This is a genomic window from Pseudomonas sp. AC172 (assembly GCF_979258595.1).
Window position 1 is genome coordinate 4678439 of record NZ_OZ409868.1, and the last position, 57671, is coordinate 4736109.

Below are 57671 nucleotides of genomic sequence, written 5' to 3' on the forward strand. Positions count from 1 at the left end.
AGCCACAAACTGACGGCTGATCTGGCGCTGCGCGGCGGGTATTCGTTGCGCAAGGATGATGATTTTACCCAGCAAGGCGTTAACGTCGGGGTTGTGTTGGACTTCTAAACCGCAGGCAAAAAAAAGCGGCGCCCTCACAGGCGCCGCTTTTTTATGGCCACACACAAATCGAATGTGGGAGCGAGCTTGCTCGCGAAGAGGGTGTATCAGTCGCCATTAATGTTGACTGACACACCGCTTTCGCGAGCAAGCTCGCTCCCACAGGGAAGATCCATGGTTAGTCCGGGGTTTGCTCGGCCAGCGCCACTGCGCGGAACATCGCGCGGCGTTTGTTCAGGGTCTCTTCCCATTCCAGCGCCGGCACCGAGTCGGCGACGATACCGCCACCGGCCTGCACGTGCAGTTCGCCGTTCTTGATCACTGCGGTGCGAATGGCAATCGCGGTGTCCATGTTGCCGTTCCAGGCAAAGTAACCGACCGCACCGCCGTAGACGCCACGCTTGACCGGCTCCAGTTCGTCGATGATTTCCATCGCGCGAATCTTCGGTGCGCCCGACAAAGTGCCAGCCGGCAGAATCGCCCGCAGTGCGTCCATCGCCGTCAGCCCTTCTTTCAACTGGCCGGTGACGTTGGAGACGATGTGCATCACGTTGGAATAACGCTCGATGACCATTTTCTCGGTGAGCTTCACCGAACCGATTTCCGAAACGCGACCGGTGTCGTTACGACCGAGGTCGATCAGCATCAAGTGCTCGGCGATCTCTTTGTCATCCGACAGCAGATCTTCTTCCAGCGCCAGATCCGCTTCTTCGGTCGCGCCACGAGGACGAGTGCCGGCAATCGGACGCACGGTGATCAGGTTGTCTTCAACGCGCACCAGCACTTCCGGCGAACTGCCAACAACGTGGAAGTCGCCGAAGTTGAAGAAGTACATGTACGGCGTTGGGTTGAAGCAACGCAGCGCGCGGTACAGATCAATTGGCGCCGCCTTGAAGTCGATCGACATGCGCTGCGACGGCACAACCTGCATGCAGTCACCGGCCAGGATGTATTCCTTGATGGTGCCGACGGCTTTTTCGTAATCGTCCTGAGTGAAACTCGAACGGAACACCGGATCAGCCGATTGCTGCTTGCTGAAGTCCAGGCCGCGGCGCGGCGTGATCGGCTGGCGCAGTTTTTCCAGCAGCGCCTGCAGTTGCGCCTGACCTTGTTCGAAGGCATCCGCCTGCGCAGGGTCGGCCAGCACGATTGCGTGCATCTTGCCGGCGAGGTTATCGAACACCACGACGGCGTCGGAAACCATCAACAGAATGTCCGGCACGCCCAGCGGATCCGGATTCGGGCACTTGCCCAAGCGCTTCTCGACATAACGCACGCAGTCGTAACCGAAGTAACCGACCAGACCACCGTTGAAACGCGGCAGACCGGCGATAGTCGGCACGTTGTAGCGCGCCTTGAAGGTTTCGACGAAGGCCAACGGGTCTTCGACGTCGTGGCTTTCGGTCTCGACGCCATCAACGGTGATACTCACGTGATGGTCGTGAACCCGCAGCACGGTGCGGCACGGCAGGCCGATGATCGAGTAACGGCCCCATTTCTCGCCACCCTGCACCGATTCGAGCAGGTAGGAGTTGGGCTGGTCGGCCAGTTTCAGGTAGATCGACAGCGGCGTGTCGAAGTCGGCCAGGGTTTCGCGGGCCAACGGAATGCGGTTGTAGCCGTCAGCGGCCAAGCGCAGGAATTCTTCGCGGATCATAAGGTGCCTCGTGGTGTGAGGGGCAAATCAGTCAGGTATGCAAACGCGCCGGCAAGCCGGCCAGGAACAAGTCAGGCGCGCCAACGCCAGCGGGCCAGGGCCTTGATGACTTTCATCCAGAGTTTGCGAGTGACCACCACGATGGCGTTTCCAGAAGGGGATTGAGAAGCGTCGGGCAACGTTATCTCAGCGGCCGTACCGAGGCAACCGGGAATTAACTTGCGCAGATCGTCGATCACCAGCGCCGGGGATTCCTCGGCAATCGGCCGGCCGTGGTTGTAGCCATAACTCAGCGCCACGCACTTGACCCCCGCCGCTTTCGCCGCCAGCACGTCACTGCGCGAGTCGCCGACGAACAATGATTGCGAGGCCGGGATATTGGCCATTTTCATCACGAAGAACAGCGCGGCTGGATCCGGTTTCTTCTGCGGCAAGGTATCGCCGCCGATGATCCACTTGAAGTAGCGGCCGATCTTCATCTGATCGAGCAGCGGCGCGACGAATCGCTCCGGCTTGTTGGTGATCAGCGCCATGGCCACGCCCTGCTTTTGCAGCCACTTGAGAGTATCGCGCACGCCGGGGTAAACCACGGTCAGCGCATGGCTGGCACCGTAGGCTTCCATGAACACTTCCAGCGCATGCTCGGCCTCGACGTCATCTACCGCCGAATGATCAATGCCACCGGCCAACGCGCGGCGCACCAATACCGGCGCGCCGTTGCCCACCCACTCGCGCACCGCTTCGACGCCCGCCGGTTGGCGGCCAAGTGAGAGCAGCATGTTGTCCACCGCGACTGCCAGGTCCGGAACCGAGTCGATCAGCGTGCCATCCAGATCGAACATCACCAGCCGTGGCAGTTTTCCCGGGAACAGCTGCTCAAACCCGCTCATGGGCGAGCCAGCGCCAGTTCGGAGCGCATCTTGTCGATGACTTCCTGATAGTTCGGCGCATTGAAGATTGCCGAGCCGGCGACAAACGTGTCAGCGCCAGCGGCCGCGATTTCGCGGATGTTGTTGACGTTGACGCCGCCGTCGATTTCCAGACGGATGTCGCGGCCCGAGGCATCAATGATCGCCCGCGCTTCGCGCAGTTTGTCGAGGGTGCCGGGAATGAATTTCTGCCCGCCGAAGCCCGGGTTGACGCTCATCAGCAAGACCATGTCGACCTTGTCGATCACGTACTTGAGCACGTCCAGCGGGGTCGCCGGGTTGAACACCAGACCGGATTTGCAGCCGCCTTCACGGATCAGTTGCAGCGAACGATCAACGTGCAGCGTGGCTTCCGGGTGGAAGGTGATGTAGGTGGCGCCGGCCTCAATGAAGTCGCCAACGATGCGATCCACCGGGCTGACCATCAAGTGCGCGTCGATCGGCGCGGTCACGCCATACTTGCGCAACGCCGCGCAAACCATCGGACCGATGGTCAGGTTGGGTACGTAGTGGTTGTCCATGACGTCGAAGTGGACGAAGTCGGCGCCAGCGGCGAGAACATTGTCCACTTCCTCGCCGAGGCGGGCGAAGTCGGCGGAGAGAATCGACGGAGCAATTACGAAGGGCTGCATGACGCACCTTTTCTGAGCTAAATCACGATGGCGCGCATTGTATACCTCAAGTTTCCAAGCGCGCACCGTGACCGCGATGATTGGGTTGTGCCATGACGGATGACCGGCGCTGACTCAATACGCCGCGCGGTAGATCTTCTCGATGTCCACAGCGCTGAGTTTGCGCGGGTTGTTGCGCATCAGCCGCTCGATCCCCGCCGCTTCCACGGCCATCGCCGGGATTGCGTCTTCCGGTACTCCGAAACTGCGCAGCCCGGCAGGAATTTCCACGACCGCGCACAGATCGGTCATCGCCTGCACGGCTTTGTCCGCTGCTTCGGCGGCACTCAGATGAGCGGTCTTCACTCCCATGGCTTCGGCAATATCCTGCATGCGTTCGACGCAGGCCATCTTGTTCCAGGTCATGACATACGGCAGCAGCAACGCATTGCTGACGCCATGAGCAATGTTGAAACGCCCACCCAGCGGATACGCTAGCGCATGCACCGCGCCGACCCCGGCATTGCCGAACGCCATGCCGGCCATCAGGCTGGCGGTGGCCATGTCTTCGCGGGCTTGCAGGTTGGCGCCGTTGGCGTAGGCCTTGGGCAACGCCTTGGCGATCAGTTTGATGGCGCCGATGGCCAGCGAGTCGGTGATCGGCGAGGCGTTGACCGACAGGTAGGATTCGATGGCGTGCACCAATGCGTCGACGCCGCTAGCGGCGGTTACGCTGCGTGGACAGGTCAGGGTCATTTGCGGGCTGACCAGCGCAACGTCCGGTAATAGAAAGTCGCTGACGATGCCTTTCTTTAACTGCGCGGCCTTGTCCGAAAGGATTGCGACATTGGTGACTTCAGAGCCGGTGCCGGCGGTGGTCGGGATGGCGATCAGCGGCGGGCCTTTGCGTGGCACCTGATCGACACCGAACAGATCTTCCAGCGCGCCGTGGTAACCGGCGTACGCAGCGACACTCTTGGCGATGTCGATGGCACTGCCGCCACCGAGGCCGATCAAGCCGTCATGCCCGCCTTCGCGGTAAACACGCATGCAGTCTTCGACGATGGCGATTTCCGGGTCGGGCAGTACGCGGTCGAAAATCTCGTAGTCGCGCCCGCCGAGTTGTACCAGCGCCAGCTCTACCGTGCCGGATTTGACCAGGGCGGCATCGGTGACGATCAATGGGTTGTCGATATCCAGGCGTGTGAGTTCGGCGGCCAGTTGCTCGATGGCGGCGGCGCCGGTGATCAGTTTGTGAGCGATTTTGAACTGGGACAGACTCATCGTGCGCAGCCTCTTATAGATGTGGGAGCTGGGCACAAGATTAGCTGGGGATTTGGGGTTGTCTGCTATTCAGGTGGTGAATGACCATCGAGGGGAAGAGCAAGAGCCCCTCACCCTAGCCCTCTCCCAGAGGGAGAGGGGACTGACCGCGGTGGATGGAAGAGGTACACCGACGTGCGATACCGAGTCGAACTCAGGTTTTGAAAAGCACAACGATCTGCTCCCTTCCCCCCGAAGGTAAAAAGACTGACCGAGGTGGATGGGAGAGGTGCACCGACTTGCGATATCGAGTGGAACTCAGGTTTTGAAAACCATAAAGATCTGCTCCCTTTCCCCCTCGCCCCCTTGGGGGAGAGGGCTGGGGTGAGGGGGTAAGCTCTTGATCTGGACCTTAGACCTGGGCGGTGCGCAGTTTTTCGCTACGCCCACGTAGCCATTCCAGCGTCAGCAGCAGGATGACGGAGAACGCGATCAACAACGTAGCCGCCGCCGCAATCGTCGGACTCAAGTTCTCACGAATCCCGCTAAACATCTGCCGAGGCAATGTCGCCTGTTCAGGCCCGGCAAGAAACAACGTCACCACCACCTCATCAAACGAAGTCGCAAACGCGAACAGCGCCCCGGAAATCACCCCCGGCGCAATCAGCGGCAAGGTCACCCGACGAAATGCGGTCAACGGCGATGCACCGAGACTCGCCGCCGCCCGCACCAGATTATGATTAAACCCCTGCAACGTCGCCGACACCGTGATGATCACAAACGGCACACCTAACACCGCGTGAACCACGATCAGCGAGAAGAAGCTGTTACCCAAACCCAGCGGCGCAAAAAACAGATAACTCGCCACACCAATGATCACCACCGGCACCACCATCGGCGAAATCACCAGCGCCATCACCAGCGCTTTGCCGGGAAAGTCCCCACGAGTCAGGCCAATCGCCGCCAGCGTGCCAAAGATCATCGCCAGCACCGTGGCCGCCGGGGCGACGATGATGCTGTTCTTCAGGGCGCGCATCCATTCCGCCGAGGCGAAGAAATCCTGATACCAGTGCAGCGAGAAGCCCTGCAGCGGATACACCAGAAAACTGCCCGAGTTGAACGACAGCGGAATGATCACCAGCACCGGCAGAATCAGGAACAACAGAATCAGGCCGCAGAGAATCCGCAGGCTGTAGAACCACACCCGTTCAATGGGCGACATGTAAGGACTCAGCATTTCGAATTCCCCTTAGCTCAGGCGCAGGCGACTGGCGCCCACCAGCCAGCTGTAAATCAGATAAAGCACCACGGTCGCCAGCAGCAACAGCCCGCCCAGCGCGGTGGCCATGCCCCAGTTGATGCTGGTGTTGGTGTAGAAGGCGACGAAGTAGCTGACCATTTGATCGTTCGGGCTGCCGAGCAGCGCCGGGGTGATGTAGTAGCCGATGGCGAGGATGAACACCAACAGGCAACCGGCGCCGACGCCAGCGTAGGTCTGCGGGAAGTACACCCGCCAGAAACTGGCGAACGGATGGCAGCCGAGGGAAATGGCGGCGCGCATGTAGGTCGGCGAGATGCCTTTCATCACGCTGTAGATCGGCAGGATCATGAACGGCAGCAGGATGTGAACCATCGAGATGTACACGCCGGTGCGGTTGAACACCAGTTCCAGCGGTTTATCGATAATGCCCATGGCCATCAGGCCGCTGTTGATCAGACCGCCCGATTGCAGCAGCACGATCCACGCCGCGACGCGCACCAGAATCGAGGTCCAGAACGGCAGCAGCACCAGAATCATCAGCAGATTGCTTTGCCGTGATGGCAGGTTCGCCAGCAGGTACGCCAGTGGATAAGCGAGTACCAGGCAGATCACGGTGATGATCAGGCCCATCCAGAAGGTGCGGGCGAAGATGTCGAGGTAGATCGCCTGATCCGGGGTGGCCGGGGCGATTTCGCCGAGGTCGTCGATACGGTGATCGACCGCCGCCAGCAAGTAATACGGGGTGATGCTGCTGGTGTTGCGTTTGACCGCTTGCCAGTAGGCCGGGTCGCCCCAACGTTCGTCGAGTGCTTCGAGTGCTTCTTTATAGGAGGCCGGTTCGCTGGCGAAGGGCAGCGCCCGGGCGGTTTTGGTCAACAGGCTGCGATAGCCCGCCAACTCCATGTTCAAGCGCTTGGACAGATCGCCCAGCGTCTGGTTTTTGCGTGCTTCGGCGAGGTCTTCACTGGCGGCTTTATAGACCGGTTCAGCGGGCAGGCCACGGCCGTCCCAACTGGCGATGGCTGCCACAGTGCGCGGCATGCCGCCGACCACTTCGGGGTTGCCAACACTTTTGTAGAGCAGCGCCACGATTGGCACCAGAAACACCAGCAACAGAAACAGCACCAGCGGCGCGATCAGCGCTTGCGCCTTCCAGCGGTTTACCCGCTCGGCGCGCTTGAGCTTCTGCTTCAAGGTGGGGCTGTTGCCCTCGTTCAGGGGAACGGCGATGGCCATGACGTACTCCGCAAATCTTTGATCGTTACAGAGGTGGCAAACCACCTCGATCGATTGATGCACACAGATCCAAATGTGGGAGCGAGCTTGCTCGCGAAGGCGGCGCATCAGTCGACATCGATATTGAATGTACTGGCGCTTTCGCGAGCAAGCTCGCTCTCACAGGAGAGCGAGCCCTCGGTTATTTCGCCGCCCAGGAGTTGAAGCGCTGCTCCAGTTGCTCGCCGTTGTCAGCCCAGAAGCTGACGTCGATCTGTACCTGGTTGGCGATGTTTTCCGGGGTGGTCGGCATGTCTTTCAGGACATCCTTGGCCAGCAGCGGCACAGCCTGGGTGTTGGCCGGGCCGTAGGCGATGTTTTCCGAGTAGGTCTTCTGCTGCTGCGGCTGCACCGAGTAGGCGATGAACTTCTTCGCCGCTTCCGCACGCTTGGCGTCCAGGCCTTTCGGAATGGCCCAGGCGTCGAAGTCGTAGATACCGCCGTTCCACACCACTTTCAGGTTGGATTCTTTCTGCACCGCCGCGATGCGACCGTTGTAAGCCGAGCTCATCACCACGTCACCGGAAGCGAGGTATTGCGGTGGTTGCGCGCCGGCTTCCCACCATTGGATGCTCGGCTTCAGCTCATCAAGTTTCTTGAACGCGCGATCCTGGCCACCCTTGCTCGCCAGCTCTTTGTAGACGTCTTTCGGCGCCACACCATCGGCCATCAAAGCGAATTCGAGGGTGTACTTGGCGCCTTTGCGCAGGCCTCGCTTGCCCGGGAATTTCTTGGTGTCCCAGAAATCCGCCCAACTGGTCGGTGCGGTTTTCAGCTTGTCGGCGTTGTAAGCCAAGACGGTCGACCAAACGAAGAAGCCCACGCCGCACGGCTGAATCGCGCCTTTGACGTAGTCTTCAGTCTTGCCGAACAGTGCCGGATCGAGTTGTTCGAACATGTCTTCGTCGCAACCACGGGACAGCTCTGGCGATTCAACTTCGACCAGATCCCACGACACGCTCTTGGTGTCGACCATGGCTTTGACCTTGGCCATTTCGCCGTTGTATTCGCCAGCGACGATCTTGCCGTTGCCCGCCGCTTCCCACGGTGCGTAGAAGGCTTTGACTTGCGCCGCCTTGTTCGCCCCGCCAAACGACACCACGGTCAAATCCGGGCCGGCCATTGCGCTGGCGGCACCCATCAGGCCCAGGGTCAGGGCGGTGAACTTCAGGGATCTCAACATTTATTGTTCTCTCCACGTGCAGGGTTGGTGTTGGTATTGCCGGGGGCGATCAGTTCGCCTCTAAAAGCGGGTCAAGCGCGCGAACGTGCTCGACCTGCCAGCCAAGCGGAACCACGTCACCGACGGCGAGCGCGGGATCGAGCTCGGCAATCGGCTGTTTCACGAAGAAGTCGGTCTTGCCACAGACTTCCAGGCGCACCCGGACGTGGTCGCCCAGATAGATGAATTCCGCCACCCTCCCTGAGAAGCGGTTAACGCATTGATCGCTCGAACCGTTGAGGCTGACACGCTCCGGACGGATCGACAGGGTCACCGGTTCGCCGGTCTGGCCTACATTGACCGCCAGCGCCTCGACCTTTTCGCCACGGCCCAACTCGACCACGCAGCGCTCGCCGTTCTGGCTGAGCAGGCGACCGTTGAGGCGGTTGTTCTCGCCGATGAAGTTGGCGACGAAGGTGTTTTTCGGTTCTTCGTAGAGGCTGCGCGGCGGAGCGATCTGCTGGATTTCGCCCTGATGAAACACCGCGACGCGGTCGGACATGGTCAGCGCTTCACCCTGATCGTGGGTCACGTAGACCACGGTCACGCCGAGGCGTTGGTGCAGGTGTTTGATTTCCATCTGCATGTGTTCACGCAGTTGTTTGTCGAGGGCGCCGAGGGGCTCGTCCATCAGCACCAGCTGGGGTTCGAACACCAGCGCGCGGGCCAATGCCACACGTTGCTGCTGACCGCCTGACAACTGCGCCGGGTAACGCGAGGCGAATGCGTCGAGCTGAACCATGCTGAGGACTTTCTTCACGCGGTCGCTGACGTCGCTTTTGTTCAGGCCACGCACGGTCAGCGGGAACGCGAGGTTTTCCGCCACGGTCATGTGCGGGAACAGTGCGTAGTTCTGGAACACCATGCCGATGTCACGCTTGTGCGGCGGCACGTTATTGATAGAGCGCCCGGCCAGCAGAATCTCGCCAGCGGTCGGCGTTTCGAAACCGGCGAGCATCATCAGGCTGGTGGTCTTGCCGGAACCGGACGGCCCGAGCAGGGTGAGGAATTCACCTTTGCGAATGTCCAGGTTGAGGTCTTTGACGATCAGGTTCTCGCCGTCGTAGCTCTTCTGCACTCCACGAAAGCTGACCAGCACATCACTGGCCCCTGCGTTTGTATCGACCTGGCTCATACCCACACCTTTGTTGTTGATGACTGCTTGTGGATTAAGCCTAGTGGTTGCTGACAGGCGCGCAAATCGGGGCGCAGGAGAGAATCGCCTCAGCCGGATGGAAGGTTGGGGGTAGGGATTGCCCTACAAGGATGGCGCTAATGGATAAGGCAGTGGCGAGGGGTGAGCTGCAAGCTGCAAGAACAAGCGAAAGCGCCTGTCGCTAACAGATATGCCCATAATCGAGGGTTAAACACAAAACCTGTGGGAGCTGGCTTGCCAGCGATAGCGGTGGGTCAGCCGACATTGATGTGACTGACATGCCCTCATCGCTGGCAAGCCAGCTCCCACAGGTTTTTGAGGTGGGTTCAGAGGAGTTTGTGTTCCATCGCGTATTTGACCAGTTCGGCCAGCGAGGTGATGTTGAGCTTCTGCATCAGCCGCGCCTTGTGGGTGCTGATGGTTTTGCTGCTCAGGGCCAGTTGCTGGGCGATGTCATTGACGTTGGCACCTTGTGCCAGGCGTTCGAACACCGAGAACTCACGTTCGGACAACAACGAATGCAGCGGCCGCGCATCGGTCAGACCGACTTCAAACACCATGCGATCCGCCAGATCCGGATCGATGTAACGCCCACCCGCCGCGACTTTGCGAATAGCGGTCAGCAACAGCGCCGGATCGCTGTCCTTGGTCGCATACCCGGCCGCGCCGACCTTCAGCGCACGCGCAGCCATCTGCGCCTCATCGTGCATCGACAGCACCAGAATCGCCGGCGGATTGTTCAGCGCACGGATGCGCGGGATCGCCTCCAGGCCATTGACGCCAGGCATGGAAATGTCGAGCAGTACCACTTCACACGGCAGGCTTCGCAGGATTTCGAGCAGTTGTTCGCCATTGCTCGCCTCGCCCACCACTTGCAGATCCTTGGCCAGGCCGATCAATTGCTTGATGCCCTCACGGACAATGGTGTGGTCTTCGGCTACCAGTACACGGATCACGTTTTTCTCCAGAATTCAGGCATACACAGATCCCTGTGGGAGCGAGCTTGCTCGCGAAGGCGTCAGTCCAGACACCACAACATGTCAAACCTCACTCACCGGCACCCAAACATTCAGACTGGTGCCCTCCCCCGGCTCACTCTCCAGCTCCAGCCGCCCGCCCATGATCAGCACCCGCTCGCGCATGCCCACCAGTCCAAACGAGGTCGGCCGACCGGCAGCGGCGACAAATCCTACGCCATCATCACTGACCGTCAGACACAATTTGTCGCCATCCAGCGCCAGTGTCAGCTCGACAGTATGCGCCTGAGCATGGCGCATCACGTTGGTCAGCGCCTCCTGCAAAATCCGGAACAAGCCAATCGCCTTGGCATCGCTCAGCGCCGGCAGGTTGTCCGGCACCTGCACCAGACACGGAATCTGCGTACGCGCCTCGAACCGTCGCGCCTGCCACTCGATTGCCGAAGCGATCCCGGCATCAAGAATCGGCGGACGCAGCGCGGTCGCCACATCGCGCACCAACTGGAACAACTGGGCGATCAGGCGCTTCATGCTGTTCAGCCGCTCGTTCAGACCGGGATCGAGTTGCGCGTAGGCCAGTTCGCACATCGATGTTTCCAGCTTCAGCACCGTCAACATCTGCCCCAGCTCATCGTGCACTTCCCGAGCAATGCGCGCCTTCTCTTCTTCTCGCACGCTTTCAAGGTGCGCCGACAGTTCGCGCAATTGCTCGCGCGATGCCGCCAGTTCCAGCTCGATACGTTTGCTCTCGGTAATGTCCCAGACGATGCCGTCCCATACGTAGGCGCCATCCTCCAGTTGCCGGGTGATCGCCTTGATCTCGGCCCAGCGCTGCTCGCCCTGACGGGTAAGAATTCGTCCCTGCCACGACCAGTCACTGTCGGTGTCCAGCGCCTGATCCTGGGTGCTGTGGTAACTGGCCTTGTCATCGGGATGCACCAGACTGCGCAGGCCCATGTCGCGATGAGCGATAGCGGCCGGGGCGTAACCGACCAGGCTTTCGCTGCCTTCACTGATGTAGGCGAAGTCGATCTGCCCGGTCACCGGCGCCCGCTCCAAACGGAACACCAAACCCGGCACGTTGGCGGCGATGCCCTGCAGACGCGCCTCGCTTTCCTGCAACGCCGCCAAGGCGCGACGGCGCTCGGTAACGTCGTTGAGGTAAACCACCAGGTATTCGCTTTCGCGAAAGCGCAGGAAACTCAGCGACACGTCTGCAGGCAAAATACTGCCATCAGCGCGCACGCAACTGGTTTCAAAACTCAGCGGCCCTTCTTCGCTGGCCCGCGCGCGCTTCCACAGATTGAGCCAGCGATCCATGTGCAGACCCGGCTCGAAGTCAATCAATGGCCGTTCGATCAGTCCGCCGGAGGGATAACCGAGCATGTTTTCCGCCGCGCGATTGGCATAGCGCACATGGCTGTCCCAGTTGACCCAGAGAATGCCGACCGTGCTTTGATCGATTGAGAACTGCGTCAACCGCAGCGCTTCTTCACTGGCCGCGCGCAAGGCGATGTCCTCCCGCGCGGCCAGCAGTCGCTGTTCGAGGCTGTGCTGTTGGCGGCGCTGCCAGAACACGATGGCGACACAACTCGACAGCATTACCGCGAACAATAGACTGAGGTTCTGCCAGAACCCCGGCGACTCCGAGAGTCGCGGATATTTCGGTTGCAGCCATTGGTTGTGCAATTGCTCCAGATCCTTGGCCGGGATCGCACGAAAGGCACTTTGTACGATGCCGGCCAACTCTGGCCAATCGCGGCGTGAGCCGACTCGCAGCAGTTGCGGCAGACCGATATCACCGACCACCACCAGTTCGGCGAACTCCGGCTCTACCGACAAGCGTCCGAGTTGTGCCTCGTCGACCACGGCGTAGGCAGCCTGCTGACTCAACAGCAACTGCAAGGCCTGACGTTCCAGCGGCACGCCTTGCAAGTTCAGATGTGGATAGTTGCCGCGCAGATAGTCGGCGGTGCTACTGGGCATGCGCACGGCGACGCGGACCTGGCTATCGAGCTTTTCCAGATCGACCACGCCACTGGCTTTCTGATCACTGACCACCAGTTGCGGTACGCGCATGTAGGGATCGGAAAATTGCCACAGACGCAGGGCGCCAGGGGTTTGGCTCAGGCCCGGGGCGATATCGATCTCGCCCTCGCGCACGGCGGTTTCCAGTTGCGCGAGATCTTGAAAATTGCGCCAGCTCAATTCGACATTGAGCGCCTTGGCCAGCAACTTCATCAGCTCGACGTTGGCCCCGGACAACCGTTGCAAGCGCCGGTCGTATTGCGCATAGGGCGCTTGCAGCACCAGACCGACGCGCAATTCATTGTGCTGCGCCAGCCATTGCTGCTGGCCCGCCGACAATTGCGCGACATGCGACGGTGGCGCAGGTGCCGCCCAGCCCATCAAGGGAAACCACAAACAGCCGATAACCCACAGGCAGCAAAATCGCTTCATTGAAGTCTCATACACTGACAAATTCTGACCAACCCATTAGGCTGCCGGGATACTTTCTGGCCTGGAATAACCGATGCCCTTTGTTTACCGCCTGGCAATGCCAGCATTGTGCCTGTCGCTGCTCCTGCCTTGTGCGTTTTCCGCTAACGCCGCCGACCCCACCCCGGCTGCGGAAAAACCGGCCGAAGAAAAGCCGGCCGAACGCCAGCCATTGCTTGAGCGTAGTCAGGAAGAGGCCGCCGCACTGGAACGTAAAATCCCGGCGCAAGAACAGCAACAGTTGCAGGCCGGCAGCGACACCTTCCTCGCCCTGTGGAAACCGGCCAACACCGCCGAGCCCAAAGGCGCGGTGATTATCATCCCCGGCGCTGGCGAAACCGCTGACTGGCCGCAAGCAATCGGCCCGCTGCGGCGCAAACTGCCGGACGCAAAGTGGAGCAGCCTGAGTATCACCCTGCCCGACCTGCAAAGCGACGCCATTGCACCGCGCGTGGTCGAGGCACCTGCTGTGCCGAAAGCCCCGGAGTCCGGCAGCAAGGACTCCACCACCGCGCAACCGATCGAGCAAGCCGCTGGCGGTGAAGCCGAAGTGGCGGAGCAAGTGGTCGCCGAAACCACTGAAGAACAATCCAAGGCCGACGGCGAACGCATCTTCGCGCGCATCGACGCCGCGATTGCCTACGCTGAGCAGCAGAGCGCACGCAGCATTGTCGTGCTTGGGCACGGCACCGGTGCTTATTGGGCTGCGCGCTACTTGAGCGAGAAGCAAACGGCGCAGGTGGAGAAATTCGTCATGGTCGATGCGCAAATGCCGACCAAGGCCAAGCCGCCACTGGCCGAACTGACGCCAGCGCTGAAGCTGCCGACGGCGGATATTTTCTATATGGACAAGCCGCTGGATCGCAATGCCGCGCTGGAGCGCATGCAGGCGAGCAAGCGCTTGAAGACCTCGGCGTTCAGCCAGGTCGCGCTCAAGGCTTTGCCGGATAACAAGGCTGAGCAAGAGCAATTGTTCCGCCGGGTGCGGGGCTGGTTGAATCCGCAGAATCCGGACTGATCGGTAAACCGCGTCGCCCCCTTCGCGAGCAGGCTCGCTCCCACATTGGATCTGCGTACACAGTCCATTGTGGGAGCGAGCCTGCTCGCGAAGGGGCCATCACTGGCAACACAGCGCTAACGACTAACGAAAATCCCGCCGCTCACGAATCAACGTGTAGGCATTGTGCAGCTCGCGGGTTTTATCGGTCGCTTCACGCACCTGTGCAGGCGTCGCCCCCGTCCCGGCAATCTTGTCCGGATGATGACGACTGAGCAGACGCCGATAGGCTCGCTTGATCTGCGCCGGCTCGCTGGACGACGACACCCCGAGCAACCGCATCGCGTCCTGATAGCTCACCGCTGCACTGACAATCGGTCGTTTGCCCGGCTCGTATTCACTGGCCAGCGCCTGCACCTGATGTGTCGTCCAGCCCAGCCATTTGCCCCACTGCGCCAGCAATTCACGCTCGCTGACACCCGCGCGGCCGTCGGCCCAGACCATCCGCCAGCACGCCCGCAACACACCTTCCGCCGCGTGGGGTTGCGCGCTCAGGCGCCGCAGATAGCCGCGCAGATTGTCATTTTCCGACTTGCCGCGATTGAACGCGGCAATCGCCCGACGCGTCGCCGGCTCGCTCATTTCCAGCGCACGCATTTCGTTACGCGCCTGCTGGATATGCCCGTCAGTGACCCGACCGTCACTTTTGGCCAGACGACCGAGTAGCACAAACAACAATTCGTCGTTGCGCAACATCGGCCGACCGCCGAGTTTTTCCCGCAAATGCCCCCAGCTTTGCAGGTGCAGGCGCCGATCCAGCGCCTGCCCCAACAATGCCCCAAGCATGGCCCCCGGAATGCTGGCGATCGCAAAACCCGCTCCGGCTCCAATCAGAGTCCCTGGCCACAACATGTCAGCGACTCGCTTCTATCAAGGTTTCAGCTTCGGCCAGACGCTCGTGCGTACCGACATCCACCCAGTGACCTTTCAGTCGCTCGCCCGTGACCTCGTCAGCCGCCATGGCGTTGCGCAACAACGGCGCCAGTTTGAAAGCGCCATCTACACAGCCGTCGAACAACTGTGGATGCAGCACGGCGATGCCGCTGTAGGTCAGGGTCGTAGCGTCCGACTGACCGTCGTGCACCTTGCCGTCGACCAGTGTGAAATCACCGTTCGGGTGATGCGCCGGATTGTCGGCCAGTACCAGATGCGCGAGCCCGTTGATCGGCTGATGCAACACGCTGAAGTCGTAATCGGTCCAGATATCACCGTTGACCACCAGGAAAGCGTCATCGCCGAGCAACGGCAGCGCACGGAAAATCCCGCCGCCGGTTTCCAGCGGCTCACCTTCCGGCGAGTACTGAATGCTCACGCCAAACTGCGAACCGTCGCCCAGATAATCCTCGATCTGTTGACCGAGCCAGGCGTGATTGATCACGATCTCGTTGAAACCCGCTGCCGCGAGGGCGCGCAGGTGGTACTCGATCAGGGGAACACCGCCGGCACGCACCAGGGGTTTCGGTGTGGTCAGGGTCAGCGGGCGCATGCGCTCGCCTTTGCCTGCCGCCAGAATCATTGCCTTCATGCTGTTGCTCCACCCCGCAGGCTGGTGAACAGCGCTTGCAGCTCGGCCAGTTCAGGACGGCGCGCAATCACCGCCTCTATATAAGAGAAGAATCGCGGTACGTCGGCCAGATAACGCGGCTTGCCATCACGATGACAAATGCGCGCGAAGATACCGATGACTTTCAGGTGTCGCTGCACGCCCATCAGGTCACTGGCACGCAGGAAGTCCTCGAAGTCCGGCTGCACCGGAATGTTCAGCGCCGAGGCTTGTTGCCAGTAGCTTTGCAGCCAGCCGCGCACACGCTCTTCAGGCCAACTGAGGAAGGCATCCTTGAACAGGCAGGTCACGTCGTAGGTCACCGGGCCGTAGACCGCATCCTGGAAATCCAGCACGCCCGGGTTCGGCTCGCTGAGCATCAGGTTGCGCGGCATGTAGTCGCGGTGCACCAGTACTTTGGGCTGGGCGAGCGCGCTGTCGATCAGCAGCTCACTGACCTGCTGCCACTGCTGTTGCTGGGTCGAATCGAATTCGACACCGAGTTCACGCTTCACATACCACTCGGGGAACAGTTCCAGCTCACGACGCAGCAACGCGACGTCGTAACTCGGCAGCGGTGCAACCATCGGCAACTGCTGAAAAGCCAGCAGCGCTTGCAGGGCATCGTTGAACAATTGATCGGCATTTTCGCCATCGATCACGTCGAGATAGGTCTTGTTGCCCAGGTCATTGAGCAAAAGAAATCCACTTTCGAGGTCTTCGGCATAAATTTTCGGCACATTTATTCCGGATTTCGCCAGCAAAAAAGCGATATCCACGAACGGTTTGCAGTTTTCCTGAGGTGGCGGCGCGTCCATCACGACGAAGCTTTTGCCCGCGCCTTCCCAACGGAAGTAACGGCGGAAACTCGCGTCGCTGCTGGCCGCGGTCAACGTGGCCGGGGGGACAGGGCCCCAGCCCTGATCTGCAAACAGGATTGCCAACTGCTCATCGAGCCAAACTTTCAGGTGTTGCAAGCGTACATCTTGGTCAGGCATTGCAAGGGTCTCCGACGGCGCTAGCCGTCAAGCGGGTCATGCTTTATTATCCAGCATCTTTTTCAGACCATCGAGAGGCGTGCGGCCCACACCGCGGGCAGATGGCACGCAGGAAGCCCGGACTAATAAGATGGCATTGAAATCCCCCGCGTTTCGTAAAAAATTTCCGTTGTTGGTAACCGGCAGTCTGCTGGCTATGCAACCTCTGGCCAGTCAATTCGTTGTTGCCGCCGAGCAGTATGACTGCTCCGTCTCGGCTTCGGGTGGTTGGGCCTGTGCGCCCAAATCAACCGCTGCTGCGTTGCCGCCGCGTCCGGTGCATGACGGCAGTGCCGTCAGCGCTACCGGCGAAGCTGCGAGCGAGAACGGTTCGGTTGCCGACGCAGCGCCTAAAACGGCGCTGGTCACCGAAGCCAAGGGCCGCGGTCTGAAATCCCGTAGCGAAGACTTCAGTCACCTCGACTGGGTTCCGCGCGAGAAGCTCACCGCCGCTCAATTGGCCGAGACCGGGCCTTACTGCTCTGGTGCCTATATCGAACCGATTCGTCCTGGCATGAATGACAAGACGAATAAAAGCGATGCTCCGACCTTTATCGGCGCAAAAGCTTCGCGCTATAACACCGATGATCAAGTCGGTACGCTGGCCGGCGATGTCGTCCTGCGTCAGGGCAGCATGCAGGTCGAGTCCGACGAGGCCAGCCTGTATCAGGCCGAGAGCCGCGCCGAACTCAATGGCGATGTACGTATCCGCGACAACGGCGCGCTGATCGTCGGCGATCACGCCGATGTGCAGCTCGACACCGGTGAAGCCAAGGTCGACAACGCCGAATACGTGATGCACAAATCGCGAATCCGCGGTAACGCGCTGTACGCCAAGCGTGCCGAGAACGCGATCATCCGCTTGAAGGACGGCACGTACACCACGTGCGAACCGAACAGCAATGCCTGGCAGCTCAAGGGCAACAACATCACCTTGAACCCGGCCACCGGTTTCGGTACCGCGACCAACGTGACGCTGCGCGTCAAAGACATTCCGATTCTGTACACGCCGTACATCTACTTCCCGATCGACGACCGTCGTCAGTCGGGCTTCCTGCCGCCGACCATCGGCAGCGGCAGCGATACCGGCTTCATGCTGGTCACGCCTTACTACTTCAACCTGGCGCCGAACTATGACGCCACGTTGTACCCGCGTTACATGAGCAAGCGTGGCATGTTGGTGGAAGGCGAATTCCGTTACCTGACCAAATCGAGTGAAGGTCAGTTCGGTGCGGCGTATCTGAACGATGACGATACCGACCGCAGCAAGCAGACCGATTACGAAAAAACCCGCTACATGTACAACTGGCAGCACAAGGGCGGTCTCGACTCTCGCGTCTTCACCCAGGTTGATTACACCAAGATCAGCGATCCGTACTACTTCCAGGATCTGCAGACCGATCAGATTGGTGTGAAGTCCAGCGACTACGTAAATCAGCAGGGCTTGGTTGCCTACCGCGGCGATTCGTATACCGCCATCCTGAATGCTCAGCAGTATCAACTGGCAACCGTTTCGAACATCACACCGTACGGGCGTCTGCCGCAGATCACCTTCAATGGTCAGCTGCCGTATCACCCGGAAGGTCTGAACTTCGATTACGAGACCGAGCTGGTGCGCTTTGATCGTGATTTGAAAACCGGAACATTTACCCAGGAAGACGGTGTCACTACAGAGCGTCGCCTAGACACCAACGTGACAGGACTGGCCCGAGCCAACGGCGACCGCCTGAACCTGAAGCCCGGTGTAAGCCTGCCGATGAACTGGACCTATGGTTTCCTGAAACCATCGCTCAAGTACCAGTACACCCAGTATCAACTGGATCTGGATGGCCAAGGCAAAAGCGACATCGTAGCCCAGAAGGCTTTCGCTGCAGCGAATGGCACCCGATACGTCAATGGTAATTTCGGCAGCAACCAGAACCGTGGTGTTCCCATTGCCAGCATCGACAGCGGCTTGTACTTCGACCGCAACACGTCGTTCTTTGGCAAGAACTACCGCCAGACGCTGGAGCCGCGACTGTTCTACCTCTATGTACCTGAAGAGAATCAGGAAGATATTCCTGTATTCGACACCAGCGAATACACCTTCAACTACGCGTCGCTGTTCCGCGACAACCGTTTCTCTGGCTCCGACCGTGTCGGCGACGAGAACAAGCTGTCGCTGGGCGTGACCAGCCGCTGGATCGAAGACGACGGCTTCGAACGTCAACGCATCAGTGTCGGCCAGGCTCTGTACTTCAAGGATCGTGAAGTTCAACTGCCAGGTATCGATGCCAAAACCCGTGACGACGCGAAATCCAACGTTTCGCCATATGCTTTGGAATACGAATACCGCTGGAACCGCGATTGGCGCACCACGGCCGACTACAACTGGGACCCGGACAGCCGCAGCCCGCGTTCCGGCAGTGCGATGTTCCACTATCAGCCTGAAGACAATCCGAACAAGGTTATCAACGCCGGCTATCGCTATCGCAATGACCAGGTTCGTTACGACCAGAACACCGGTAAATGGTCGGTCGGTGGTGGTGACTACGGCACTCCTGGCCAGCCTGGCTACGTGAAGGACTACTACAAGATCCAGCAGCATGACTTCTCGGTCATCTGGCCGATCGTTCCACAGTGGAACGCGATCAGCCGCTGGCAGTATGACTACAACCGCAACCGTACGCTGGAAGCCTTTGGTGGCTTCGAGTACGACAACTGCTGCTGGAAACTGCGCCTGATCAACCGTTACTGGGTTTCCTATGACGAGTTCAGCCAGGAAGCTCCGCAAAACGAAAAAGGCGACCATGGCGTCTTCCTCCAAATTGTTCTGAAGGGACTCGGCGGCCTGACCGGCGCCAAGGTAGAGAGCTTCCTCGACAAAGGCATTCAAGGTTATCGTGAACGTGAAGACCAAGCTTTCTGATTGTCTGCGCCCGCTGATGCTGGGCGCGTTGTTCCTGGGTACTGCGGCTAACGCCGCAGTCCAATCCATCGACAAAGTGGTAGCGATCGTCGACAACGACGTGGTCATGCAGAGCCAACTGGACCAGCGCGTCCATGAAGTGCAGCAGACCATCGCCAAACGTGGTGGCGGCTTGCCGCCTCCTGGCGTCCTGGATCAACAGGTGCTTGAGCGCCTGATCGTCGAAAACCTGCAACTGCAGATCGGCGAACGCTCCGGCATCCGCATCACCGACGAAGAGCTGAACCAGGCAGTCGGCACCATTGCCCAGCGCAATAACATGTCGGTTGAGCAATTCCGTGCAGCTCTGGCTCGCGACGGCCTGAACTATGACGACGCCCGTGATCAGATCAAGCGCGAAATGGTCATCAGCCGTGTACGTCAGCGTCGTGTGGCAGAGCGCATTCAGGTCTCCGAACAGGAAGTGAAAAATTTCCTCGCCTCCGATCTGGGCAAAATGCAACTGTCCGAAGAACTGCACCTGGCCAACATCCTGATCCCGACGCCGGAAAGCGCCAACTCTGAAGCGATTCAAAGCGCTGCCCGTCAGGCCATGGAGGTTTACCAGCAACTCAAGCAAGGTGCTGACTTCGGCCAGATGGCCGTTGCCAAGTCCGGCAGCGACAACGCGCTGGAAGGCGGCGACATGGGCTGGCGTAAAGCCGCGCAACTGCCACCGCCGTTCGACCGCGAGTTGAGCAGCATGGCCGTAGGCGACATCACGCAGCCTGCACGCACACCGGGTGGCTTCATCATCCTGAAGCTGCTGGCCAAACGCGGCGGAGAAGCCCAGATGCGCGACGAAGTGCATGTGCGCCACATCCTGGTCAAGCCAAGCCCGATTCGCGACGAAGCCAAGACCAAGGCCCTGGTGCAATCGCTTTATGAGCGCATCGTCGCCGGTGAAGATTTCGCCACCCTGGCGAAAAGCTACTCCGAAGACCCGGGCTCGGCGCTCAACGGCGGCGACCTGAACTGGATCGACCCGAACGCACTGGTACCGGAGTTCCGCGAAGTGATGGCCAAGACCCCGCAAGGTCAGCTGTCCAAGCCGTTCCAGACCCAATACGGCTGGCACGTTCTGGAAGTCCTTGGCCGTCGCGCCACCGACAGCACCGAACAGGCTCGCGAGCAGCAAGCCATGACCGTACTGCGTAACCGCAAATACGACGAAGAGCTGCAAACCTGGCTGCGTCAGATCCGTGACGAAGCGTACGTAGAGATCAAACTCCCTGGTGCAGACCAGGCAGCGCAGTGAAACCCAAGCGTTTCGCGCTGACACCCGGCGAACCAGCCGGCATCGGTCCCGACCTGTGCCTGCTGCTCGCCTCGCAAGCCCAGCCACATCCCCTGATTGCCATTACCAGCCGCGACCTGCTCCTTGAGCGGGCCGCGCAGCTGGGGCTGGCTGTCACTTTGCTGGATACTGCGCCTGATCACTGGCCGGACGCTCCCGCGCCCGCAGGCAGCCTGTATGTCTGGGATACGCCGCTGAGCGCCCCCGTGGTTGCCGGGCAACTGGACAAGGCCAACGCTGCGTTCGTCCTCGAAACCCTGACCCGCGCCGGCAACGGTTGCCTCAACGGCGACTTCGCCGGAATGATCACCGCCCCGGTACATAAAGGCGTGATCAACGAATCGGGCATCGCGTTCTCCGGGCACACTGAATTCCTCGCTGACCTGACCCACACCGCCCAAGTGGTGATGATGCTCGCCACCCGCGGTTTGCGCGTGGCGCTGGTCACCACTCACCTGCCTCTGCGCGAGATTGCCGACGCGATCACACCGGAGCGGCTGGAGCGCGTGACGCGGATTCTGCACAGCGACCTGCAAAACAAATTCGGCATTGCCCAGCCACGTATCCTGGTCTGCGGACTCAACCCGCACGCCGGTGAAGGCGGCCATTTGGGCCATGAAGAAATCGACATCATTGAACCGACATTAGAGCGCCTGCGCGGCGAGGGCATGGACCTTCGTGGCCCGCTGCCTGCCGACACTCTGTTTACCCCCAAATATCTGGAGCACTGCGACGCAGTGCTGGCGATGTACCACGACCAGGGCTTGCCTGTGCTCAAGTACAAAGGCTTCGGCGCTGCCGTCAACGTGACCCTGGGTTTGCCGATCATCCGCACATCGGTCGATCACGGCACTGCCCTGGATCTGGCCGGCAGCGGCAAGATCGACACCGGCAGCCTGCAAGTCGCCCTGGAAACCGCCTACCAGATGGCCGAGACCCGTTTATGACCGAGCAATACCAACACAAGGCGCGCAAACGCTTTGGCCAGAACTTCCTGCACGATGCCGGGGTAATCGACCGCATCCTGCGCTCCATCAGCGCCAAGTCTGAAGACCGCCTGCTGGAAATCGGCCCGGGCCAGGGCGCACTGACCGCCGGCCTGCTGTCATCCGGCGCACAACTGGACGTGGTGGAGCTGGACAAGGATCTGATCCCGATCCTCAACCAGCAGTTTGCCGGCAAGAGCAATTTCAACCTGCATCAGGGCGATGCACTGAAGTTCGACTTCAACAGTCTGAATGCCGCGCCGAATAGTCTGCGGGTGGTCGGTAACCTGCCGTACAACATCTCCACGCCGCTGATTTTTCATCTGCTGAACAACGCCAGCATCATTCGCGACATGCACTTCATGCTGCAGAAAGAAGTGGTCGAGCGTCTGGCGGCCGGTCCGGGTGGCGGTGACTGGGGTCGTCTGTCGATCATGGTTCAGTACCACTGCCGCGTAGAGCACCTGTTCAACGTTGGCCCGGGCGCGTTCAACCCGCCGCCAAAAGTAGATTCGGCGATCGTTCGTCTGGTGCCGCACGCCGTGCTGCCGCACCCGGCCAAGGATCACAAATTGCTGGAGCGAGTGGTGCGCGAAGCGTTCAACCAGCGTCGTAAAACATTGCGCAATACCCTCAAGCAATTGCTCAGCAACGCTGAAATCGAAGCCGCCGGCGTCGATGGCAGCCTGCGTCCGGAGCAACTGGATCTGGCCGCGTTCGTGCGTCTGGCCGATCAGCTCGCAGTACAGGTGCCGGCCTCCCCCGCCACCGACTGATAAACGATGAACGCTATCGGGCAGGACGCCACTCTGGTTTACTGCCCGATACTTGCCTAGACTGATTCCCCATCAGCTACGCCCCGCGTTCCGCTTCGTTTAAGGCCTCTTGCATGTCCGATTCCCGTTACCAGGTCGATGTCAGCGTCGTCACCCGCTATCTGGCAGACCAATCGCAACCCGAGCACCACCGCTTCGCCTTCGCCTACACCATCACCGTGCAGAACAATGGCGCGATCCCGGCCAAGCTGCTGTCGCGGCACTGGGTGATCACCGATGGCGATGGCCATGTCGAAGAAGTGCGTGGCGCCGGTGTGGTGGGTCAGCAACCGTTGATCGATGCCGGCCAGAGCCACACCTACAGCAGCGGCACGGTAATGACCACCAAGGTCGGCACGATGCAGGGCACCTATGAAATGGTCGCCGACGATGGCAAACATTTCGACGCCATCATCAAGCCGTTCCGTCTCGCCGTGCCCGGATCTTTGCACTGATGGCGACATATGCCGTCGGCGACCTGCAAGGCTGCCTCGAACCGCTCAAGTGCCTGCTCAAGCAAGTGGCGTTCGACCCAAAGCTTGATCGACTGTGGCTGGTCGGTGACCTGGTCAACCGTGGCCCGCAATCACTGGAAACCCTGCGCTTTTTGTATGGCATGCGTGAATCGCTGGTCTGCGTGCTGGGCAACCACGATCTGCACCTGCTGGCTGCGGCTAAAAACATTGAGCGTTTAAAGAAGTCCGACACCCTGCGCGAGATTCTCGAAGCGCCGGACTGCGCCGAACTGCTTGAATGGGTGCGCCAGCAAAAGCTCATGCACTATGACGAGCAGCGCGATGTCGCCATGGTACACGCCGGCATTCCCCCGCAATGGTCACTGCGTCGTGCCTTGAAATGCGCTGACGAAGTCGAGACTGCCCTGCGTGACGACAATATGCTGCCCGCTTACCTCGACGGCATGTACGGCAACGATCCGGCGAAATGGGACAACGATCTCAAAGGTGTGACCCGCCTGCGCGTCATCACCAACTACTTCACGCGCATGCGCTTCTGCACCGCAGAAGGCAAGCTCGACCTCAAGAGCAAGGAAGGCCTCGACACCGCCCCCCCCGGCTATAAACCGTGGTTCCAGCATAAGGATCGCAAGACCAAAGGCCTGCGGATCATTTTCGGCCATTGGGCGGCACTCGAAGGCAATATCCAGGAGCCGGGCATCTCGGCGCTGGACACCGGTTGTGTCTGGGGCGGCAGCCTGACCCTGATGAATGTCGACAGCGGTGAACGCCTGTCGTGCAAATGCGATGAACACGGCGGCCCGGCCCCGACCGTCGCACCACTTATCCCCGAAACTTCGCCAGTCAGCGCACCGCGCTAGACTGCGCTTTCAGCCGAGCTACAGGAACCCGCCATGAGCGAATTCAAACGAATCCCCCCGGAACAGGCCCAGGCCCTGCGCGAGCAAGGTGCCGTCGTCGTCGACGTGCGCGACCCGGCGACTTTTGCCGCCCTGCATATCAGCGGCTCGAAGCATCTGGACAATCATTCGCTGCACGCCTTCATTCAAGGCGCTGACCTCGATGCACCGACCGTGGTCGTCTGCTACCACGGCAATTCCAGCCAGGGCGCTGCGGCCTACCTGATCAGCCAAGGCTTTTCCGACGTCTACAGCATGGACGGCGGCTTCGAGCTGTGGCGTACGACTTATCCTGCGGAAACCGCGCAAGGCACCGCCGAATAATTTTTTTGTCACGCGCAGGCCCCGGCTGCCGTGGGCCTGCGCGGGCAGACGAACGGTCTTGCCACAACTAATTACGTATCTCGCCTTTACCTCCCGAATTCCCAACTATCCTTAAGCCCAGGCCATCCAAATCAGGGGAGAGCCGGTACACCGGCGCACGGGTCATCGGGAGTGACTTTCACGATTGTCGATCGTGGAAGTGTTCTGGGGGGTAAACAATCAGCTGCTACTGCGGCTGCTTGCCAGCATCGACTGAGTGATCCGGCGTCGGCTCCACGTATCGAGCGAGGTGACGTCATGAGTATCTTTAGCCACTTCCAACAACGCTTCGAGTCCACACGCCAGGAAGAACTCTCGCTGCAAGAGTACCTGGAGCTGTGCAAGAAGGACCGCAGCGCTTACGTTTCCGCCGCCGAGCGTCTATTACTGGCCATCGGTGAGCCGGAGCTGCTCGACACCTCGACCAATTCGAGGCTGTCACGCATCTTTTCCAACAAGGTGATCCGTCGCTATCCGGCCTTTGAAGACTTCCACGGGATGGAAGAATGCATCGACCAGATCGTCTCGTATTTCCGCCATGCCGCCCAAGGCCTGGAAGAGAAGAAACAAATCCTCTATCTGCTCGGCCCCGTCGGTGGCGGTAAATCGTCGCTGGCCGAGAAGCTGAAACAACTGATAGAAAAAGTGCCCTTCTACGCGATCAAGGGCTCGCCTGTATTCGAATCGCCTCTGGGTCTGTTCAACGCCACCGAAGATGGCGCGATCCTCGAAGAAGACTTCGGTATTCCACGGCGCTATCTGAACACCATCATGTCGCCATGGGCGACCAAACGTCTGGCCGAATTCGGCGGCGACATCAGCCAGTTCCGCGTGGTCAAGCTGTACCCGTCGATTCTCAATCAGATCGCCGTGGCCAAGACCGAACCGGGCGACGAGAACAACCAGGACATCTCCGCGCTGGTCGGTAAAGTCGACATCCGCAAACTCGAGGAATACCCACAGAACGACGCCGACGCTTACAGCTACTCCGGTGCGCTGTGCCGGGCCAACCAGGGCCTGATGGAATTCGTCGAAATGTTCAAGGCACCGATCAAGGTGCTGCACCCATTGCTGACCGCGACTCAGGAAGGCAACTACAACAGTACCGAAGGTCTCGGTGCGATTCCGTTCACAGGGATCCTGCTCGCCCACTCCAATGAATCGGAATGGCACACCTTCCGCAACAACAAGAACAACGAAGCGTTCATCGACCGGATCTATATCGTCAAGGTGCCGTATTGCCTGCGCGTCAGCGATGAAGTGAAGATCTACGACAAACTGCTGTTCAACAGCTCCCTGGCCAAAGCGCATTGCGCGCCCGACACCTTGAAGATGCTGGCTCAGTTCACTGTCCTCTCACGCCTCAAGGAGCCGGAAAACTCCAACATCTACTCGAAGATGCGCGTCTACGACGGCGAAAACCTCAAGGACACCGATCCGAAGGCCAAGTCGATTCAGGAATACCGCGACTCGGCCGGGGTGGACGAAGGCATGAACGGTCTATCGACCCGCTTTGCATTCAAGATCCTGTCCAAGGTCTTCAACTTCGACCCGCACGAAATTGCCGCCAACCCGGTGCACCTGCTGTATGTGCTGGAACAGCAGATCGAACAGGAACAGTTCCAGGCCGAGACCCGCGAGCGCTATCTGCGCTACCTGAAAGAGTATCTGGCACCGCGTTATATCGAATTCATCGGCAAGGAGATCCAGACCGCGTACCTCGAGTCTTACAGCGAGTACGGCCAGAACATCTTCGACCGCTACGTGCTCTACGCGGATTTCTGGATTCAGGATCAGGAATACCGCGATCCGGAAACCGGCGAAATCCTCAATCGCGTCGCCCTGAACGAAGAACTGGAGAAAATCGAGAAGCCGGCCGGCATCAGCAATCCGAAGGATTTCCGCAACGAAATCGTCAACTTCGTCCTGCGCGCGCGGGCCAACAACAACGGCAAGAATCCGACCTGGCTCAGCTACGAAAAACTGCGCGTGGTCATCGAGAAGAAAATGTTCTCGAATACCGAAGATCTGCTGCCAGTCATCAGCTTCAACGCCAAGGCCAGCAAAGAGGATCAGCAAAAGCACAACGACTTCGTCACTCGAATGGTCGAACGCGGCTACACCGACAAACAGGTACGGCTTCTTTCCGAATGGTACCTACGGGTACGGAAGTCGCAGTGAAGCAGCTGCAAGCTGCAAGCTTCTAGCTACAAGCTGCAAGAACAAAGCGCGTAACCCAGTGATGCCCGGGAAACTGCTTTTTCTTGCAGCTTGAAGCTCACAACTTGAAGCTGCCCGGAGGGCTTCCTATGAGTTATGTGATCGACCGACGTCTGAATGGCAAGAACAAGAGCACGGTGAACCGCCAGCGTTTTCTGCGGCGTTACCGTGACCACATCAAAAAGGCTGTCGAAGAGGCGGTCAGTCGGCGTTCCATTACCGATATGGAACACGGCGAACAGATCAGCATCCCCGGTCGCGACATCGACGAACCGGTGCTTCACCACGGCCGTGGCGGCAAGCAGACCGTGGTTCATCCCGGCAACAAGGAGTTTACCGCCGGCGAACACATCGCTCGCCCACCGGGAGGTGGCGGCGGACGCGGTCCGGGCAAGGCCGGCAATTCCGGCGAGGGCATGGACGAGTTTGTCTTCCAGATCACCCAGGAGGAATTCCTCGAATTCATGTTCGAAGACCTCGAACTGCCCAATCTGGTCAAACGCAACCTCAGCGGCACCGACACGTTCAAAACCGTACGCGCCGGGATCAGCAACGAAGGCAACCCATCGCGCATCAACATCATCCGCACCCTGCGTTCGGCCCATGCACGGCGCATTGCCCTGTCCGGCAGCAGCCGGGCGAAACTGCGCGAAGCCAAAGAAGAACTTGAGCGCCTGAGACGCGAAGAGCCGGACAACTTCGGCGATATTCAGGAACTCGAGGCGGAAATCGAAAAACTCAGCGCGCGCATCCATCGCGTGCCGTTCCTCGATACGTTCGATTTGAAGTACAACCTGCTGATCAAACAGCCAAACCCCAGTTCGAAAGCGGTGATGTTCTGCCTGATGGACGTTTCCGGCTCCATGACCCAGGCGACCAAGGACATCGCCAAGCGCTTTTTCATCCTCTTGTACCTGTTTCTGAAACGCAACTACGACAAGATCGACGTGGTGTTCATCCGCCATCACACCAGCGCTCGCGAAGTCGACGAAGAGGAGTTTTTCTATTCACGGGAAACCGGCGGCACCATCGTTTCCAGCGCCCTGAAACTGATGCAGGAGATCATGGCCGAGCGCTATCCCAGCAACGAGTGGAACATTTACGCGGCGCAGGCTTCCGACGGTGACAACTGGAACGACGACTCGCCAATCTGCCGCGACATCCTGATCAACCAGATCATGCCGTTTGTGCAGTACTACACTTATGTCGAGATCACCCCGCGCGAACATCAGGCCTTGTGGTACGAGTACGAACGCATCGCCGAAGCCTTTTCTGACACTTTTGCCCAGCAGCAACTGGTCTCGGCCGGAGATATCTATCCGGTCTTCCGTGAACTCTTCCAGCGCAGGTTAGTGACATGACCGCCAAAGAGCAGAAGCGCCAACCCATTTCCACCGGCTCTGAATGGACGTTCGAGCTGATTCAGACCTACGACCGCGAAATCGCCCGGATTGCGGCCCGTTATGCGCTGGATACCTACCCTAACCAGATTGAAGTGATTACCGCCGAGCAGATGATGGACGCCTATGCCTCGGTCGGCATGCCGCTGGGTTACCACCATTGGTCCTACGGCAAACACTTCCTCAGCACCGAAAAGTCCTACAGTCGCGGGCAGATGGGCCTGGCCTACGAAATCGTGATCAACTCCGATCCGTGCATTGCCTATCTGATGGAAGAAAACACCATCTGCATGCAGGCGCTGGTGGTGGCTCACGCATGCTATGGCCACAACAGTTTCTTCAAGGGCAACTACCTGTTCCGCACCTGGACCGATGCCAGTTCGATTATCGATTACCTGGTGTTTGCCAAGCAGTACATCATGCAGTGCGAGGAGCGCCACGGCATCGATGCCGTGGAAGACTTGCTCGACTCCTGCCATGCCCTGATGAACTACGGCGTCGACCGTTACAAACGGCCGTACCCGATTTCCGCCGAAGAGGAACGCCGGCGGCAGAAAGATCGCGAAGAGCACCTGCAAAAGCAGATCAATGATCTGTGGCGCACCATCCCCAAAGGGGCGGACAAGTACAGCGACAAGGATAACGCTCGCTTCCCGGCCGAGCCGCAGGAAAACATCCTGTACTTCATCGAGAAACACGCGCCGTTGCTCGAGCCATGGCAGCGCGAGATCGTGCGGATCGTGCGCAAGATCGCCCAGTACTTTTATCCACAACGCCAGACCCAGGTGATGAACGAAGGCTGGGCGACGTTCTGGCACTACACGCTGATGAACGACCTGTACGACGAAGGCTTGGTCACCGAAGGCTTCATGATGGAGTTCCTCACCTCGCACACCAGCGTGGTGTTTCAACCAGGCTTCGACAGCCCCTACTACAACGGCATCAACCCTTACGCGCTGGGCTTTGCAATGTATCGCGACATTCGGCGCATGTGTGAGGAGCCTACCGAAGAGGATCGTCGCTGGTTCCCGGAAATTGCCGGGACTGACTGGCTGTCGACCATCAAGTTCGCCATGAGCAGCTTCAAGGATGAGAGTTTCATCCTGCAGTATCTATCGCCGAAGGTGATCCGTGACCTGAAACTGTTCAGCATCATGGATGACGATCAGAAGGACGACTTGCTGGTGCCTGCGATTCATGACGAGCCCGGCTACCGGATCATTCGCGAAACCCTGGCCGCGCAATACAACCTCGGCAATCGTGAACCGAATGTGCAGATCTACAGCATCGATCGGCGCGGCGACCGCTCACTGACCCTGCGTCACCAGCAGCACGACCGCAAACCGCTGGGAGACTCCACTGACGAAGTGCTTAAACATCTGCATCGCCTGTGGGGCTTCGATATTCACCTGGAAACCCTGCAAGGCGACCAGATCATGAAAACCCACCACGTTCCGCCACGCAGCGAACACAGCGAAGGGGACTACGGTCGACTGGATCTGGCCGTCATTCATCTTTGAAACGGTTCTGGCCTCCGAAAGTCCGGCGCAAGGGTTATCCTGTCGGGCTAACGGAGGTTTTTTATGCAGATTTTCAAGGTTGGCGGTGCCGTACGTGATCGCTTGCTGGGCAAACCGGTCACGGACATCGATTGGGTCGTGGTCGGCGCCACCACAGAGGAAATGCTCGCCCAGGGTTATCGCCCGGTCGGTGCGGATTTCCCGGTGTTTCTTCACCCTAAAAGCGGCGAGGAATATGCCCTCGCCCGCACCGAGCGCAAAAGCGGGCGCGGTTACGGTGGCTTCACCTTTCACGCCAGCCCCGAAGTCACGCTTGAAGAAGACCTGATCCGCCGCGACCTGACCATCAACGCCATGGCCGAGGACGATCAGCAGAATCTGACTGATCCCTACCAGGGTCAGCGCGATCTGGAAGCCCGGATCCTGCGCCACGTTTCTCCGGCGTTCGCCGAAGATCCTCTCCGTGTATTGCGCGTTGCCCGCTTTGCCGCGCGCTATGCCGAACTTGGTTTCACGGTCGCAGGAGAAACCCTTCAACTGATGCGTCAGCTCAGCGAGTCCGGTGAACTGGAGGCATTGACCGCCGAACGCAGCTGGAAAGAAATTTCCCGTGCACTGATGGAAAATCAACCGCAGGTGTTCATTCAGGTGCTTCGTGACTGCGGCGCGCTGAAGGTACTGATGCCGGAAGTCGACGCGCTATTTGGAGTGCCACAACCGGAAGCGCATCACCCGGAAATCGACACCGGCCTGCACACGCTCAGCGTGCTCGAGCAATCGGCACTGCACAAACAACCGCTGACCGTGCGCTGGGCTGGCCTGCTGCATGATCTCGGCAAAGGTCTGACCCCGGAAGAAGACTGGCCGCGGCACATCGCCCATGAGCACACCGGGCTGAAGCTGATCAAAGCGGTCAACGAACGCTTCAAGGCACCAAAGGACTGTCAGGAATTGGCTTTGCTGGTAGGCCAGTACCACACCCACGGTCATCGGGCGCTGGAGCTTAAAGCTTCGACGCTGCTGGAGTTATTGCAGAGTTTTGATGTGTATCGCCGACCGCAGCGCTTTGAAGAGTTTATTGCTGCGTGCGAAATGGACGCCCGGGGCCGCAAGGGGCTGGAGCAGAGAAGTTATCCACAGGCAGATTATTTGCGTGGCGCGGCGAAGGCTGCGCGGGAAGTCGCTGTGCAGCCGTTATTGGAGAAGGGATTCAAGGGTCCGGAACTGGGCGAAGCGCTCAAGCGTGAGCGTCTAAAGGTTTTGAAGGCCTACAAAGACGCGTCAGCCTGAAAACCTTCGCAAGCAACCTCGCTCCCACATTGAAATAGGGCCTACTGTGGGAGCGAGCCTGCTCGCGAAGACGCCAGTCAGGTCAACTCAGATCTGAAGAGGTTAACTGCTGACCACGCCACTCGAAAGCAACCGGCGCCAACACCTGATCAATCTGCGCCTCAGCCCACAACGCCGCGAAGCTTTTTCCCACACCCGGATGCACGCGATCCGGCGCAATCAGCGACAACGGCCACAACACAAAAGCATTTTTCAGAATTTCCGCACGCGGCAACACCAGACCGTCAAAATTGCCCGCCAGATCGCCGTACAACAACACGTCGATATCCAGCGGCAAACCCTTACGATCCGGGGCATATCGACCGTTATCCGCCTCAATGAATTTCAATCGTCGATCCAGTTCCATCAACGGCAGATCGGTAAATGCCGACACCACAAAGTTGAAGAACGGCCCGCTCTTGATCCCCACAGGCGCGCTCTCGAAAACCGCCGAACAGCGGATATCCACCAGAAACGTCGCCAATGCATCGAGTCCGGCGCGCAAATGGATTTCGCGCTCGATATTGCTACCGAGCCCTAAGTAGACCTGAGTCAGCGACATCCGCGCTCGATCTCCACACCCACGCCGCCCTTGGCAGCCGGTACGGCACCAGGCTTGGTCAGCTTCAGACGCATCCACGTGATGTTGAATTCGCTCATCAGCACTTCGACCAGACGCTCGGCAAAGGTCTCGACCAGTTGAAACTGCGCCTGCTCGGCAAAAGCCTGAATCCGCGTGGACACGCTGGCGTAGTCGAGCGCCAGGGTCAGGTCGTCACCGGCGGCGGCCGGGCGATTGTCCCAGGCGAAGCTCAGATCAAGTCGCAAGCACTGTCGGATGCCGCGCTCCCAGTCGTAGGCACCAATCACGGTGTCGACTTCCAGGCCCTCGATAAACACTCTGTCCAAGCACTTCTCTCCACTGCACGACAAGGGCGCAATGCGCCGTTAGAATCGGGGCTTCCTCGCCCGGAATAGTTAGCATGTTTTGGTTACTGGCGACTTTCGCCTACCTGCTCGGCTCGCTGTCCTTCGCCATTTTGCTCAGCCGCCTGACCGGAAATCCGGACCCGCGAATGAGTGGTTCGGGCAATGCCGGTGCCACCAACATGCTGCGCCTGGCCGGTCGCAAACTGGCGATCCTGACCTTGCTGGGTGATCTGTGCAAAGGCCTGGTGCCGGTGCTGATTGCCTCGGCTGTCGGTCTTTCGCGACAAGATCAGGCGTGGATCGGCGTGTGCGCCGTGATCGGTCACCTGTTCCCGCTGTACTTCCGCTTCCGTGGCGGCAAAGGTGTCGCCACCGCCGCTGGAATGCTGCTGGGCCTGTACCCGCCCGCCGCGCTGCTCGCAATCGGCGCGTGGCTACTGACGTTCTACCTGACCCGGACCAGCTCGCTGGCGGCGCTGATTGCCACACCGCTGACCTTGCCACTGTTAGCCTGGCAGGAACCGGAAGCGCTGTTGCCGATGAGCGCACTGACCATACTGATCGTCTGGCGCCACCGCGGCAATCTACGCGACCTGTTTGCCGGGCGCGAACGGCATTTTTAAATAGCGCATATGAGCGCTGCTCATCACAACGCCGACAACTGCTCCATTGGCCAGCGTGCCTGCACACTGATCGCCAGACTTTCCTGCTGACCGGCCTGCAAGCGCTGGCAACCGGCAAAGGCGATCATTGCGCCATTGTCGGTGCAGAATTCCGGACGTGCATAAAACACATCGCCCTTCATGTCGCCGAGCATCTTTTCCAGCGAAACGCGCAGCGCCTTGTTGGCGCTGACGCCGCCAGCGATCACCAGACGCTTCATGCCCGCCTGTTTCAGGGCACGCTTGCACTTGATGGTCAAAGTCTCCACCACGGCCTGCTGGAACGCCAGCGCGATGTCGCAACGGGCTTGCTCGTTGTCGTCCCCGGCGCTGACACACTGCTGCCAGGCGTTGAGAGCAGAGGTTTTCAGCCCACTGAAGCTGAATTGCAGACCCGGGCGATCACACATCGGACGCGGGAAGGTAAAACGTCCTGCGACGCCCTTCTCTGCCAGTTTGGCGATTTCCGGGCCGCCTGGATAATTGAGGCCCATCATTTTCGCGGTTTTGTCGAATGCCTCGCCGGCAGCGTCGTCGAGCGTCTCGCCGAGCAGGCTGTATTGACCGATGCCATCGACCTGAACCAGCTGCGTATGGCCGCCGGAAACCAACAAAGCGACGAACGGGAATTCCGGCGGTTTTGGCTCCAGCATTGGCGCGAGCAAATGCCCTTCCATGTGGTGCACGCCAAGCGCCGGAATGCCCCAGGCAAAGGCCAGCGCCTGAGCACAGGAAGCACCGACCAGCAGCGCGCCAACCAGGCCAGGACCCGCGGTATAGGCGATCGCATCGATCTCGGTCGGCACGCAGTCCGCCTCGGCCAACACCTGACGAATCAAGGGCAGCATGCGTTTGACGTGGTCACGCGAAGCCAGCTCCGGCACCACCCCGCCATAAGCGCGGTGCAGGTCGATCTGGCTGAACAGCGCGTCGGCCAGCAGGCCGCGTTCGCTGTCATATAATGCGACGCCGGTTTCGTCGCAGGAGGTTTCTAATCCCAGTACTAGCATGGGTTTGCGCCTTGTTTAGGCTGAATTCGAAGGCGCGCATAATAGTCGCCACGTGATGCCCCGACCAGCGGTTTTCGATCAGAGGCTTTGCATTCCGAGCGATGAGGGGTTAACATCCGCAACCCTTAAAAACCGACGTCTTCAAGTGCTCTTTTGCCGCGAGGATGTTGACCCCGGTAATGAATGAAGGTAGCTCTGGATGCCAGCCGTCAAAGTTAAAGAGAACGAACCCTTCGACGTAGCTCTGCGTCGTTTCAAGCGCTCCTGCGAAAAAGCCGGTGTACTGGCTGAAGTTCGTAGCCGCGAATTTTACGAGAAGCCAACTTCTGAGCGTAAGCGCAAAGCAGCAGCCGCTGTTAAGCGTCACGCCAAGAAAGTTCAGCGCGAACAGCGCCGCGCCGTTCGTCTGTACTAATACACAGACGTTCGTTGCAAGCTTCTTTGCCTAAGCCCGGCTCTCAGCCGGGCTAATGGCATTTGCGTAAAACGCTTGATGCTTCAACGTCGAAGCCGCACACGCGACCAAGACGAATCTGCTTCACACGTCAGACCTGGCTCTTTTGCCAGCGGTGCACGTCTTTTCTGACGAGCCTTTCAAGGCTACTGACGAGCACACCCACTGATTCCTCTTACGACGATCAGCCCAAGGCACCTGCATGCGTGCCCGCTTTATTGAGCTATCCGAGGCCCCTAACCGGCCGTCAGCGGATTCAGCGCAACACTTTCAAATAGTCGAAGGCTGATGAGTACTAACGTCAGTGGATTTTCGGCAGATACACTTCCCGACAGCGATTACGCAGACGACACCGGTCGAGCCGCATATTTTGCGCGCTTCAAACAATGACCCGCGTCCGGCAGCCTTACGCATCGGACTTATTGCAGCGCAGACGACGAGAACGCCATGGCCGGGCTGATTCCCCAGAGCTTCATTGACGACCTGCTGAACCGCACCGACATCGTCGATGTGGTCAGTTCGCGCGTGCAATTGAAGAAGGCCGGCAAGAACTACACCGCCTGTTGCCCGTTTCACAAAGAGAAAACCCCGTCCTTCAGCGTCAGCCCCGACAAGCAGTTTTACTATTGCTTCGGCTGCGGCGCCGGCGGTAACGCCCTCGGTTTCCTCATGGATCACGACAACCTGGATTTCCCCCAGGCCGTCGAAGATCTGGCGAAAGCCGCCGGCATGGAAATCCCTCGCGAAGAAAGCGGCCGTCCGCACAAACCGCGCCAGCCGACCGATTCGCCGCTGTATCCGCTACTCACTGCTGCCGCCGATTTTTACCGGCAAGCCCTCAAGAGCCATCCATCGCGCAAAGCTGCGGTGGATTACCTCAAGGGCCGCGGCCTGACGGGCGAGATCGCCCGGGATTTCGGTCTCGGCTTCGCACCGCCGGGCTGGGACAATCTGTTCAAACATTTGAGCAGCGACACGCTTCAGCAGAAAGCCATGATCGACGCCGGCCTGCTGATCGAGAACGCCGAAACCGGCAAACGCTATGACCGCTTCCGCGATCGCGTGATGTTCCCGATCCGCGACACCCGTGGACGTATCATCGCTTTCGGTGGTCGCGTGCTCGGTGATGACAAGCCCAAGTACCTGAACTCACCGGAAACCCCGGTATTCCATAAAGGCCAGGAACTCTACGGCCTTTATGAAGCGCGCAAGAACAACCGCAACCTCGACGAAATCATCGTCGTCGAAGGTTATATGGACGTCATTGCCCTCGCCCAGCAAGGCCTGAAGAATGCCGTCGCGACGCTGGGCACCGCGACCAGCGAAGAACACTTGAAACGCCTGTTCCGCGTGGTACCAAACGTTTTGTTCTGCTTCGACGGCGACCAGGCTGGTCGCAATGCTGCGTGGCGTGCCCTTGAAGCAACGCTTTCAAGCCTGCAGGACGGCCGCCGGGCGCGCTTTTTGTTTCTGCCCGAAGGCGAAGACCCGGATACGCTGGTTCGCGCTGAAGGCACCGATGCCTTCAAGGCGCGCATCAATCAGCACGCTCAGCCGCTGGCGGATTATTTCTTCCAGCAACTGACCGAAGAGTCTGACCCGCGCTCGCTCGAAGGCAAGGCGCACATGGCCACCCTCGCCGCACCGCTAATCGACAAAGTGCCGGGCGCCAACCTGCGCATCCTGATGCGTCAGCGCCTGACCGAAATCACCGGTCTGAGCAGCGAAACCGTCAGTCAGCTTGCGCAAAATGCGCCGCAGGAAGCGCCGCCCGCTTACGATCCGGGCATCGATTACGACGCAATGCCGGACTACAGCGACTACCATCAGCCGCAGGCACAGGACATGTATGTGCCGCAGCAGGAGTGGACGCCAAAGAAACCCGGCGCCGGCGGCAAGAAGTGGGATAAAAAACCTTGGGACAAGAACGGCAAACGTGGCGGTGATCGCGAACAACAGCGCCCGCGCACGCCGATCGGCGTCGAATCGCCAACCCTGACCGCCCTGCGCACCCTGCTCCATCACCCGCAACTGGCCAAGCGCGTCGAAGATGCCGGGCACATTGCGGACGAGAATCAGACCAACGCCCAGTTACTTGTGGCGCTGCTCGAAGCCGTACAGAAGAATCCCAAGCTAAACTCATTTCAGTTGATCGCGCGATGGCACGGCACTGAACAGGGTCGCCTGCTCAAGGCACTGGCAGAAAAGGAATGGCTGATTGACGGAGATAACCTTGAACAACAGTTTTTCGACACCATTACTAGCTTGTCAGCCCGCCAACGCGAGCGAAATCTGGAACAGTTGCTCAGGAAAGCGCGTCAAAGCGAACTGAGCGTTGAAGAGAAAAATCAACTGCGCGACCTATTAAGTCGCAATGTTTCCGCATCAAACCCGACCTCAACTGGCGCGTGAGGTCATAGCTCAGGTATAATCCTCGGCTTGTTTTTTGCCCGCCAAGACCTTCAGTGGATAGGGTGTTATGTCCGGAAAAGCGCAACAGCAGTCTCGTATTATTGAGTTGATCAAACTGGGTCGTGAGCAGAAGTATCTGACTTACGCCGAGGTCAACGACCACCTGCCCGAGGATATTTCAGATCCTGAGCAGGTGGAAGACATCATCCGCATGATTAACGACATGGGGATCCCCGTACACGAGAGTGCTCCGGATGCGGACGCCCTTATGTTGGCCGACGCCGATACCGACGAGGCCGCTGCGGAAGAAGCAGCCGCTGCGTTGGCAGCGGTGGAGACCGATATCGGTCGCACCACTGACCCAGTGCGCATGTACATGCGTGAAATGGGTACGGTCGAGCTTCTGACTCGTGAAGGCGAAATCGAAATCGCCAAGCGTATCGAAGAGGGCATCCGTGAAGTGATGAGCGCAATCGCGCACTTCCCTGGCACGGTTGACCACATTCTCTCCGAGTACACCCGCGTCACCACCGAAGGTGGTCGCCTGTCCGACGTTCTGAGCGGTTATATCGACCCGGACGACGGCATTGCGCCGCCTGCCGAGGTGCCGCCGCCTGTCGAAGCGAAAGCGGCGAAAGCCGACGACGACACCGATGACGATGAAGCCGAATCTTCCGATGACGAAGAAGAAGCCGAAAGCGGTCCGGATCCGGTCATCGCTGCCCAGCGCTTTGGCGCCGTGGCTGACCAGATGGAAATCACCCGCAAGGCCCTGAAAAAGCACGGTCGCAACAACAAGGCAGCGATTGCCGAGTTGCTGGCACTGGCCGAGCTGTTCATGCCGATCAAACTGGTACCGAAGCAATTCGAAGGCCTGGTCGAGCGTGTTCGCGGTGCCCTGGATCGTCTGCGTCAGCAAGAGCGCGCGATCATGCAATTGTGTGTACGTGATGCACGTATGCCACGCGCCGATTTCCTGCGTCAGTTCCCGAGCAACGAAGTCGACGAAAGCTGGTCCGACGCCTTGGCCAAAGGCAAGAGCAAGTACGCCGAAGCCATCGGTCGCGTTCAGCCGGACATCATTCGTTGCCAGCAGAAACTGATCGCGCTGGAAACCGAAACCGGTCTGACCATCGCAGAAATCAAGGACATCAACCGTCGCATGTCGATCGGTGAGGCCAAAGCCCGCCGCGCGAAGAAAGAGATGGTTGAAGCCAACCTGCGTCTGGTGATCTCGATCGCCAAGAAGTACACCAACCGCGGCCTGCAATTCCTCGATCTGATCCAGGAAGGCAACATCGGCCTGATGAAAGCGGTGGACAAGTTCGAATACCGTCGTGGTTACAAGTTCTCGACTTATGCCACCTGGTGGATCCGTCAGGCGATCACTCGCTCGATCGCCGACCAGGCCCGCACCATCCGTATTCCGGTGCACATGATCGAGACGATCAACAAGCTCAACCGCATTTCCCGGCAGATGTTGCAGGAAATGGGTCGCGAACCGACCCCGGAAGAGCTCGGCGAACGCATGGAAATGCCTGAGGACAAGATCCGCAAGGTATTGAAGATCGCTAAAGAGCCGATCTCCATGGAAACCCCGATCGGTGATGACGAAGACTCCCATCTGGGTGACTTCATCGAAGACTCGACCATGCAGTCGCCAATCGATGTCGCCACTGTTGAGAGCCTTAAAGAAGCGACTCGCGAAGTGCTGTCCGGCCTTACCGCCCGTGAAGCCAAAGTACTGCGCATGCGCTTCGGTATCGACATGAACACCGACCACACACTCGAAGAAGTGGGCAAACAGTTTGACGTAACGCGTGAGCGTATCCGTCAGATCGAAGCCAAGGCGCTGCGCAAGCTGCGCCACCCGACGCGAAGCGAGCATCTGCGCTCCTTCCTCGACGAGTGATACCAGAACCCCCGGCCCAGGCCGGGGGTTTTGTTTATATGGCAGATTAAATCCTTCGCAACGCCCCTCCCCCGCGTACCCCGTCTACACTCGAAACAATCATCCCCGAGCCATAACGAGAGCGTTATGCCCAGATTGGCGTCCGTGCTTTTTTTGCTGTCACTGATGATCTGGACCGCAACGGCTGACGCGCTGACTCTGACCGATGAAGAACGTAGCTGGCTGGCGGCTCACCCGGACTTGCGCCTGGGTGTCGATGCATCGTGGCCGCCCTTTGAATTTCGCGATGACCAGAACCGTTATCAGGGCCTGGCGGCGGACTATATCGACGTGATTCGCCAACGCCTGGCAATCAAGTTGACGCCGATTGAACCAGTGAGCTGGACGGTGGTACTGGAACAGGTCAAATCGGGCAAGATCGACCTTCTGCCCGGGATCATGTCCACCCCGGAGCGCCAGACTTACCTGTCGTTTACCCGCCCTTATCTTGATTTCCCGATTGTCATCCTTGCCCACATCGGCGGCGCGCAACCGCGCAAACTTGACGACCTGTACGGTTTGAAAATCGCCGTGGTGGAAAACTATGCTCCCCACGAACTGCTGCGCACCCACCACCCCGATCTGAATCTGGTCGCCATGCCCAATGTCAGTTCAGCATTGCAGGCGCTGGCGACCGACGAAGTGGACGCTGTGGTCGGCGACCTCGCGTCCAGCGTCTGGAGCCTGCGCCAGCTCAAGCTCGACGGTCTGTACGTCAGTGGCGAAACCCCGTATCGCTACCAACTGGCAATGGCCGTGCCCCGCGACAACAAAGTGCTGGTGGGGATTCTCGACAAAGTGCTCGCGGACATGAGCCCTGATGAAATCAGCAGCATTCAGGAGCATTGGGTCGGTAACGTTCTTGATCATCGGACATTCTGGTCAGACCTGCTGATCTACGGCTTGCCCGGGTTGTTGTTGTTGGTGACGATTCTCGCCGTGGTGATCCGCATCAACCGTCGTCTGAGTTCGGAAATCGCCCGTCGTATCGACCTCGAACAGGAACTGCGCAGTAGCGAATATCACTATCGCGGCCTGGTCGAGAGCCTGTCGGCCATCGCCTGGGAAGCGCGGATGAGCGACTTCACCTACAGCTATGTCTCACCCCACGCCGAAGACTTGCTCGGCTATCCACAATCGCACTGGCTGATCCCCGGCTTCTGGCACAACATCATTCACCCGGCGGATCTGACCCGTACGCAGAGCTACTGCAAGGAAGCCCTGCGCGAGGGTCGCGATCACATCGTCGACTATCGGGTGATCACCGCCGATGGTCGCTGCTTGTGGGTGCGCGACATCGTCAGCCTGATCGAACATGGTCATGAGCCGGTAATGCGCGGCCTGATGATCGACATCAGCGAAATCAAGCGCACTGAAGAGGCGTTGCGGCTCTCGGAGCAAAAATTCGCCTCGGTCTTCCAGCAGTGCCCGGACATTCTGGTGATTGCACGACTGTCCGACGGTTGCCTGCTGGAGGTCAACGAAGCGTTTGAAGAACAGATCGGGCTGAAAGCCGAAGAAGTGCTTGGCCAAACAGCGACCGAGCTGAATATCTGGGGGATTCCCGGCGTCGGTCCGGGACTGTTGCAACGCCTCCAGGCGGGCAGCATTCGCAATCTGGAGATGCCCTTTCGCCGCAACAATGGCCAGCTGTTCACTGGCCTGATCTCCGCTGAGCCGTTCGACCTCGATACCACCCCCGCGCTTGTCGTCGTTGTACGTGACATCACCCAGCTCAAGGAAACTCAACAGCAACTGCAGACCTCAGAAGAGAAGTTCGCCAAAGCCTTCCATGCCTCACCGGACGGTTTGTTGTTATCGCGCCAGAGCGATGGCCTGCTGCTGGAAGTCAACGAAGGTTTCAGTCGTATTACCGGTTTCAATAGCGCCATGTCGGTGGATCGTTCGGCGCTGGATCTGGGGATCTGGGTCAATCTCAATGAACGCAAACAGATGCTCGACCTGTTGCATCGCGACGGCTTTGTGCGTGACTTCACCTGCCACATCCGCCGCAGCGACGGGCAGATTCGCCTCTGCGAAGTCTCCAGCCGTCCGCTGCCGATCGGTGAAGAAGACTGCATGCTGACCATCGCCCGCGACATCACCGAGCGCCATCTGATGCAGGAAAAACTGCAACAGGCCGCCACCGTGTTCGAAAGCACTGCCGAAGGCGTGCTCATCACCGACACCCAACAGCACATCAGCGCGGTCAACCGTGCTTTTACCGAGATCACTGGCTACAGTGAAAGCGAAGCCCTCGGACATACGCCGCGTCTGCTCGCCTCCGGCCTGCATGACAGCGCGTTCTACGCGGCAATGTGGCACCAGTTGACCGACGAAGGTCACTGGCAGGGCGAGATCTCCAACCGGCGCAAGAACGGCGAGTTGTACCCGAGCTGGCTGACCATCAGTGCCGTACGCAATCGCGACAAGTTCATTACTCACTTTGTCGCGGTGTTTGCCGACATCTCCAGTCTCAAGCATGCGCAAGCCAAACTCGACTATCAGGCGCACCACGACCCGCTCACCGGCCTGCCAAACCGCACACTGTTCGAAAACCGCTTGCTGATGGCACTGAACAGTCAGCAGGAAAACGGCGGCCAGGGCGCCGTGCTGTTTCTCGATCTCGACCGCTTCAAGCACATCAATGACAGCCTCGGTCACCCGGTCGGCGACCTGCTGCTCAAGGGCATCGCCGTGCGTCTGAAAGAGCAACTACGCGACATCGACACCGTGGCGCGTCTGGGTGGTGACGAATTCATCATCCTGCTGCCCGGCCTGCAACAGGCCAGCGACGCCGACAACATCGCCACCAAACTGCTCAATTGTTTCGGTGCGCCGTTCCAGGCCGGCGAGCATGAGTTCTTCATCAGCGCCAGTATTGGCACCAGCCTCTATCCGAGGGACGGTTGCGATGTCGCCACGCTGGTGAAAAACGCCGACGCGGCGATGTATCGCTCCAAGGCCAAGGGCCGCAACCGTGTCGAGAGCTACACCCGCGATCTCACCGCCCAGGCCAGCGAGCGCATAGCACTGGAGCACGAACTGCGCCGGGCCATTGAACGCGATGAACTGCGCCTCTACTACCAACCGAAAATCAGCCTCGACGACCATCGCCTGGTCGGTGCTGAAGCCCTGATCCGCTGGCGTCACCCGACCTTCGGCGACGTGCCGCCAGAGCACTTCATTCCGCTGGCCGAAGAGAACGGCATGATCCTGCAGATCGGTGATTGGGTACTTGAGACCGCGTGCCGGCAAATGTTCGAATGGAATCAGGTCTACGACAGCCTCGGCCCACTGTCGGTGAACCTCGCGGGCGCGCAACTGCGTCAACCGAATCTGCTCGGGCGCATCGAACAGCTGCTCAACGACAACCGCCTGCAGCCGGATTTACTGCAACTGGAAATTACCGAGAATTTCATCATGAGTCAGGCCGAAGAGGCGCTGGCCGTATTGCACCAGCTCAAACACCTCGGCGTACAACTGGCGATCGACGACTTCGGTACCGGATACTCTTCGCTCAGTTACCTCAAACGACTGCCGCTGGACATCCTCAAGATCGACCAGTCATTCGTTCGCGGACTGCCCGACGATCCCCATGATGCGGCCATTGTCCGGGCCATCATCGCGCTGGGCCGGAGCATGCAATTCACGGTCATCGCCGAAGGTGTGGAAACCCAGGCGCAACAACAATTCCTCGCCGCCGAAGGCTGCGAACAGATCCAGGGCTACATCGTCAGCCTGCCGTTACCACCAGAAGAATTCGCTGCGACGTTTCTTCGTGTAACCGTATCGGATTATTCGGATAGCACAGCCGAGAAACCGTCGCTATAATCCGCGACCTACTGAGGGCCTATAGCTCAGTTGGTTAGAGCAGAGGACTCATAATCCTTTGGTCCACGGTTCAAGTCCGTGTGGGCCCACCAAATTGAAAGCCGCGCTGAATGCGCGGCTTTTTTGTGTCTGCCATTTCTACTCATCAGTTCACCCCTCTGTAAATCAACCATTAACCAGTTCGTTACTTCAGTATCCAGGCCCCACAGCCGTGGCGCATCTGATGATCCGAAAAAGGGAGTTTTCATGGTTGATGTCACTCGACGCTCATTCGTTGGATTTGCTGCGACGCTGCCGTTGCTGGCCCACAACCCCTGGGCACAGGCTCACATTGAAACCGCCTCGACAGCGGCAACTTCTGATGACGTGCTGATCAACTTCAACGAAAGTCCTTGGGGACCCTCAGCGGCGGCCCGGCACGCGATGCAGGAAGGTATCGCCCTGTCGGGGCGCTATCCCTACAAGATCCAGTATCGACTCAATGCACTGTTTGCCCGCCAGCAAGGCATTCCCGAGGATTTCGTCCAGACGTATAGCGGCTCCAAACAGGCCTTGCAGTATGCCGTGCATGCCTTCACGCAGCAGGGAAGTCTGGTCGTCGCCACACCGTCCTACGAAGATCCCGCCCAGGCGGCTCGCAGCAGGAAAGTCACGGTTCATGAGGTATCCCTTGACGCAGAGCATGCTCACGACCTGCCGCGCATGCTGGCTGTCGACCCTCGGCCGGGGTTGATCTATATCTGCAACCCGAACAATCCGACCGGCACCCTCACGGCCCGCAGCGATATCGAACTTGCCCTGAAGAACAAACCCAAAGGCTCGATTCTGTTGGTGGATGAGGCTTACATCGATTTTTCGCAGGCCACGACGTGCATCCCTCTGGTCAAGAATCACCCCGACCTGCTGGTGCTGCGTACCTTTTCGAAAATCTACGGCATGGCCGGCGCAAGGCTAGGCATCGCGGTGGGCAACCCGGCGCTGCTGGAACAACTTGAGGTGTTCGACAACTACAACGTACCGGCCGCATCTTCCCTGCTGGGAGCAATTGCCAGCCTTGAAGACGCGTCGTTGTTGACCCAAAGGAAACAGAACAATACGCGCCTGCGCGAGGAAACCATCGCGTGGTTGAGCGCCCGCGGTTTTCGCTGCACGGCGTCCCAGGCCAATTGCTTCATGATCGACGTCAGACGCCCGGCGAATGACGTGGTCAAGGCACTGGCCGAGCGCCGCGTGCATGTCGGTCGCGTATGGAAAGAATGGCCGACCTGGGTGCGGGTCAGTGTCGGCACGGACGATGACATGCACCGATTCCGGGATGCGTTTGCCGAGGTTATGGGCAAGGCAACACGGGCATAAAGCAACGGTCAGGTTTCAGCAGCTCAATATCGTCGACACGCAGGTGAAAACCTGATCATCGTCTGCGAGCGTCCCCTCTATTGAGCCTGTAACATGCGCAAGCCACCGATTCGCGCCAATGGAGCCGCCCCCTTGCCAGACATCCGCCCGCCCGTGCTTGATGAAATCGACCGCCAGCTAATCGCCGCCCTGCAGATCAACGCTCGCGAAAGCGTGGCCATGCTCGCCCGGCAATTGGGCATTGCGCGCACCACCGTGACGTCGCGTCTGGCGCGGCTGGAAAAAGCCAAAGTGATCACCGGTTATGGCGTGCGTCTGGGTCAGCGGGTGGTCGATGGCGGATTGCAGGCGTATGTCGGGATCAAGGTGCAGCCGCGATCCGGTAAGGAAGTGTTGCGGCGGTTGAGTGCGATGGCGCAGGTGCAGCAGTTGTGTGCGGTGAGTGGCGAGTTTGATTATGTGGCGTGGCTGCGCACCGATTCGCCGGAGCAGTTGGATCAGTTGCTCGATCAGATTGGCGGGGTGGATGGCGTTGAGAAGACCACGACCTCGATTATTTTGAGTAGCAAGATTGATCGGGGGCAGCCGGTTTAAGATTTTGATCGAGCTTCTCGGGTGAATTTCAGGACCTCTTCGCGAGCAGGCTCGCTCCCACATTTTGGTCGGTGTGCAGTCTCCAACCGTCATATTGATCACTAATATGGCAAAACGACGACACTTTGCGTCTTATTAACGTTCTCTACGCTCCCTAGAATGGCTGGCATCTTTTCCTATACTCAGACGCGCATCCCGCGTCGGGTCGCCAGCAAGGTCAGCCATGAACAAGAACAATCGCCATCCTGCAGACGGTAAGAAACCAGTCACAATTTTCGGTCCGGACTTTCCGTTCGCGTTCGACGACTGGATCGAACACCCGGCCGGTCTCGGCACTATCCCTGAACACCATCATGGCGCTGAAGTGGCGATTGTCGGCGCTGGCATCGCTGGCTTGGTGGCGGCTTACGAGTTGATGAAGCTCGGTTTGAAACCAGTGGTTTACGAGGCGTCGAAGCTTGGCGGTCGTTTGCGCTCGCAAGCGTTCAACGGGACTGACGGCATCGTCGCCGAATTGGGCGGCATGCGCTTCCCGGTGTCCTCCACCGCGTTCTATCACTATGTCGACAAGCTCGGCCTCGAGACCAAACCCTTCCCGAACCCGTTGACGCCGGCCTCCGGCAGCACGGTGATCGACCTCGAAGGCAAAACCCATTACGCACAGAAACTGGCGGATCTTCCTGCACTGTTCCAGGAAGTGGCTGACGCCTGGGCGGATGCTCTGGAGGCCGGTTCGCAGTTCGCCGATATCCAGCAAGCCATCCGCGACCGCGATGTGCCGCGCCTGAAAGAGCTGTGGAATACTTTGGTGCCGCTGTGGGACGACCGCACCTTCTACGACTTCGTCGCCACCTCCGAGGCCTTCGCCAAACTGTCGTTCCATCACCGAGAAGTGTTCGGTCAGGTCGGTTTCGGCACTGGCGGCTGGGATTCGGACTTCCCCAATTCGATGCTGGAAATCTTCCGCGTGGTGATGACCAACTGCGACGATCACCAACACTTGGTGGTCGGCGGCGTCGAGCAAGTACCGCAAGGCATCTGGCGGCATGTGCCGGAGCGTTGCGTGCACTGGCCCGAAGGCACCAGCCTGAAATCCCTGCACCGTGGCGCGCCGCGTTCCGGCGTGAAAAAAATTGCCCACGCGGCGGATGGCCGTTTCGCGGTCACCGATAACAACGGCGACACCCGCGAATACGCCGCCGTGCTGACTACCTGCCAGAGCTGGCTGCTGACCACGCAGATCGAGTGCGACGAAACCCTGTTCTCGCAGAAGATGTGGATGGCACTGGACCGCACTCGCTACATGCAATCTTCGAAGACTTTTGTGATGGTCGACCGGCCGTTCTGGAAGGACAAGGACCCGGAAACCGGCCGCGACCTGATGAGCATGACCCTCACTGATCGCCTGACCCGCGGCACTTACCTGTTCGACAACGGCGACGACAAACCGGGGGTGATCTGCCTGTCCTACTCATGGATGAGTGACGCACTGAAGATGCTTCCGCATCCGGTGGAGAAACGCGTTGAGCTGGCGTTGAATGCGTTGAAAAAGATCTACCCGAAGGTCGACATCGCCGCGCGGATCATCGGCGACCCGATCACCGTGTCGTGGGAAGCCGATCCGTACTTCCTCGGCGCATTCAAAGGTGCACTGCCCGGCCACTATCGCTACAACCAGCGCATGTACGCGCACTTCATGCAGGACGATATGCCGGCCGAGCAACGCGGGATTTTCATCGCCGGCGACGACGTTTCGTGGACACCGGCATGGGTGGAAGGCGCGGTGCAGACCTCGCTCAACGCAGTGTGGGGAATCATGAAGCATTTCGGCGGTTCGACACATAAAGCGAACCCGGGCCCGGGTGATGTGTTCAAAGATATCGGCCCTATCGCCCTGCCCGAGTAAGAGGAATCCCTGATGCGTGTAGCCCTTTACCAATGTCCACCGCTGCCCCTGGACCCCACCGCCAACCTGCAACGCCTGCATCAACTGGCGATGGAGGCCAAGGGTGCCGACCTGCTGGTGTTGCCGGAGATGTTCATGACCGGCTACAACATTGGCGCCGAAGCGGTCAGCACCTTGGCCGAGGTTTACAACGGTGAGTGGGCACAGCAGATCGGGCGAATCGCCAAAGCCGCAGGTTTGGCGATTGTTTACGGCTATCCGGAGCGCACCGCCGACGGGCAGATCTACAACGCCGTGCAGTTGATCGATTCGCACGGCGAGCGCCTGTGCAATTACCGCAAGACGCATCTGTTCGGCGATCTGGATCGTTCGATGTTCAGCCCCGGCGACGATGATTTCCCCATCGTCGAACTCAATGGCTGGAAGCTCGGTTTCCTGATTTGTTATGACCTGGAGTTTCCGGAAAACACCCGCCGTTTGGCACTCGCCGGCGCCGAGCTGATTCTGGTGCCGACGGCGAACATGGTTCCGTTCGATTTCGTCGCCGATGTCACCGTGCGTTCGCGCGCCTTCGAAAACCAGTGCTATGTGGCCTACGCCAACTATTGCGGCAACGAAGGCGAGATCCACTACTGCGGGCAAAGCAGCCTTGCCGCACCGGATGGCAGCCGCATCGCTCAGGCCGGACTCGACGAAGCGCTGATCATCGGTGAACTGGATCGGCAGTCGATGCTCGACTCGCGCGCGGCCAATCGCTATCTCAGCGACCGCCGTCCGGAGCTTTACGGCGCGCTGAATCAGCGCTAATCCGCTAGCATTGGCACTTCACTGTTCTGGAAGTGCCCATGCCTGCGCCGACTCACCCCCGCCCTCACACCGAAACCCTGGCCAATGGCTTGCGCGTGACCCTGCGTCATGTGCCAGGTCTGAAGCGTAGCGCCGCTTCCTTGCGCGTGGCTGCCGGTAGCCATGACGTGCCGTTGGCGTGGCCGGGACTGGCGCATTTTCTCGAGCATTTGCTGTTTCTCGGCACCGAGCGTTTCCCGGCGAATGAAGGGCTGATGGCTTACGTGCAAGGTCACGGTGGCCAAGTGAATGCCAGCACCCGCGAACGTACTACCGACTTTTTCTTTGAGCTGCCGACACGCTCGTTCAGCGCTGGGCTGGAACGTCTGTCAGACATGCTCGCACAGCCGCGTATGAATCCGGACGATCAGTTGCGCGAACGCGAAGTGTTGCAGGCGGAATTTATCGCCTGGTCGCAGGATCCTGCGGCGCAGCAGCAGTTTGCGTTGTATGAAGGTTTACCGGCAGAACATCCGTTGCGCGGGTTCCATGCGGGGAATCGGGACAGCCTGCAAATTGAGCAGCCCGTGTTTCAACAGGCGTTGAAAGATTTCCACCAGCAGTTTTATCGGACCGGGCAAATGACGTTGAGCCTGGTTGGGCCGCAGGGTCTTGAAGAGTTAAAAGTACTGGCTGAGCAATTTTCGCAAGGCTTACCGGCTGGGGATAACGTTGCGCAGGCTATGCCCCTGCCGTTAGCGGTGAAAAGTTATCAACAGCTCGGTGAGCGACGCTGCAATTTGCTGTTTGCGTTCGATGCCTTGCCTGAGTCGTCTGTCGAGGCTTTGGCGTTTCTCTGCCATTGGTTGAACAGCGCCAAACCCGGCGGGTTACAGGCGCATTTGCAGCAGCAGAAGCTGGCTGATGGATTAAAAGCTGCGCCGGTCTATCAATTTGACAGCCAAGCGTTGCTGCATCTGGAGTTCATCGCAGCTTCCGAATCGTTAAACGCCATTGGCGCGCAGGTGCTGGATTGGCTGAGTTTCTTTGCTCAACAAGATTGGGTGCCACTGCGCAAAGAATACGCAGCTCTGCTTCAGCGCCAGCAGCAAGCCAGCGGCGCGCTGCAGTTGGCGCGATTCGACAGTGAACAGTTGGAAAATGGTTTGTCCGAGGCAGGCGTAGAGGCCCTCGCTCACATTCTCGGTGAAATCGGCACTGTGGATAACTTCAGCGATCACTGGAGCCTGCCTGCTGCCAATCCTTTTCTACGAGCCAGCGAACCCTTGGCCAACGCCGGACTGATTCGCGGCCAGACCAGCGCCCACCGTGGGCTGCGCACGTTCGCTCAGGATCGCTCACGCGGTCGTCGTGAGCGTTCACCGATGCAATTCAGCCAGGCGCTGCCAGACACTGGCGATGAAGGTGCGATCTATCTGCGTTGGCAAGTAGAGGCTGCCGCCAGTGCTGACCTGCTCTCAAGGTTGCAACGCAGTCTTCGGCAAACTCAGCAGGACGCAAGCGAAGCCGGGGTCGATTTGTGTTTCAGCGCCTCTGGCAATCAATGGCTGCTGAAGCTCACGGGTCTGAAAGAGCCAATGCCTAGCGTCCTTGAGCATGCGCTGAAATCTCTGACGCAAATTGACGCCGATTCGCCGCGCGGTGAGCCGGAAGCGCCGTTGATCCCCATCCGCCAACTGCTCAAAGCGCTGCCGGAACAGGTAGTGGAATCAGTCAACATCGGTGACGACGCCAAACAGCTGTGGACAAGTTCTCGCTGGGACGGCCTTGCTCTGGGTCTTGATCAACAGACTCAATCTGCCATGGGCCTGGCCCTTAGCCGTATTCCCGGGACTCCGGATAACCAGTTGCCAGCGCCTGCGACGATGACAACGCGAAAACACTGGTGCCACATTGATACCGCTTCCAGCGAACACGCCTTGTTGCTGTTCTGCCCAACTGCCAATCGCGATATCGCCGACGAAGCCGCATGGCGAATGCTCGCGCAACTGTGTCAGACACCGTTCTATCAGCGTTTGCGAGTCGAGTTGCAATTGGGCTATGCCGTGTTCAGTGCGCTTCGCCAGATCCAGGGCCAGACCGCCCTGCTGTTCGGTGTGCAATCGCCAAGTGTGAAACCTGCGGAGTTGCTCGAACACATTCAACAGTTTCTCAGCGGTATTCCCGCGTTGATCGAACAACTTGATGGAGCCAGTCTAAGTCAGCAATGGCAAAACCTCGCGGATCAGTTGGATGACTACACACTGACCAGCAAGGATGCCGCCGAAATTCTCTGGCAGGCCAAGCTCGCTGGCCACTCGTCGGATTATCTTGAGCAATTGATCATTGCGATCCGCCAACTGGATCGCCAGACATTGCTCAGTGCTGCGCAGCGCTTGATCAACGCCGAAGGCGGCTGGCTCTGCCTCGCCAGCGATCCGGCGCCCGAAACCCCGTGGCAAGCGACAAATTGATCATTACCGAGGCTGCAAGGAGCTTTCTCAAAGATTCACGGGCATTTACCCGGAAATTTTGAGTAACATAGCAGCCTAACTATTTGGAACATCTTTGCGCTGCCGTGGACTATACCTATGGACAGCGCTATCCCACCCACCCCGAGGAGACACACCATGTCCTGGACAAAACCTGCTTACACCGACCTGCGTATCGGCTTCGAAGTCACCATGTACTTCGCCAGCCGCTGAGTTCTGCTTACATAGAACTGCAGTGCAACGCCTCGGCTCGCCGGGGCGTTTTATTTTCCGCGTTGAAATGATGGAGTGTTCATGTTCGTCCAGATTCTGGGTTCGGCCGCTGGTGGCGGTTTTCCGCAGTGGAATTGCAACTGCGTCAATTGCGCAGGCTTTCGCGACGGCAGCCTGAATGCCAAGGCGCGCACCCAATCGTCCATCGCGATTTCCGATGACGGCGTGAACTGGGTGCTGTGCAACGCCTCGCCGGACATCCGCGCGCAGCTGCAAAGCTTCGCCCCGATGCAACCGGGCCGCGCCCTGCGTGACACCGGCATCAGCGCGATCATTCTGATGGACAGCCAGATCGACCACACCACCGGCCTGCTCAGCCTGCGCGAAGGCTGCCCCCATCAGGTCTGGTGCACGGACATGGTTCATGAAGATCTGAGCACTGGTTTTCCGCTGTTCAAGATGCTCACCCACTGGAACGGCGGGCTGGACTGGAACCGCATCGAACTCGACCAGAGCTTCACCGTGGCCGCATGCCCGAACCTGCGTTTTACCCCGCTGCCATTGCGCAGTGCCGCGCCGCCGTACTCGCCGCATCGCTTTGACCCGCATCCGGGCGACAACATCGGTTTGATCGTTGAAGACTTGAAGACCGGCGGCAAATTGTTCTATGCGCCGGGCCTGGGCAAGGTCGATGCGCCGCTGCTGGAAATCATGGCGGGCAGCGATTGCCTGTTGGTCGACGGCACGATGTGGGATGACGATGAAATGCAGCGCCGTGGCGTCGGCACCCGCACCGGTCGTGAGATGGGTCATTTGGCGCAGAACGGGCCTGGCGGCATGCTCGAAGTGCTGGAACAACTGCCAGAGCAGCGCAAGGTGCTTATCCACATCAACAACACCAATCCGATTCTCGACGAAGATTCGCCGGAGCGTGCCGAACTGGCGCGGCGTAATGTTGAAGTGGCGTTCGACGGCATGAGTATTGTGCTGTAGCGACCGGCCTCTTCGCGAGCAAGCTCGCTCCCACACTGGATCTGTGGCGTTCACAAACCCTGTGGGAGCGAGCTTGCTCGCGAAGGCGTCCGGATAGATACCCAGGATTCCAACGGTTGTTCCCCGGAGAACCGCAATGACCGACACCCCGCTGTCCCCCGCCGAATTCGAAGCGGCCCTGCGTGCCAAAGGCGCTTACTATCACATCTACCACCCGTACCACGTGGCGATGTATGAAGGCCGCGCCACGCGCGAGCAGATTCAGGGCTGGGTCGCCAACCGCTTCTACTATCAGGTGAACATTCCCCTGAAAGACGCGGCGATCCTCGCCAACTGCCCCGATCGGGAAATCCGCCGCGAGTGGATTCAACGCCTGCTGGACCACGACGGCGCCCCCGGTGAAGACGGCGGCATTGAAGCCTGGCTGCGACTCGGTCAAGCGGTTGGTCTCGACCCGGATCAACTACGTTCCCAGGAACTGGTATTGCCCGGCGTACGTTTCGCCGTCGACGCCTACGTCAACTTTGCCCGCCGCGCCAGTTGGCAGGAAGCCGCCAGCAGCTCGCTGACTGAACTGTTCGCGCCGCAGATCCACCAATCGCGCCTCGACAGTTGGCCGCAGCATTACCCGTGGATCGACCCCGCCGGTTACGAATATTTCCGCACCCGCCTCGGTCAGGCACGGCGTGATGTCGAGCATGGTCTGGCGATCACGCTCGAGCACTACAAGACCCGCGAAGGCCAGGAGCGCATGCTGGAAATTCTCCAGTTCAAACTGGACATTCTTTGGAGCATGCTCGATGCCATGAGCATGGCCTACGAACTGAACCGCCCGCCGTACCACAGCGTCACCGAACAACGGGTCTGGCATAAAGGAATCACCTTATGAGTTTCGACCGCAGCAAAGTCCCGAGCTGGCGCCCTGGCTACCGTTTCCAGTACGAGCCGGCGCAAAAAGGCCACGTGCTGCTTTACCCGGAAGGCATGATCAAACTCAACGAAACGGCGGCGCTGATCGGCGGTTTGATCGACGGTGAGCGCGATGTGGCGGCGATCATCGCCAAACTCGATGAACAGTTCCCCGGCGTGCCCGAGCTCGGTGACGACATCGAGCAATTCATGGAGGTTGCCCGTGCTCAGCACTGGATCGAACTTGCCTGATCTGCCGCCCAAGCCTGAAATCGGCCTGCCGCTGTGGCTGCTCGCCGAGCTGACCTACCGCTGCCCGCTGCAATGCCCGTACTGCTCCAATCCGCTGGATTTCGCCGAGCAGGGCAAAGAGCTGAGCACCGAGCAGTGGATCAAGGTCTTCCGCGAAGCGCGGGAGATGGGCGCGGCGCAACTGGGCTTTTCCGGTGGCGAACCGCTGGTGCGTCAGGATCTCGCCGAGCTGATTCATGAAGCGCGGCAGTTGGGTTTCTACACCAACCTGATCACCTCCGGCATCGGCCTGACCGAGCAGAAAATCAGCGACTTCAAAAAGGCCGGACTGGATCACATTCAGATCAGTTTTCAGGCCAGTGACGAGCAAGTGAACAACCTGCTCGCCGGTTCGAAAAAAGCCTTCGCGCAGAAATTGGAAATGGCTCGCGCAGTGAAGGCCCACGGTTATCCGATGGTGCTGAATTTCGTCACCCATCGGCACAACATCGACAAAATCGACCGCATCATCGAGCTATGCATTGCGCTTGAAGCCGACTTCGTCGAACTCGCCACCTGCCAGTTCTACGGTTGGGCGCAGCTCAATCGTGTCGGCCTGTTGCCGACCAAAGAGCAACTGGTCCGTGCCGAACGCATCACCAACGAATACCGCGCAAAACTGGAAGCCGAAGGGCATCCGTGCAAGCTGATTTTCGTCACCCCGGATTACTACGAAGAACGCCCGAAAGCCTGTATGAACGGCTGGGGCAGCATCTTTCTGACGGTCACCCCGGACGGCACCGCCCTGCCCTGCCATGGCGCCCGACAGCTGCCGGTACAATTTCCCAATGTGCGCGATCACAGCATGCAGCACATCTGGTATGACTCGTTCGGCTTCAACCGCTTTCGCGGTTACGACTGGATGCCCGAGCCGTGCCGCTCCTGCGATGAGAAAGAACAAGACTTCGGCGGCTGTCGCTGCCAGGCGTTCATGCTCACCGGCGATGCGAGCAATGCTGACCCGGTGTGCAGCAAGTCCGAACATCACGGCGTGATCCTCAAGGCCCGCGAAGAAGCCGAGACCGCCACCCAGACCATCGAACAACTGGCCTTTCGCAATGAACGAAACTCACGCCTCATCGCCAAGGGCTGAACCTTTCAGCGCCTCGCAAGCCGTCGCAGCCGGGATGGATTTCGCCGAACTGCAACTCGGCGCCAATGGGCTGTTCTGGAATGAATACCGCCCGGAAGATGCTGCGTGCCGGATCTGGCATTGGCGTGATGGCGTGGCGAAATGTCTGACACCGAACGGTTTCAGTGTGCGCAGTCGGGTGTACGAATATGGCGGTGGCGCGTTTTGTCTGACGCCGGACGGGGTGGTTTTTGTCGCTGAGGCGGATCAGCAGTTGTATCGGCAGACGCTGGATGGAACGCCTGAGGCGCTGACGTCGGGTGAGTGTCGTTATGGTGATCTGCATTTTTCTTTTGGCCAGGTGCTGGCGGTTGAGGAACTGCATGATCAGCATCGGCTGGTGGCGATTGATCTGGCGGATGGGACGCGACATTTGTTGGTTGAGGGTGCGGATTTTTATGCGGCGCCCACACTCAGCCCGGATGGCCAGCGTTTGGCCTGGATCGAGTGGAGTCGCCCGCATCAGCCGTGGACCTCGACCCGGTTGATGGTGGCTGAGCGTTCGACCAATGGCGCTTTTGGTTCGCCGCGATGCGTTGCCGGCGCCGAATTTGAAGAGTCCATCCAACAACCGCGATTCGATGCCGACGGTTGCCTGTATTGCCTGACCGATCGCGGTGGATTCTGGCAACCGTGGGCTGAGACTTCCGACGGTTTGGAGCCATTACCTGCTGCACAGGCCGATCACGCACCCGCACCGTGGCAACTGGGCGGCTGTACCTGGCTGCCTGTTGATAATTCGTTTTTGGCGAGCTGGAGCGCAGGTGGTTTTGGTCGCCTGACGCTGGGTGACGAAGATTTCACTGGCGACTACAGCCGCTTCCGTCATCTCGCTGTGGATGAGCGATTTATCTACTGCATCGCCGCCTCACCAATCAGTCCTTCGGCGGTCATTGCCATTGATCGAACCACGCGAGAAGTGAACGTGCTGGTGGGTGGAGTGGCGCCCTTGCCTGCTGAGCGCATCAGCCGTCCGCAAACGTTGCGTTATCCGAGTGGATCGGGCGAGGCGCACGGGTTCTTTTATCCGGCCATGAGCGGCGAGGCGAAACCGCCGCTGGTGGTGTTCATCCACGGCGGCCCGACATCGGCCTGCTACCCGATGCTTGACCCACGCATTCAGTACTGGACGCAACGCGGTTTCGCCGTCGCCGACCTCAACTATCGCGGCAGTAGCGGTTACGGCCGCGAATATCGCCAGGCCTTGTACCTGAGCTGGGGTGAAGTGGATGTCGAGGATGCTTGCTCGGTGGTGAGGTATCTCGCCGAACAGGGTTTGATCGACGGTGAGCGCGCATTCATCCGTGGTGGCAGCGCAGGCGGCTACACCACGTTATGTGCGCTGGCCTTCAAACAGGTTTTCCGCGCCGGAGCGAGTTTGTACGGCGTTAGCGACCCGGTTGCGTTGGCTCGGGCAACGCACAAATTTGAAGGTGATTATCTGGACTGGCTGATCGGCGATCCCGAGCAAGACGCCGAACGCTACGCTGCCCGCACGCCGTTGCTGCACGCGAGCAACATTCGCGTGCCGGTGATTTTCTTTCAGGGTGAACTGGATGCTGTCGTCGTCCCGCAACAGACCCGCGACATGGTCAAGGCACTTGAGAAAAACGGCATCCCGGTCGAAGCGCATTACTACCCCGACGAACGCCACGGCTTCCGCCGCGCGGCCAATCAGGCGCATGCACTGGAGCAGGAGTGGAAGTTCTATCGGCGGGTGATGGGATTGGCGGACTGATCACCGCGCCCCATTCAAAATCGAGTTGCCCCATTCGCGAGCAGGCTCGCTCCCACATTGGATCTGTGTTGTTCACAAATCCCCTGTGGGAACGAGCCTGCTCGCGAAAGCTATCTACTTGGCGCCGCAGAACTCAGCGCTTGGCGATGATATACACCGCATGCACGATCCCCGGAATATACCCGCACAACGTCAGCAGAATGTTCAACCAGAACGCCCCGCCAAACCCGACCTGCAGAAACACGCCCAGTGGTGGCAACAGAATGGCGATGATGATGCGAATGAAGTCCATGGGGCAGCTCCTGAATGGGGGTTGGCTCACACGAGCCATACAAGCTAATCGACCTGCGCCGTTCGTCAGGGTTCAGTGCAACGGCCATTTGATCGCCACCACCCCACAAAAAAACGCCCCACGCCAAAAGAATCAGGCGTGGGGCGTGCGTTATACCGCGAGACGGTTCTGGAAATCGGGTAGGAAACTTCAGCTCAGACGGCAATCCCTTTGCGGCATTGCAGTTGCGCCGTACGCACTCGCGAGAAGGCGCGGCCCAGGCGCAGGAGCATTTCGTCGATGTTGCTTTTGCTCACGGTGAGCGCCGGGGTGAAACGCAGGCAGTTGGCTTGCGGGGCGTTGAGCAGCAAGCCTTCGTGAAGGGCGGCGTGGACCACGGCCTCGGCGGAATCGTCTGACAGGGTCAGTCCGTAGAACAGACCTTGACCGCGCAGTTCGCCGTGGTCGTAGCGGTGTGCCAATCGGGCCAGGCCCTCGCGCAGATGCTGGCCGTTATCGTTGATCTGCTGGAGGAAGCTGCGGTCGTGCACGCTGTCGAGCACTACCAGACCGGCCGCCGTCATCAATGCATTGCCGTGATGCGTGCCGCCCAGTTCGCCGGCCTCGAAACAGCATGCTTTGCCCCGTGCCAGCAGCGCCGCCAATGGCACACCGCCGCCAAGTCCTTTGCCGAGCACGACGATATCGGCGCGCACGCCGTAGTACTGTTCCGCGAGCAGAGCGCCGCAGCGGCCGATGCCAGTCTGCACTTCGTCGAGAATCAGCAGAATGCCCAATTCGCGGCACAGCCGTTCGACACCTTTGAGGTAATGCTCGGTGGCGGGAACGACGCCGGCATCGCTCTGGATCGGCTCAAGCATGATCGCCACGGTCTGCGCATCGACCGCCGCGTGCAGGGCCGGCAAGTCGTTGAACGGAACCGGATCGAAACCCGGCAACAACGGTGCAAACCGGTTGTGCAGGTTGCAGCTGTCCGAGGCGGAGATTGTCGCCAGACTGCGACCGTGACAACCCTGCTTCGCAACGATAATCCGCGAGGCGCCACCGCGATGCAGCTGCCCCCACTTGCGCGCGAGTTTGATCGCCGCTTCACAGGCTTCGCTGCCGCTGTTGAGCAAGTAGGCCTGATCGCTGAAAGTGGCGGCGCACAGACGCTCGGCAAGGCTGAGCATGCCGCGATTATGCAGATTGAAACCGGGATTGATCAGCGCCTGGGCTTGACTGGCAATAGCTTTGACCAGCGCCGACGGGCTGTGACCAAGGCTGTTGGCACCACCGGCCTGGGAAAAATCGAGGTACGCACGGTCATTGCTGTCCCACAACCACGAACCCTGACCCCGAACGAACACCTGTTGCGGCCGTTCGACGCTGGGCATCAAGCGCGCAGCGCTGGGATTTTCGCTGATATCAGAAGAACTGGCCTCGAAAGCGAGGTCATCAAGACTCGGCGTCTGACGCCGCAAACTGAACAGATTCATTGAAAAACACCTTGTCTCAGGTGTTTTGAACTGCCTATGCAAACACTCTCGAAGCGAACGCTATTCATCGCGCTTTCTGGCCCTGTAAGCCTTGTGAATGCGGTTAGACTAGGCTCACTGACGCCTACGGGCCATTTCGATTTACCAGCATTTTCGATAAGTATTACTTATGGATTTCAAACAACTGCGTTATTTCGTCGCGGTCTACGAAGAAGGTCATGTTGGCCGCGCCGCCGAGCGCCTGTCGATCTCGCAACCGGCGCTGTCGCAGCAGATCCGCCAACTTGAGCAAAACCTCGACGTCACTCTGTTCGAACGCAGCAGCAAACGCCTGCTGCCAACTCTCGCCGCGCACACGCTGTACAACCATGCCGTGCCATTGCTTGATGGCTTGCAACGGGCGCGCGAGGCATTGGGCAATTTCAAGGGCCAAGCCTTGCGCACGCTGGCGATCGGCGTTTTGCAAACGGTGCACACCAGTCTGGTGCCGCAAATGCTTGAGCGGGTGCGCAAGGCGCAGCCGCACTTGGTGGTGCAGATTTATGAATTGACTGGGCTTGAAATCGAAAGGCGTCTGCTCAACGGTTCATTGGACATCGGCATCAGTTATCTGCCGCCGCGCCAACCGGGCCTGCATGGCGTGATGCTGTATGAAGATGAACTGACGCTGGTTATCCCGGCCGATCACCCCTTGCGTGAATTCAAGAAAGTCTCGATGCGCCAAGCGGCTGAACTGCCCATGTTGCTGCTGGGTGAAGAGTTTCAGATTCGCCAGATCTGGCAGGCGCAACTGACCGCCCTCGGACGACGTCCGCAGGTGCAAGCCGAGTTGAACAACATGGTGGGAATTCTCGACAGTTTGCCGCACACCAAGCTGGCGACGGTGCTGCCCGGGCGTTCGCAAAAGGAGTACGACGATCAGGATTTGCTGTGGAAACCGCTAAGCGAACCACGAGTTCCGCTGAAGGTAGGTTTAGTGTGTCGCGATGTGCAGCGTCAGCAGGCGTCTTTGGCGATGTTGCAGACGTTGCTGGAAGAAGTGATGGAGCGCGAAGTGAAGCCGGCGTTGGACCCCTTGGCCTAAGCACTTTTCTGCAGGCAAAAGAAAACCCCGCCGAAGCGGGGCTTTGCAGACTGTTTCCCTGACATCCATTTCACTCCGCCACCCTGGCAGAATCCTACGTGTCCGTGTTGTTGCTTTGCGCTTCCTGCGCGACGTCCATGAAATGTAGATTAGCCGTGGATCCAATCCGCGCATATGGGAGAACAGCAGCACGTCATGTAAGAGAATGCTTACATGACGCTATCGCATCAGAATTGCGCCGCATCCAGCAGGAACAGCGACTCGCTACCGGCCTTCACCGACGCGCTTAACGAGTGAATGCGCGGCAGCAAACGGG

At 59.3% G+C, this 57671-nt stretch carries 49 protein-coding genes and 1 tRNA gene (2 of these 50 running past the window's edge); 31 read left to right on the plus strand and 19 right to left on the minus strand.

The window, feature by feature from the left end:
- Window positions 1-108, plus strand: partial view of an esterase EstP gene (gene estP, locus ACZ0A4_RS21205; RefSeq protein WP_463576258.1) — the final stretch only. The gene continues 1800 nt to the left of window position 1, outside the view; the window shows 108 of its 1908 coding nt (coding positions 1801-1908); its start codon lies beyond the left edge, outside the window; it ends in the stop codon at window positions 106-108.
- Between the two features lie 169 nt (window positions 109-277).
- Here the strand turns inward: estP and trpE are convergent, their stop codons facing one another.
- The 10 genes from trpE to ACZ0A4_RS21255 all read right to left on the minus strand — a co-directional run bounded on the left by trpE (window position 278) and on the right by ACZ0A4_RS21255 (window position 12910).
- Window positions 278-1756 (minus strand): anthranilate synthase component I, encoded by a 1479-nt coding sequence (trpE, locus tag ACZ0A4_RS21210; protein ID WP_463576259.1) that lies wholly within the window; start codon window positions 1754-1756, stop codon window positions 278-280.
- A 71-nt stretch (window positions 1757-1827) separates the two neighbouring features.
- Window positions 1828-2646: a phosphoglycolate phosphatase gene (locus ACZ0A4_RS21215; protein ID WP_463576260.1), complete on the minus strand. Its 819-nt coding sequence runs from the start codon at window positions 2644-2646 to the stop codon at window positions 1828-1830.
- Window positions 2643-3317, minus strand: a complete 675-nt coding sequence (gene rpe, locus ACZ0A4_RS21220) for a ribulose-phosphate 3-epimerase (protein WP_007918813.1) — start codon at window positions 3315-3317, stop codon at window positions 2643-2645. Before rpe ends, ACZ0A4_RS21215 begins: the two co-directional genes overlap by 4 nt.
- A gap of 114 nt (window positions 3318-3431) precedes the next feature.
- On the minus strand, window positions 3432-4580 hold the full coding sequence (locus ACZ0A4_RS21225) for an iron-containing alcohol dehydrogenase (protein ID WP_463576261.1): 1149 nt from the start codon (window positions 4578-4580) through the stop codon (window positions 3432-3434).
- A 391-nt stretch (window positions 4581-4971) separates the two neighbouring features.
- Window positions 4972-5796: an ABC transporter permease gene (locus ACZ0A4_RS21230; protein ID WP_064119279.1), complete on the minus strand. Its 825-nt coding sequence runs from the start codon at window positions 5794-5796 to the stop codon at window positions 4972-4974.
- A 12-nt stretch (window positions 5797-5808) separates the two neighbouring features.
- Window positions 5809-7056, minus strand: coding sequence for an ABC transporter permease (locus ACZ0A4_RS21235; protein WP_463576262.1), 1248 nt, complete (start codon window positions 7054-7056; stop codon window positions 5809-5811).
- Window positions 7057-7237: 181 nt separating this feature from the next.
- Window positions 7238-8278, minus strand: coding sequence for an ABC transporter substrate-binding protein (locus ACZ0A4_RS21240; RefSeq protein WP_463576263.1), 1041 nt, complete (start codon window positions 8276-8278; stop codon window positions 7238-7240).
- Between the two features lie 49 nt (window positions 8279-8327).
- Window positions 8328-9452 carry an ABC transporter ATP-binding protein gene (locus ACZ0A4_RS21245; protein ID WP_236431272.1) on the minus strand — a complete coding sequence of 375 codons (1125 nt, stop codon included), beginning with the start codon at window positions 9450-9452 and terminating at the stop codon, window positions 8328-8330.
- A 347-nt stretch (window positions 9453-9799) separates the two neighbouring features.
- A complete protein-coding gene (locus ACZ0A4_RS21250) occupies window positions 9800-10429 on the minus strand; it encodes a response regulator (protein ID WP_064119301.1) in 630 nt (209 codons plus the stop codon).
- Between the two features lie 84 nt (window positions 10430-10513).
- Window positions 10514-12910 (minus strand): PAS domain-containing sensor histidine kinase, encoded by a 2397-nt coding sequence (locus ACZ0A4_RS21255; RefSeq protein WP_463576264.1) that lies wholly within the window; start codon window positions 12908-12910, stop codon window positions 10514-10516.
- A 73-nt stretch (window positions 12911-12983) separates the two neighbouring features.
- On the opposite strand from ACZ0A4_RS21255, the gene ACZ0A4_RS21260 reads away from it, so the two are divergent.
- On the plus strand, window positions 12984-13967 hold the full coding sequence (locus tag ACZ0A4_RS21260) for an alpha/beta hydrolase family protein (RefSeq protein WP_463576265.1): 984 nt from the start codon (window positions 12984-12986) through the stop codon (window positions 13965-13967).
- Between the two features lie 123 nt (window positions 13968-14090).
- Here ACZ0A4_RS21260 and ACZ0A4_RS21265 read toward each other — a convergent pair whose 3' ends face one another.
- The 3 genes from ACZ0A4_RS21265 to ACZ0A4_RS21275 are packed head-to-tail and all read right to left on the minus strand — an operon-like array spanning window position 14091 to window position 16547.
- Complete coding sequence (locus tag ACZ0A4_RS21265; protein WP_463576266.1) at window positions 14091-14858, minus strand: TerB family tellurite resistance protein; 768 nt, start codon at window positions 14856-14858, stop codon at window positions 14091-14093.
- 1 nt (window position 14859) lies between these two features.
- Window positions 14860-15531, minus strand: a complete 672-nt coding sequence (murU, locus tag ACZ0A4_RS21270; RefSeq protein ID WP_463576267.1) for an N-acetylmuramate alpha-1-phosphate uridylyltransferase MurU — start codon at window positions 15529-15531, stop codon at window positions 14860-14862.
- Window positions 15528-16547: an aminoglycoside phosphotransferase family protein gene (locus ACZ0A4_RS21275; protein WP_463576268.1), complete on the minus strand. Its 1020-nt coding sequence runs from the start codon at window positions 16545-16547 to the stop codon at window positions 15528-15530. Before ACZ0A4_RS21275 ends, murU begins: the two co-directional genes overlap by 4 nt.
- Before the next feature lie 130 nt (window positions 16548-16677).
- On the opposite strand from ACZ0A4_RS21275, the gene ACZ0A4_RS21280 reads away from it, so the two are divergent.
- The 11 genes from ACZ0A4_RS21280 (at window position 16678) to ACZ0A4_RS21330 (ending at window position 30799) form a co-directional block, all read left to right on the plus strand.
- Entirely contained in the window at window positions 16678-19494 is a 2817-nt protein-coding gene (locus ACZ0A4_RS21280; protein ID WP_463576269.1) for an LPS-assembly protein LptD, read from the plus strand.
- Window positions 19475-20791, plus strand: coding sequence for a peptidylprolyl isomerase SurA (gene surA, locus ACZ0A4_RS21285; RefSeq protein ID WP_463576270.1), 1317 nt, complete (start codon window positions 19475-19477; stop codon window positions 20789-20791). Before ACZ0A4_RS21280 ends, surA begins: the two co-directional genes overlap by 20 nt.
- Window positions 20788-21777 carry a 4-hydroxythreonine-4-phosphate dehydrogenase PdxA gene (gene pdxA / locus ACZ0A4_RS21290; RefSeq protein ID WP_463576271.1) on the plus strand — a complete coding sequence of 330 codons (990 nt, stop codon included), beginning with the start codon at window positions 20788-20790 and terminating at the stop codon, window positions 21775-21777. The genes surA and pdxA overlap by 4 nt, the downstream gene beginning before the upstream one ends.
- Window positions 21774-22592 carry a 16S rRNA (adenine(1518)-N(6)/adenine(1519)-N(6))-dimethyltransferase RsmA gene (gene rsmA, locus ACZ0A4_RS21295; RefSeq protein WP_463576272.1) on the plus strand — a complete coding sequence of 273 codons (819 nt, stop codon included), beginning with the start codon at window positions 21774-21776 and terminating at the stop codon, window positions 22590-22592. Before pdxA ends, rsmA begins: the two co-directional genes overlap by 4 nt.
- A 113-nt stretch (window positions 22593-22705) precedes the next feature.
- The gene (gene apaG, locus ACZ0A4_RS21300) at window positions 22706-23086 is read left to right on the plus strand and encodes a Co2+/Mg2+ efflux protein ApaG (protein WP_463576273.1); all 381 of its coding nucleotides are present in this window, start codon (window positions 22706-22708) and stop codon (window positions 23084-23086) included.
- The gene (locus ACZ0A4_RS21305; RefSeq protein WP_463576274.1) at window positions 23086-23967 is read left to right on the plus strand and encodes a symmetrical bis(5'-nucleosyl)-tetraphosphatase; all 882 of its coding nucleotides are present in this window, start codon (window positions 23086-23088) and stop codon (window positions 23965-23967) included. Before apaG ends, ACZ0A4_RS21305 begins: the two co-directional genes overlap by 1 nt.
- Window positions 23968-24000: 33 nt before the next feature.
- Window positions 24001-24330 carry a thiosulfate sulfurtransferase GlpE gene (gene glpE / locus ACZ0A4_RS21310; protein WP_016983139.1) on the plus strand — a complete coding sequence of 110 codons (330 nt, stop codon included), beginning with the start codon at window positions 24001-24003 and terminating at the stop codon, window positions 24328-24330.
- 297 nt (window positions 24331-24627) lie between these two features.
- On the plus strand, window positions 24628-26550 hold the full coding sequence (locus tag ACZ0A4_RS21315) for a PrkA family serine protein kinase (protein WP_007910115.1): 1923 nt from the start codon (window positions 24628-24630) through the stop codon (window positions 26548-26550).
- 128 nt (window positions 26551-26678) lie between these two features.
- Window positions 26679-27950, plus strand: a complete 1272-nt coding sequence (locus ACZ0A4_RS21320) for a YeaH/YhbH family protein (protein ID WP_137217359.1) — start codon at window positions 26679-26681, stop codon at window positions 27948-27950.
- Complete coding sequence (locus tag ACZ0A4_RS21325) at window positions 27947-29509, plus strand: SpoVR family protein (RefSeq protein WP_141129742.1); 1563 nt, start codon at window positions 27947-27949, stop codon at window positions 29507-29509. The genes ACZ0A4_RS21320 and ACZ0A4_RS21325 overlap by 4 nt, the downstream gene beginning before the upstream one ends.
- A gap of 63 nt (window positions 29510-29572) precedes the next feature.
- Window positions 29573-30799: a multifunctional CCA addition/repair protein gene (locus ACZ0A4_RS21330; protein ID WP_463576275.1), complete on the plus strand. Its 1227-nt coding sequence runs from the start codon at window positions 29573-29575 to the stop codon at window positions 30797-30799.
- Window positions 30800-30881: 82 nt separating this feature from the next.
- Here ACZ0A4_RS21330 and folK read toward each other — a convergent pair whose 3' ends face one another.
- Together folK and folB are read right to left on the minus strand one after the other, a co-directional pair.
- On the minus strand, window positions 30882-31400 hold the full coding sequence (folK, locus tag ACZ0A4_RS21335; protein WP_463576276.1) for a 2-amino-4-hydroxy-6-hydroxymethyldihydropteridine diphosphokinase: 519 nt from the start codon (window positions 31398-31400) through the stop codon (window positions 30882-30884).
- Window positions 31391-31747 (minus strand): dihydroneopterin aldolase, encoded by a 357-nt coding sequence (gene folB / locus ACZ0A4_RS21340; protein ID WP_463576277.1) that lies wholly within the window; start codon window positions 31745-31747, stop codon window positions 31391-31393. Before folB ends, folK begins: the two co-directional genes overlap by 10 nt.
- Window positions 31748-31821: 74 nt before the next feature.
- On the opposite strand from folB, the gene plsY reads away from it, so the two are divergent.
- Complete coding sequence (gene plsY / locus ACZ0A4_RS21345; protein ID WP_463576278.1) at window positions 31822-32391, plus strand: glycerol-3-phosphate 1-O-acyltransferase PlsY; 570 nt, start codon at window positions 31822-31824, stop codon at window positions 32389-32391.
- A gap of 23 nt (window positions 32392-32414) precedes the next feature.
- Here plsY and tsaD read toward each other — a convergent pair whose 3' ends face one another.
- Window positions 32415-33440: a tRNA (adenosine(37)-N6)-threonylcarbamoyltransferase complex transferase subunit TsaD gene (gene tsaD / locus ACZ0A4_RS21350; RefSeq protein WP_034155077.1), complete on the minus strand. Its 1026-nt coding sequence runs from the start codon at window positions 33438-33440 to the stop codon at window positions 32415-32417.
- A 199-nt stretch (window positions 33441-33639) separates the two neighbouring features.
- Between tsaD and rpsU the strand changes: the two genes are divergently transcribed.
- The 16 genes from rpsU (at window position 33640) to ACZ0A4_RS21430 (ending at window position 54501) form a co-directional block, all read left to right on the plus strand.
- A complete protein-coding gene (rpsU, locus tag ACZ0A4_RS21355) occupies window positions 33640-33855 on the plus strand; it encodes a 30S ribosomal protein S21 (protein WP_002551877.1) in 216 nt (71 codons plus the stop codon).
- A 486-nt stretch (window positions 33856-34341) separates the two neighbouring features.
- Entirely contained in the window at window positions 34342-36306 is a 1965-nt protein-coding gene (gene dnaG / locus ACZ0A4_RS21360) for a DNA primase (protein ID WP_463576279.1), read from the plus strand.
- A 67-nt stretch (window positions 36307-36373) separates the two neighbouring features.
- The gene (gene rpoD, locus ACZ0A4_RS21365) at window positions 36374-38218 is read left to right on the plus strand and encodes an RNA polymerase sigma factor RpoD (protein WP_463576280.1); all 1845 of its coding nucleotides are present in this window, start codon (window positions 36374-36376) and stop codon (window positions 38216-38218) included.
- A gap of 126 nt (window positions 38219-38344) precedes the next feature.
- Entirely contained in the window at window positions 38345-42091 is a 3747-nt protein-coding gene (locus tag ACZ0A4_RS21370) for a bifunctional diguanylate cyclase/phosphodiesterase (protein ID WP_463576281.1), read from the plus strand.
- A gap of 15 nt (window positions 42092-42106) precedes the next feature.
- A tRNA-Ile gene (locus ACZ0A4_RS21375) sits at window positions 42107-42183 on the plus strand.
- A 154-nt stretch (window positions 42184-42337) separates the two neighbouring features.
- The gene (ptaA, locus tag ACZ0A4_RS21380) at window positions 42338-43447 is read left to right on the plus strand and encodes a pyoverdine biosynthesis transaminase PtaA (RefSeq protein WP_463576282.1); all 1110 of its coding nucleotides are present in this window, start codon (window positions 42338-42340) and stop codon (window positions 43445-43447) included.
- Window positions 43448-43579: 132 nt separating this feature from the next.
- Window positions 43580-44041: an Lrp/AsnC family transcriptional regulator gene (locus ACZ0A4_RS21385; protein WP_025108603.1), complete on the plus strand. Its 462-nt coding sequence runs from the start codon at window positions 43580-43582 to the stop codon at window positions 44039-44041.
- A 223-nt stretch (window positions 44042-44264) separates the two neighbouring features.
- Window positions 44265-45947, plus strand: coding sequence for a flavin monoamine oxidase family protein (locus ACZ0A4_RS21390; protein WP_463576283.1), 1683 nt, complete (start codon window positions 44265-44267; stop codon window positions 45945-45947).
- A 12-nt stretch (window positions 45948-45959) separates the two neighbouring features.
- On the plus strand, window positions 45960-46754 hold the full coding sequence (locus ACZ0A4_RS21395) for a carbon-nitrogen hydrolase family protein (RefSeq protein WP_463576284.1): 795 nt from the start codon (window positions 45960-45962) through the stop codon (window positions 46752-46754).
- Window positions 46755-46792: 38 nt separating this feature from the next.
- A complete protein-coding gene (pqqF, locus tag ACZ0A4_RS21400; RefSeq protein WP_463576285.1) occupies window positions 46793-49207 on the plus strand; it encodes a pyrroloquinoline quinone biosynthesis protein PqqF in 2415 nt (804 codons plus the stop codon).
- Window positions 49208-49363: 156 nt separating this feature from the next.
- Window positions 49364-49438: a pyrroloquinoline quinone precursor peptide PqqA gene (gene pqqA, locus ACZ0A4_RS21405; RefSeq protein WP_003422658.1), complete on the plus strand. Its 75-nt coding sequence runs from the start codon at window positions 49364-49366 to the stop codon at window positions 49436-49438.
- Between the two features lie 81 nt (window positions 49439-49519).
- Entirely contained in the window at window positions 49520-50431 is a 912-nt protein-coding gene (gene pqqB, locus ACZ0A4_RS21410; RefSeq protein ID WP_064388219.1) for a pyrroloquinoline quinone biosynthesis protein PqqB, read from the plus strand.
- Window positions 50432-50567: 136 nt separating this feature from the next.
- Entirely contained in the window at window positions 50568-51320 is a 753-nt protein-coding gene (gene pqqC, locus ACZ0A4_RS21415; protein ID WP_042606685.1) for a pyrroloquinoline-quinone synthase PqqC, read from the plus strand.
- Window positions 51317-51592 (plus strand): pyrroloquinoline quinone biosynthesis peptide chaperone PqqD, encoded by a 276-nt coding sequence (gene pqqD, locus ACZ0A4_RS21420; RefSeq protein WP_008085169.1) that lies wholly within the window; start codon window positions 51317-51319, stop codon window positions 51590-51592. The genes pqqC and pqqD overlap by 4 nt, the downstream gene beginning before the upstream one ends.
- Window positions 51585-52724, plus strand: a complete 1140-nt coding sequence (pqqE, locus tag ACZ0A4_RS21425) for a pyrroloquinoline quinone biosynthesis protein PqqE (protein WP_463577610.1) — start codon at window positions 51585-51587, stop codon at window positions 52722-52724. Before pqqD ends, pqqE begins: the two co-directional genes overlap by 8 nt.
- The gene (locus ACZ0A4_RS21430; RefSeq protein ID WP_463576286.1) at window positions 52690-54501 is read left to right on the plus strand and encodes an alpha/beta hydrolase family protein; all 1812 of its coding nucleotides are present in this window, start codon (window positions 52690-52692) and stop codon (window positions 54499-54501) included. The genes pqqE and ACZ0A4_RS21430 overlap by 35 nt, the downstream gene beginning before the upstream one ends.
- A 133-nt stretch (window positions 54502-54634) precedes the next feature.
- Here the strand turns inward: ACZ0A4_RS21430 and ACZ0A4_RS21435 are convergent, their stop codons facing one another.
- A complete protein-coding gene (locus tag ACZ0A4_RS21435; RefSeq protein ID WP_003228885.1) occupies window positions 54635-54793 on the minus strand; it encodes a YqaE/Pmp3 family membrane protein in 159 nt (52 codons plus the stop codon).
- A 194-nt stretch (window positions 54794-54987) separates the two neighbouring features.
- On the minus strand, window positions 54988-56271 hold the full coding sequence (locus ACZ0A4_RS21440) for an aspartate aminotransferase family protein (protein WP_141126659.1): 1284 nt from the start codon (window positions 56269-56271) through the stop codon (window positions 54988-54990).
- 169 nt (window positions 56272-56440) lie between these two features.
- On the opposite strand from ACZ0A4_RS21440, the gene ACZ0A4_RS21445 reads away from it, so the two are divergent.
- Window positions 56441-57355 carry a LysR family transcriptional regulator gene (locus ACZ0A4_RS21445; RefSeq protein WP_463576287.1) on the plus strand — a complete coding sequence of 305 codons (915 nt, stop codon included), beginning with the start codon at window positions 56441-56443 and terminating at the stop codon, window positions 57353-57355.
- 227 nt (window positions 57356-57582) lie between these two features.
- Here the strand turns inward: ACZ0A4_RS21445 and ACZ0A4_RS21450 are convergent, their stop codons facing one another.
- Window positions 57583-57671 carry the final stretch of an acyl-CoA dehydrogenase C-terminal domain-containing protein gene (locus tag ACZ0A4_RS21450; protein WP_463576288.1) on the minus strand. 1690 nt of this gene lie beyond the right edge of the window, so only the last 89 of its 1779 coding nucleotides appear in the window; the start codon falls outside the window, past its right edge; its stop codon occupies window positions 57583-57585.

Excerpts from the sequence above, each read along its gene's own strand:
- glpE (WP_016983139.1), top strand. The coding sequence starts at position 24,001 with ATGAGCGAATTCAAACGAATCCCCCCGGAACAGGCCCAGGCCCTGCGC.
- ACZ0A4_RS21435 (WP_003228885.1), bottom strand. The coding sequence starts at position 54,793 with ATGGACTTCATTCGCATCATCATCGCCATTCTGTTGCCACCACTGGGC.
- pqqD (WP_008085169.1), top strand. The coding sequence starts at position 51,317 with ATGAGTTTCGACCGCAGCAAAGTCCCGAGCTGGCGCCCTGGCTACCGT.
- ACZ0A4_RS21330 (WP_463576275.1), top strand. The coding sequence starts at position 29,573 with ATGCAGATTTTCAAGGTTGGCGGTGCCGTACGTGATCGCTTGCTGGGC.
- ACZ0A4_RS21390 (WP_463576283.1), top strand. The coding sequence starts at position 44,265 with ATGAACAAGAACAATCGCCATCCTGCAGACGGTAAGAAACCAGTCACA.
- pqqB (WP_064388219.1), top strand. The coding sequence starts at position 49,520 with ATGTTCGTCCAGATTCTGGGTTCGGCCGCTGGTGGCGGTTTTCCGCAG.
- rpe (WP_007918813.1), bottom strand. The coding sequence starts at position 3,317 with ATGCAGCCCTTCGTAATTGCTCCGTCGATTCTCTCCGCCGACTTCGCC.
- ACZ0A4_RS21230 (WP_064119279.1), bottom strand. The coding sequence starts at position 5,796 with ATGCTGAGTCCTTACATGTCGCCCATTGAACGGGTGTGGTTCTACAGC.
- folK (WP_463576276.1), bottom strand. The coding sequence starts at position 31,400 with ATGTCGCTGACTCAGGTCTACTTAGGGCTCGGTAGCAATATCGAGCGC.
- ACZ0A4_RS21315 (WP_007910115.1), top strand. The coding sequence starts at position 24,628 with ATGAGTATCTTTAGCCACTTCCAACAACGCTTCGAGTCCACACGCCAG.
- ACZ0A4_RS21260 (WP_463576265.1), top strand. The coding sequence starts at position 12,984 with ATGCCCTTTGTTTACCGCCTGGCAATGCCAGCATTGTGCCTGTCGCTG.
- apaG (WP_463576273.1), top strand. The coding sequence starts at position 22,706 with ATGTCCGATTCCCGTTACCAGGTCGATGTCAGCGTCGTCACCCGCTAT.
- ACZ0A4_RS21215 (WP_463576260.1), bottom strand. The coding sequence starts at position 2,646 with ATGAGCGGGTTTGAGCAGCTGTTCCCGGGAAAACTGCCACGGCTGGTG.
- ACZ0A4_RS21430 (WP_463576286.1), top strand. The coding sequence starts at position 52,690 with ATGAACGAAACTCACGCCTCATCGCCAAGGGCTGAACCTTTCAGCGCC.
- ACZ0A4_RS21255 (WP_463576264.1), bottom strand. The coding sequence starts at position 12,910 with ATGAAGCGATTTTGCTGCCTGTGGGTTATCGGCTGTTTGTGGTTTCCC.
- ACZ0A4_RS21280 (WP_463576269.1), top strand. The coding sequence starts at position 16,678 with ATGGCATTGAAATCCCCCGCGTTTCGTAAAAAATTTCCGTTGTTGGTA.
- ptaA (WP_463576282.1), top strand. The coding sequence starts at position 42,338 with ATGGTTGATGTCACTCGACGCTCATTCGTTGGATTTGCTGCGACGCTG.
- ACZ0A4_RS21235 (WP_463576262.1), bottom strand. The coding sequence starts at position 7,056 with ATGGCCATCGCCGTTCCCCTGAACGAGGGCAACAGCCCCACCTTGAAG.
- tsaD (WP_034155077.1), bottom strand. The coding sequence starts at position 33,440 with ATGCTAGTACTGGGATTAGAAACCTCCTGCGACGAAACCGGCGTCGCA.
- ACZ0A4_RS21320 (WP_137217359.1), top strand. The coding sequence starts at position 26,679 with ATGAGTTATGTGATCGACCGACGTCTGAATGGCAAGAACAAGAGCACG.
- dnaG (WP_463576279.1), top strand. The coding sequence starts at position 34,342 with ATGGCCGGGCTGATTCCCCAGAGCTTCATTGACGACCTGCTGAACCGC.
- plsY (WP_463576278.1), top strand. The coding sequence starts at position 31,822 with ATGTTTTGGTTACTGGCGACTTTCGCCTACCTGCTCGGCTCGCTGTCC.
- ACZ0A4_RS21265 (WP_463576266.1), bottom strand. The coding sequence starts at position 14,858 with ATGTTGTGGCCAGGGACTCTGATTGGAGCCGGAGCGGGTTTTGCGATC.
- rpsU (WP_002551877.1), top strand. The coding sequence starts at position 33,640 with ATGCCAGCCGTCAAAGTTAAAGAGAACGAACCCTTCGACGTAGCTCTG.
- murU (WP_463576267.1), bottom strand. The coding sequence starts at position 15,531 with ATGAAGGCAATGATTCTGGCGGCAGGCAAAGGCGAGCGCATGCGCCCG.
- pqqF (WP_463576285.1), top strand. The coding sequence starts at position 46,793 with ATGCCTGCGCCGACTCACCCCCGCCCTCACACCGAAACCCTGGCCAAT.
- pqqC (WP_042606685.1), top strand. The coding sequence starts at position 50,568 with ATGACCGACACCCCGCTGTCCCCCGCCGAATTCGAAGCGGCCCTGCGT.
- ACZ0A4_RS21245 (WP_236431272.1), bottom strand. The coding sequence starts at position 9,452 with ATGAGCCAGGTCGATACAAACGCAGGGGCCAGTGATGTGCTGGTCAGC.
- rpoD (WP_463576280.1), top strand. The coding sequence starts at position 36,374 with ATGTCCGGAAAAGCGCAACAGCAGTCTCGTATTATTGAGTTGATCAAA.
- ACZ0A4_RS21225 (WP_463576261.1), bottom strand. The coding sequence starts at position 4,580 with ATGAGTCTGTCCCAGTTCAAAATCGCTCACAAACTGATCACCGGCGCC.
- ACZ0A4_RS21440 (WP_141126659.1), bottom strand. The coding sequence starts at position 56,271 with ATGAATCTGTTCAGTTTGCGGCGTCAGACGCCGAGTCTTGATGACCTC.
- trpE (WP_463576259.1), bottom strand. The coding sequence starts at position 1,756 with ATGATCCGCGAAGAATTCCTGCGCTTGGCCGCTGACGGCTACAACCGC.
- ACZ0A4_RS21445 (WP_463576287.1), top strand. The coding sequence starts at position 56,441 with ATGGATTTCAAACAACTGCGTTATTTCGTCGCGGTCTACGAAGAAGGT.
- ACZ0A4_RS21325 (WP_141129742.1), top strand. The coding sequence starts at position 27,947 with ATGACCGCCAAAGAGCAGAAGCGCCAACCCATTTCCACCGGCTCTGAA.
- ACZ0A4_RS21370 (WP_463576281.1), top strand. The coding sequence starts at position 38,345 with ATGCCCAGATTGGCGTCCGTGCTTTTTTTGCTGTCACTGATGATCTGG.
- ACZ0A4_RS21240 (WP_463576263.1), bottom strand. The coding sequence starts at position 8,278 with ATGTTGAGATCCCTGAAGTTCACCGCCCTGACCCTGGGCCTGATGGGT.
- ACZ0A4_RS21305 (WP_463576274.1), top strand. The coding sequence starts at position 23,086 with ATGGCGACATATGCCGTCGGCGACCTGCAAGGCTGCCTCGAACCGCTC.
- ACZ0A4_RS21395 (WP_463576284.1), top strand. The coding sequence starts at position 45,960 with ATGCGTGTAGCCCTTTACCAATGTCCACCGCTGCCCCTGGACCCCACC.
- ACZ0A4_RS21275 (WP_463576268.1), bottom strand. The coding sequence starts at position 16,547 with ATGCCTGACCAAGATGTACGCTTGCAACACCTGAAAGTTTGGCTCGAT.
- rsmA (WP_463576272.1), top strand. The coding sequence starts at position 21,774 with ATGACCGAGCAATACCAACACAAGGCGCGCAAACGCTTTGGCCAGAAC.